Source organism: Amycolatopsis ponsaeliensis, from assembly GCF_030182635.1.
GTDB lineage: Bacteria > Actinomycetota > Actinomycetes > Mycobacteriales > Pseudonocardiaceae > Amycolatopsis > Amycolatopsis ponsaeliensis.
Genome location: NZ_JAPZLD010000016.1, coordinates 56,741 through 110,849 on the forward strand (window position 1 = coordinate 56,741; position 54,109 = coordinate 110,849).

Consider the following 54,109-nt stretch of genomic DNA (forward strand, 5'->3'; position numbering starts at 1 on the left):
CCCCAGATGATGAAGCCGGTGGAGATGTAGGGCAGGAACACTTCGACGGGCAGCTTGAACAGCTGCGAATACAGCAGCCCGAGCCCGAGGGCGAGGACGGCCTGGCTGATGGTGATCCAGAACGGCCCGATCACCGAGCGGCGGTACCGCTGCTTGATGTCCTGCCAGCCGAGGTGACCCCACAGCTCGCGGGCGGAGAAACCGGCCTTGATGTCGGCGAAGGCGCGCGCGAACGTCTTGCTGTCCGACGTCGGGGGCGCCGACGCCGCTACGGGTGAGTTCGCGGCCTGAACCGTGCTGGTGGCATGCACGTGGACGAGGGTACCGATGGGATGAGCGGCGTCCGGCCCACCCCGCCCGTGTGGTAGAGGTTAGGGACCGCTACGCGGTGGGGTGTGTCCTGCGTGCTGGTACTTTCTCGGCTTATGACTGCTGCTCTCGGCGCGGCGAGCTTGATGGTCAACCTGCTCGCGGCGTATGCCGACCGCCCGGAGCCCCGTTCCGTGGCCGTCGTCGGAAACCAGCCGCTCCCACCCGACCCCCAGCGGGCGAAGGCGATCGACGCGTGCGACCTCGTGATCCGCGTCAACGGCTTCGTCGTCGACAAGCCGGGCGAGGAGGTCGTCGGCTCCCGGACCCACGTCGTGGTGTTCAACCGGGCGATCCGGGCCACCCCGTACGTCTTCCAGGACTACCGGAAGCGGCTCTACCTGCTGGTCGAGCCCGGGCGGATGCACTGGGAGCCGGAGGACGTGCCGGGCTGGTGGCCCGCCGACCTCGGCGCCGTCCCGGTGTCGAACCGCGAGGTCGTGCTGCCGCTGTCGGACGCCCTGGGCCTGCCGACGCGCGACGAGCCGACGTGGTCGACCACCGGCACGCTGGCGGCCTGGATCGCGCGGACGTCGTTCCCGACCGCCCAGCTCGTGCTCACCGGGTTCTCGTTCATCGACAACCCGGACCAGACGTCGTGGGAGCACGCCGCGGGCGACTCCTGCATCGTCGGCCCGGAGCACCAGATCGCCGCCGAAGGGCGGCTGCTGGACTCCTGGACCAAGACCGGTGACACCACCCTCCTGCGCTAGCCGCGCGTCCCCACCCACGTAAGGACCACCCATGGCAATGCAGAAGCTCGGCAGAGGCCTCGTCGGCCGGATCGCCCGGCTCATCGACTTCCGGGTCGACGACCGCACCCGCGGACTGGCCGACCGCGTCAACAACCTCGAGCACGCCACCGCCGACCACCGGCGCCGGCTGGACGACGCGGAGCACAACCTCGAGCAGGCCCGTGGCGACCTGCGCTGGGCCCGTGCCGAGCTCGACCGCCTGATCCCGCACGTGGCCGCGCAGGAAGGCCGCCTGGAGACGCTGCGCGAGTCGATGTCGCTGGTGCCCAGCACCGACAGCGCGCAGATCGCCGAGGCCCGCACGCTGATCGAGGAGATCCAGCGCCAGCACGCCCAGATCCGCGTCCGGCTGGCCGGCATCTCCCGCTACGAGGACCGGCTCCGGCGCATCGAGGACCGGGTCGAGCAGCCCGTCGCCCAGTAGCTTGCGAGCCCGGGAGGCCACCGAAGCGGACGCCGAGCTGCTGCTGGGCTGGCGCAACGACCCGCGGACCCGGCAGTCGTCGCGGTCGACGGCGGTGGTCTCCCTGGCCGAGCACCTCGCGTGGCTGCGCGGGGTGCTCGCGGACGCCGACCGGCTGCTGCTCGTCGTGGAGCACGAGGACGTGCCGGCGGGCACGGTCCGGTTCGACCGCCGTGACGGCGACAGCTGGGAGATCAGCATCACCCTCGCCCCGGAGCAGCGCGGCCGCGGCCTGTCCGGCGCGGTGCTCGCCGAGGGGGAACGGGCGGCGCGGGAGCGGCTCGGCGTCCGGGTCGTGCTGGCCGCCGTCCACCAGGACAACGCCGCTTCGGCGAAGCTGTTCGACCACGCCGGCTACGCCGAAGCCGCGCCTGCCGTCAACGGCTTCCGGCAGCTGCGCAAGACTCTGAGCTGACCCGCAGTCCACCCCGGGGGAGGCACCATGCACGACATCCGGTTCGGCGCGCACCTGATCGGTCCGGGCCACGCGCCGTTCGTCATCGCCGAGATGTCCGGCAACCACAACGGCGACCTCGACCGGGCGCTGCAGATCATCGATGCCATCGCCGAAACCGGCGCGCAGGCGGTCAAGCTGCAGACCTACCGGCCCGACACGATCACCATCGACGTCGACACCCCGGCGTTCCGGATCGGTGACTCGCATTCCCTGTGGGGCGGGGAAAACCTGTACAAACTGTACGAAAAGGCCCACACGCCTTGGGAATGGCACGAGCCGCTCTTCGAACGGGCGCGGGCTCGCGGGCTGGAAATCTTCTCCAGCCCGTTCGACCCGACCGCGGTCGAGCTGCTGGAGTCGCTGGGCGCGCCGGCGTACAAGATCGCGTCGTCGGAGATCGTCGACCTGCCGCTGGTCGAGCTGTGCGCTCGCACCGGCAAGCCGCTGGTCATCTCGACCGGCATGGCGAACGTCGCGGAGATCGACGCCGCCGTGCGCACCGCGCGTGAAGCGGGCAACGACCAGCTGATCGTGCTCGGCTGCACGGCGAGCTACCCGGCGTCGCCGTCCGAGAGCAACCTCCGTGGGCTGCCGCTGCTGGCCGGCCTGACGCAGACGCTGGTGGGCCTGTCGGACCACACGCCGGGCATCGGGGCGCCGGTCGCCGCTGTGGCGCTCGGCGCGGTGGCCATCGAGAAGCACGTGACGCTGGCTCGCGCGGACGGCGGCGTCGACTCGGAGTTCTCCCTGGAGCCTTCGGAGCTGGCCGCGCTGGTGACCGAGACGCACCGGGCGTGGGAAGCGCTGGGCCAGGCGGTGCTGGGCCCGCGGGAGAGCGAGAAGGAGGGCCTGCGGCTGCGCCGGTCCCTCTACGTCGTCGAGGACGTGAAGGCCGGCGACGAGGTCACTGCGGCGAACGTCCGGTCGATCCGGCCCGCCGGCGGCCTGGCCCCGGCCGAGATCACCAAGGTCGTGGGGCGCACCTTCCGCGTCGACGCCGCGAAGGGCACGCCCCTGACCTGGGACTTGATCTAGAAGAACGCGCGCACGGCGTCGACGACGCGGTCGACGTCGGCGTCCGTCAGCGACGGGAACAGCGGCAGCGAGAGCTCCTGCTCGTAGTACGCCTCGGCGTTCGGGCAGAGCCCGCGCCGGTAGCCGAGGTCCTCGAACACGGGGTGCCAGTACACCGGGATGTAGTTCACCTGGACGCCGATGCCGACGCCGCGCAGGTGCTCGAACAGCGCCTTGCGGCGGCCTTCGAGGACCCGCAGCGGGTAGAGGTGCCACACCGGGTCGGCGCCCGGGCGGCTCGGCGGGGTCGCGACGCCGTCGAGGCCGGCCAGCGCCGTCGTGTACCGCTCGTGGATCTCGGCGCGGCGCTTCTTGAACTCCGCGAGCCGGGTGAGCTGGCTGCTGCCGAGCGCGCAGAGGACGTCCGGCAGGCGGTAGTTCAGGCCGAACTCGTGCACCTCCTGGTGCCAGCCGCCTTCGTCCGGGTAGCGCTGCTCGGCGCGGTCGCGGACCAGGCCGTGGTTGCGGAACTTCCGGGCGCGGTCCAGGAGGTTCTCATCGGGCGTGACGACGGCGCCGCCTTCGGCCGTCGTGAGGTTCTTCGTCGGGAAGAACGAGAACGTCGTCAGGTCGGCGATCGAGCCCACCGGACGCCCCTGCCAGGAGCCGCCGACGGAGTGCGCCGCGTCCTCCAGGAGCAGCGCGCCCGCGTTGTGCGCGAGTTCGCCGAGCGCGTCCAGCTCGGCCGGGTGGCCGGCGTAGTCGACGGCGGCGACGACCTTCGTGCGGTCGGTCATCGCGGCCGCGGCGGCCTCGACCGAAAGGTTCCCGGTGTCCGGTTCGACGTCGGCGAAGACGACCTTGGCGCCGTGCAGGACGGCGGTCGCGGCGGTGGCGACGAACGTCATCGGCGACGCGACGACTTCGTCACCCGGCTTGAGCGCGGCCGCCGCGTACGCGACGTGCAAGGCAGCCGTGCCCGAGGTGACGGCCACCGCGGGTGTCCCGCCGGTGTGCGCCGCGAGGTCGTTTTCGAACTGCTGGACCGCGGGCCCGGTCGTCAGCCAGTCGCCGCGCAGGACGTCGACGACGGCCTGGATGTCCTCTTCGCTGATGGACTGGCGCCCGTAAGGGAGGAAATCAGGCATGCTGCTCGACCAGTTCGCGCAGTTCCTCGCCGTTCAGCCAGAGGTCGTTGGTGTCCGAGCGGTAGGCGAAGCCCTCCGGCATCGGCGTGCCGTCCGCCGGCGGCTGGAAGCCCCAGCCGGCGAGGTGCGGCTGCACGACGTAGCGGTCCTTGAGCTGGACCGTCCGGCGTGCGTCGTCGGGGGCGATCATCTCCTCGTGCAGCTTCTCGCCCGGGCGGATGCCGACCTCGTGCATCTCGCTGCCCGGCGCGATCGCCTGGGCCAGGTCGACCAGCCGCATGCTCGGGATCCGCGGCACGTACAGCTCGCCGCCGTGCATCTGGTCGAACGAGTCGACGACGAACCGCACGGCCTGGGGGAGCGTGATCCAGAACCGGGTCATGTCCTTGTGCGTGATCGGCAGCGACTCGCCCTGCCCGGCCAGCTTGCGGAAGAACGGGATGACGCTGCCGCGCGAGCCCATCACGTTGCCGTAGCGCACCACGGAGAAGCGCGTCACGTGCGCGGCCGCGTAGTGGTTGCCGCTGATGAACATCCGGTCGGCGCACAGCTTGGTGGCGCCGTAGAGGTTGATCGGGCTGGACGCCTTGTCCGTCGACAGCGCGACGACCTTCTTGACGCCGGTGTCGATCGCGGCCTCGATCACGTTCTGCGAGCCCATGACGTTGGTCTGGACGAACTCGAACGGGTTGTACTCACCGGTGTCGACCTGCTTGAGCGCGGCGGCGTGCACGACGTAGTCGACGCCCTGCATGGCGCGTTCGAGCCGGCGCCGGTCGCGGATGTCGCCGATGAACCAGCGCAGGCGCGGGTCGTCGTTGAACAACTGCCGGGCTTCGTACTGCTTGAGCTCGTCGCGGGAGAGCACGACCAGCCGGCTCGGGTTCAGTTCGGCGAGCGCGTGCGCGATGAACGCCTTGCCGAAGGAACCGGTCCCGCCGGTGAGCAGGATGCTGGAGCCATCCAGCTCGGACATCGTTGACCTCCGCGTTTCGGTGACTGTGGCCGTCGGCCATCATGTCACCCATGCGTGCAGCGCCCGTGGTCAACGCCGTCATCCAGGCCCGGTCGTCGTCGACCAGGCTCCCCGGCAAGGTGCTGCGCCCGCTCGCGGGCCGCAGCGTCCTGGGCTGGGTCGTCCGGGCCGCGGCGGCCGCACCCGGTGTCGACCAGGTGGTCGTCGCGACGTCTTCGGACGCTTCGGACGACGACGTCGCACTCGAGGCGGCTCGGTGCGGCGCCGCGGTGGTCCGGGGTCCGCTCGACGACGTGCTCGGCCGGTTCGCGGTCGCGCTGCGCGAGCACCCCGCCGACGCCGTGATCAGGCTCACCGCCGACTGCCCGCTGCTGGACCCGGCGCTGATCGGCCAGCTCGCGACGCTGTGGCGGGCCCAGCCGTCGCTGGACTACGTGAGCACCACGCTGGTCCGGACGCTGCCACGCGGCTTCGACGCCGAGCTGGTGCGGGCTGACGTGCTTCTCGAGCAGGTCTCGACGGCGGTCGGCGCGCACCGCGAGCACGTCACGTCGGGCATCTATGCGGACCCTTCGCGCTATTCGTGCACCGGGATCGTGGTGAGCCCGGCGGCCGACGACCTGCGGGTGACGTTGGACACCGCGGAGGACTGGGAACTGCTTTCCGCCGTGGTGAGCGAACTCGGCGACGGCGTCGGCGACTGGCGGGCGGTGGTCGCGCTGCTGCGCTCGCGGCCGGAGCTGGTGGCGCTGAACGCGCACGTCGAGCAGAAGAAGGTCGGTTCGTGAGGCTGCTCCTGCGCGCGGACGCGTCGGCGTCGATCGGCGCCGGGCACGTCGCGCGGATGGTCGCGTATGCCGAGCGGGCGGTGGCGCGGGGCTTTTCGGTCGCGTTCGCGGGCCGGGTCGACAACGCGGAGTGGCTCGCGTCCCGCTTCGACGAGCTGGGCGTCTCGCGCGTGTCTTTCGACGCTTCCGGGTTCGACGCGGTGGTCGTCGACCACTACGGCCTCGGTGACCTGCGTGCGGAGGTCACCGCGGCGGGCGCGCTGCTCGTCTCGATCGAGGACGACGTGTTCGGGCGCCGGCCCGCGGACATCGTCGTGGACTCGGGCTTCGCGCCTTCTCCCCGGCCTGACGACGGCTCGGACGTCGTGCTGCGGGGGATCGAGTACGCGCCGCTCCGGGACGTCGTGCGGAGTACGCGCCGGGAGCCGTCCGGGCCGCCGCCGCACGTCACGGTGGCCCTCGGCGGCGGCGACCAGTGGGCGCCGACAGTCGGGTTGCTGCTTCGCGCGCTTCGCGACACGGACCTGCCCTTCGCGGCGGACGTGCTGGTGCGCGGCGAACCTCCGTTGCCCGACTTGCGGCCGGGCCAGTCGATCCGGGTCGCGGCGCCGAGTCCCGCACTGCTGGAGCTGTTCGCGACGACGGACGTCGCGGTGAGCGCGGCCGGGGTGACGTTCGTGGAGCTGTGCTGCCTCGGCGTCCCGACGGCGGCAGTGCGGCTGGTGGACAACCAGGAGCCGGGCTACCGGGCCGCTTTGGAGCTCGGCCTGGCGGCGGGACTCGGCGCCGCGGAGTCCCTGGCCGAGCGGCTGCCTTCGGTGACCGAGGTCTTGCGTTCGCTGCTGTCCGACTCGGCTCTCCGGCGGCGGTTGTCGGCGACGGCGTCGTCCACTGTGGATGGTCGCGGGGTGGATCGGGTGCTGGATCAGGTGGAATCGAGGACCGGATCTGTCCGCGGTGCCTCCTATCGTTGAAGCATGACGATCACCCCGTTCCGCATCGACGTCCCGCAGGCCGCCCTCGACGATCTCCGCGCGCGCCTGGCGAACACGCGCTGGCCCGACCAGCCCGCCGACACCGGCTGGCGGCTCGGGGCGCCCGTCGACTACGTGCGTGAGCTGGCCGAATACTGGCGCACGGGCTTCGACTGGCGGGCGCAGGAGGAGCGCATCAACGGCTTCCCGCAGTTCACGACGACGATCGACGGCACGAAGGTGCACTTCCTGCACGTGGTCTCCCCGGAGCCGTCCGCGACACCGGTGCTGCTGACGCACGGCTGGCCGGGCTCGATCGTCGAGTTCCTGGACGTGATCGGGCCGCTGACGGACCCGCGCGCGTACGGCGGCGACCCCGCGTCGGCGCTGACGGTGGTGGTGCCCTCGATCCCGGGCTACGGCTTCTCAGGCCCGACGCCGACGCCGGACTGGGGCCCGGACCGCATCGCGCGCGCGTTCGCCACGCTGATGACGGACTTGGGCTACGACCGATTCGGCGCCCACGGCGGCGACTGGGGCGCGATCATCTCGCGCGAGCTGGCGATCCAGTTCCCGTCGCGGCTGCTGGGGATCCACGTGACGATGCTGGCCTCGGCGGTGGCGCGGACTCCGGCCGACCTCGAGGGCCTGCCGGACCAGGAGCTCGGCCGGCGTTCCCTGGAGAAGGGGCAGGCGTTCTCGGCATCGGGAACGGGCTACGCGATCATCCAGGCGACCAAGCCGCAAACGCTTGCGTACGGCCTGCACGACTCCCCGGCGGGGCAGCTGGCGTGGATCGCGGAGAAGTTCCGTTCGTTCTCGAACACGTCGGCGGACTTGATCGACCGCGACGACCTCTTGGCGGACGTGTCGATCTACTGGTTCACGGAAACGGCCAACTCGTCAGCGCGGTTGTACGCGGCATTGACGGGAGGCTGGGGAGCACCGCCGGCGTCGAACGTGGTCCCGACGGGAGTGGCGGTCTTCCCGGACGACATCGGCCTGCCGATCCGGACGTTGGCGGAGCGAACGGACAAGATCGTCCACTGGACGGAGTTCCCGAGGGGCGGCCACTTCCCGGCCCTGGAGGAACCGGACGCCCTGATCGGCGACATCCGGACGTTCTTCAGCGCCCTGCGCTGAGGGCGATCCAGGGGGGTGGGGGACTGATGGGTGATTCGGGACGTTCAACGTCCCGAATCCTCCATCGCCAGACGCGGATACCTCGATCCGCCTCGGCCGAGCCCCGCCCGTCCCTGGTGCCGTGCCCATGCCCAGTCTATCGGCGCACCAGGACAGACCCGGCCCCAAAGCAAGTTATCCACAGGAGTTGTCCACATCCCCCATGGTCTGTGGACAACCTCCCCGGAAGCTGGCCGAGTCAACCCAGACCCTCCTCGAAGCGGCCGAAGCCAACCCCAGGCCATCCCCCGAAAGCCGTGAAGGCCTCCTAACCGACCCCAAGAGCCGGCAAGAAGGCCTTCACACACAAACCGTCAGAGGTACTGCCCGGTCCCCGAGATCCCCCCGTGCCCATGCCCCTCATGAACCCCACCGGCAGCCGAAGGTCCGGCAGGCAACCCGCGCCGCATCTGCTCCAGCTGCACCCGGGCCGCCATCTGCTGGGCGAACAGCGCCGTCTGGATTCCGCTGAACAACCCCTCCAGCCACCCGACCAGCTGAGCCTGCGCGATCCGCAGCTCCGCGTCCGAAGGCGTCGAGTCGTCGGTGAACGGCCGCACGAGCCGCTCCAGTTCCTCCTGGAGCTCCGGTGCCAGCGAAGCCGCCAGCTCCTTCACCGAGGTCTGGTGGATCTCGCGCACCCGCGTGCGGGACGCGTCGTCGAGCGGGGCCGCGCGGACCTCCTCCAGCAGCTGCTTGATCATCGTGCCGATGCGCATCACCTTGGCCGGCTCTTCGATGAGCTCGCCCACCGCTTCGGCTTGCTCCGCACCCTCGAGAGGGGAGCCGTCCTGTCCGACTACCACCACGTGGGGTGAAGATTCCTGGCCGGGGTCACCCGCTGTGAAGTTCGGCTCGGTCATGTGCTCCATCCTGGCTCGCGTTCAACACGCTCCGCGACACCTGCGGGGTGTTCGTCTCCGAGCGTAGCGGCTATCGGGGTTCGCGGTGGCTCTCCACCCAACCCCGGACGCACGGCGAAACCGCACGTCCGTACGGTGTCCACATGGCGTTCGACGTCGCTCGTATCCGTGGGCTCTTTCCCGCGCTGGGTGACGGCTGGATTCACTTCGACGGCGCCGCCGGAATGCTGGTCCCGGAACAGGTCGCTTCGGCCGTTTCCACGGCGATGCGCGCCCCGGTGTCGGGGCCGGGTGGAGCGTTTCCGGCCTCACAACGCGCGGAAAGCATCGTTACCGCGGCCCGCCGGGCCGTGGCCGACCTGGTCGGGGCCGACCCGGCCGCCGTCGTGCTCGGGCCGAGCTCGCCGGTGATGCTGCGCCGCCTCTGCGACGCGCTCGCCGAGCGCTGGACCATCGGTGACGAAGTCGTCGTCTCGAGACTCGACGAACAGGCCAACCTCGCGCCGTGGCAACGCGCCGCGAAGCGCGTCGGCGCCGTCGTGCGGTGGGGCGAGATCGACATCGAGACCTGCGAACTGCCCGCGTGGCAGTACGAGCAGCTCGTGTCGGCGCGCACGAAGGCCGTCGCGGTCACGCTCGCGTCCGGGTCCGTCGGCACCCGGCCGGACGTCCCGACGATCATCGAATTCGCCAAGCGGGTCGGCGCGCTCGTCGTCGTCGACGCCACCTACGCCGCGCCGTTCCTGCCGCTGGACATCAACGCCCTCGGCGCCGACGTCATGGTCGTGTCCGCCCAGGCCTGGGGCGGCCCTTCGGTGGGGGCGCTCGTCTTCCGCGACCCCGAGCTGATCGAGCGGATCGCGTCGGTCTCGCTCGACCCGATGGCGCGCGGCGCCGCCCGCCTCGAGCTCGGCCCGCACGCCTACCCGCTGCTGGCCGGGCTGATCGCGTCGATCGACTACCTCGCGGGCCTCGACGACGCCGCGTCCGGATCGCGCCGCGAGCGCCTGGTCACCTCGCTGGGCTCGGCGAAGTCGTACCACGCCGGCTTGCTCGCGCAGCTGTCGACGGAACTGCTGTCGTTGCGGCACATCATGGTCATCGGCAACGCCATGCGCCGCATTCCCGCGCTCGCGTTCGCGGTCGCCGGCAAGAAAGCGCCCGAGGTCGCCGAGTACCTGGCTTCGCAGGGGTTGTGCGCCTTCGCCGACGACGGGGCGGCCGGCGTCTTCGCGTCACTCGGCGTCGGTGAAGTGGGCGGCGCCGTGCGGATCGGGCTCGCCCACTACTCCAACGTCTTCGAGATCAACCAGCTCGTGCGCGTGCTGGAAGAACTCCGTTAAGACTTCGCCGCCAGCAGGATCTTGCCGAACACGCTGCCCTCTTCCATGGCGCGGTGCGCGGACGAGGCCTCGGCCATCGGCACGACCTGCCCGATGATCGGCTTGACGAGACCGTCGGAAACCAGCGGCCACAGCCGTTCGCGGACGTCGGCGACGATCGCCGCCTTCTGGTCCAGCGGCCGGAAGCGCAGACCGGCCGCGAACACCGAAGCCCGCTTGCCGAGCAGCGCGCCGACGTTCAGCTCGCCCTGCACCCCGCCCTGCATGCCGATGATCACGAGCCGGCCGTCCTGCCGCAGCGCGTCGACGTTGCGGCCGAGGTAGGACGCGCCCATGTTGTCGAGGATGACGTCCGCGCCGCCGAACTCCTTCTTGAGGACCTCGACGAAGTCCTTCTCCTTGTAGTTGATCGCCAGGTCGGCGCCGAGCTGGCGGCAGCGGTCGAGCCGGTCTTCCGAACCCGCGGTGACGACGACGTACGCGCCCAGTGCCTTGCCGACCTGGATCGCGTGCGTGCCGATGCCGCCGGCGCCGCCGTGGACCAGCAGCACCTCGTCCTCGGCGAGCTTCGCGTGCATCACGACGTTCGCCCACACCGTGCACGCCACCTCGGGCAGCCCGGCCGCGGTGATCAGGTCGACCTCGGCCGGCACCGGCAGCAGCTGCCCGGCCGGGACGACGGCCTTCTCCGCGTAGCCGCCGCCCGCGAGCAGCGCGCAGACCTCGTCGCCGACTGCCCAGCCCGCGGTGTCTTCCACGCCCTCGCCGAGTTCGGCGATCGTGCCCGAACACTCCAGGCCGATCGTTTCGCTGGCGCCGGGCGGTGGCGGGTAGTGGCCCTGGCGCTGCAGGAGGTCCGCCCGGTTCACCGCGCTCGCCGCGACGTCCAGCAGCACTTCGCCGGGCCCGGGCCGCGGATCCGCGACCTCCGCCCACTCGAGAACGTCCGGGTCACCTGGCTCACGGATGGTGATCGCAAACATGTGTCGACTGTATACCGGCTAACGAAGTTCCCGCCGAATGACGCATTGACGTACTACGCATTCGGAACAAAGGTGAGCAACCATGTCACCCTTCAGAAAGAGATTCCTCCCGCCGATGGCCCTGGCCGCCGGCGCGACGCTGGTGCTCGGCCTGACCCCGGCCGCCGCCGCGACCACGGTCCCCGACGGTCCCGCGCTGGCCAAGCAGCTCGTCAAGAAGGTCGACGTCAACGGCGTCAACCGGCACCTCATCGCCCTGCAGCGCATCGCCGACACCAACGGCGGCACGCGCGCGGCGAGCACCGACGGCCACAAGAAGTCCGCCGAGTACATCGCGACGAAGCTCGAGGCGGCCGGCTTCCAGGTGACCCGCCAGGAGTTCCCGTTCACCTTCTCGGAGACCCTGGCCGAGAAGCTGACCGCGGGCGGCCAGAACGTCCCGGTCATCGCGATGGAGTACACCGTCTCGACGCCCGTCGGCGGCATCACCGCGCCGCTCGCCGTGGTCGCGGTCGACGACACCAGCGGCTGCGAGGCCACCGACTACACCGCCGACGTCGCCGGCAAGATCGCGCTGATCAAGCGCGGCGGCTGCTCGTTCGCGCAGAAGCAGCAGACCGCCGCGGCGGCGGGCGCGATCGGCGCCATCGTCTACAACAACACCGACGGCGACCTGAACGGGACCCTGGGGGACCCGACCGTCGCGAAGATCCCGACCGGGGGCGTGACGGCGGCCGCGGGTGCGCAGCTGGCCACCCTCGCCGGGCAGCCGGTGACCCTGGAGCTGCGTGCCTTCCAGGAGGCGCGGACCAGCTACAACGTCATCGCCGAGACCAAGACCGGCCGCAAGGACAACGTCGTGATGCTGGGGTCGCACCTCGACAGCGTCCCGGCCGGCCCGGGCATCAACGACAACGGCTCCGGCTCGGCGACCCTGCTCGAGACGGCGCTGCAGCTGGGGAGCAGCCCGAAGGTCAACAACGGCGTCCGCTTCGGCTTCTGGAGCGCGGAGGAGTTCGGCCTGATCGGCTCCACCTACTACGTCGACTCGCTGACCTTCGAGCAGCAGCTCGACATCGCGCTGTACCTGAACTTCGACATGATCGGCTCGCCGAACGCCGGGTACTTCGCCTACGACGGCGACAACTCCGACGGCGTCGGTGCGGGCCCCGGCCCGTACGGCTCGGCGCAGATCGAGAAGACCTTCGTCGACTACCTGCAGGCCGCGCGGGGCGTGTCCCTCGAGGGCACCGACTTCACCGGACGTTCGGACTACGGCGAGTTCATCGCCGTCGGCATCCCGGCCGGCGGCCTGGACACCGGCGCCGAGGTCATCAAGACCCCGGCGCAGGCGGCGAAGTGGGGCGGCACGGCCGGCATCGCGTTCGACCCGTGCTACCACCAGGCCTGCGACAACCTGGGCAACATCGACCGGGTCGCGCTGGACCGCAACGCGGACGGCGTCGCCTGGGCCCTCGGCGTCTACGCGACGAGCACCGAGAGCGTCAACGGCGTGAAGCCGGGCAAGAGCAAGACGGCCAAGCAGAAGGCCGCCGACCGCGGCGCGCAGCGGAACTTCTCCGCCCGCGCCGTCGCCGGTGACCCGCACGCGCTGACCGCTTAGCAACAGAGAAGGGGCCTGTTCCACGCGTGGAACAGGCCCCTTCTTCGTGTCTTAGCCCAGGTTGCTGGTGCCGAAGGTGTCGCAGCGGGCCGGGTCACCGGTCTGGAAGCCGGTGGTGAACCACTTCTTGCGCTGCGCGGACGTGCCGTGGGTGAACTTCGAGCGGTCGACCTGGCCGCCGCCGAGGTTCTGCTGGATGTAGTCGTCGCCGATCCGGGACGCGGTGTCCAGCGCGGAGGCGATGTCGTCCTGCGTGACGTCGGTGATCAGCGGCTTGCCGCTCTCGGTCGGCGTCGTCGAGGCGTGGTTGGCCCAGACGCCGGCGTAGCAGTCGGCCTGCAGTTCCAGGCGCACCGAACCGGACGTCGGGCCGGTGCCGGTGCCCTTCTTCGACGTGCCGAGCAGGTTCTGCACGTGGTGCCCGTATTCGTGCGCGAGCACGTACGCCTCGGTGAAGAGGCCGCCCTGCGCGCCGAAGCGGGTCTTCAGCTCGTCGAAGAAGGAGAGGTCGATGTAGACCTCGGAGTCGGCCGGGCAGTAGAACGGCCCGGTGTCGGAGGTGGCGCTGCCGCAGCCGGTGCGCACGCCGCCGTTGAAGAAGTTCGTCGGCGCCTTCCGGTAGGTCGAGCCGGAGCGCGAGAACTGCTGCGTCCAGTAGTCCTGGACGGAGTTGACGACCGCGACGATCGCGCAGTCGTGGTTCTTGTTGGCGTCCGCGCCGGTCTTGCACTCGCTGGACAGCTTCGAGTTGTCGACCTGCTGGCCGGAACCGACGCCGCCGAGCCCGCCGCTCAGGCCGCTGCCGCCGGTGCTCACCCCGCCGAGCTGGGAGAGCACGAAGTAGATGATCACCCCGACGACGCCGAGCCCGCCACCGCCGAGCGCAACGCGGCCGCCGATCCCGCCGCCGCCGCCTCCACCGCTTCCGCGCAGGTCCTGGACCTCGGAGGCGTCCAAGCCGGCGTCGTCGTCGAATCTCACCGCCGAATGGTAACGAGCCTGGGTGCGGCCGTCGCGCTGGCGGCCACACCCAGGCTCTGTACCGAGGTTGTGTCTTGGTCGGCGGTTGGCCGCGACCGGGTCGGCGTTCAGGCGCTGTCGTCACGACTGCCGAGGTCGTGACCCGATACAGGCCCGATCGACGCCGTATGCGTGAACGCATGGAAAACCCGTGCTCAGGTGCTGTTCGCAATCGCGCCCGGCCCGTTCGTGAACCGTTCCGGTCGCGGGGACGCAGCAGGCGGTCAACCGCGAGGATCACCCGTCACGCAACCACCTGACCTCTCCCGGCGGGGAGCCGGGCCGGCACGTCATCGTCGCCGCGCCATACCCTGGCCGACCTTCCGCCACAAGCAGAATGCGCCTTTTCCGGCCGAGTCTCAACCTTTTCGTAACCCCACCTTCGGGCGATGTTGCGACGGCATTTTTACCCGCACGCAGTTCGGACTCGGACCGCGCGGTCCCTTGATCAGCGTTCTAGGCTGCCTTATGACCGAGGAGCGGCCTGTGCGTTGGTTGAACGAAGCCGAGATGGCGGCGTGGCGCTCCTACATCGTGGCGACCCTGAAGCTGCGGCAGGTGCTGCACCGCGAGCTGGCCGTGCAGCACGACGTGTCCCTGACCGACTACGAAGTGCTCGTGTGCCTGGAGATGCAGGCCGGGCACCGGATGCGGATGTCCGAGCTGGCCCTGCTGATGGGTTCGACGAAGAGCAGGCTGTCGCACCAGGTCGGCCGGCTCGAAGACGCGGGGCTCGTCCTGCGCGTCCGCGATCCGGAGGACAAGCGCGGGGTCATCACGGAGCTGACCGACGAGGGCCTGGCCCTGCTGACGAAGGCGGCGCCGACCCACCTGGAAGGGGTGCGCGAGCACCTCATCGACCTGCTGAGCCCCGAGGAACAGGCGACTATCGCCGCGGCGTTCGACCGGGTGCTGGGCCATCTGTCCGAGGTGGACGGCTGAACCCGGGCGCGGTTACTCCGCGCCCGGGGCCTGGAGCGGTAGCGGTGGGATTCGAACCCACGGAGAGGTTGCCCCCTCGCATGTTTTCAAGACATGTTCCTTCGGCCGCTCGGACACGCTACCTCGCTCCACGAGGGTAGCCGACCGTCTCCGGGGCAACCTGCGCCCGGGCCGGGACGTGCTTCAGGTCATGGGGATACCGCGGCACGGCTCCACGTCCGGCGGCTTCGCGCGGGCCGGGGCGATCCGCCGGGGACTGGTGGCGTTCGGCATGCTCGTCGGCGTCTTCGCCTTCGGGAGCGTGCTCTTCAGCTACTCGGGTTCGGTCACTTCCCCCGGGACGGTGGTGCGGATCAGCGACTGGAACACGGCGTCCGTCCGCGTCGACGAGCCGGGTGGCAGCCGGCTTCGGGAGGTGCGGATCGACAGCCACAACCCCCGCGAGTACACCGCCGGCACCCGGATCGAGGTCCGGTACTGGCCGGACGGCGAGCAGATCGCGGTCGACACCGCGCACGAGCCGCCGTTGGTGGTGCTCGTGACGTTCGCCGCCATCGGCCTCGTGTGCGCTGGGTTCGCCGGGTTTCGTCGGCTGGCCGCCCGCCGCTCGTGGCCTACTTCCAGGTGAGCGTGAGTGCCGCGCCCTGGGCTCGCCCGGCTTCCGCCGCCGGGGTCCGGGTCGCCGGGTCCAGCGGGTTCTCGCCGATCGCCGCCACCGAGGCCTCGTCCGGGGTGATCAGGGCGACCTCCGCGCCCGCCGCGCGCAGGTCGTCCAGCACCTCCAGCAGCGGTTTCTCCATCGGCAGCGGTGCGTCCACCCCCAGCGGCGACACCACCGTGACGCGGGTGCAGCCCGTCGCGTAGTCGGCGTTCTCGGCCGAGCGGACGCCGCCGTCCACGTACCGCGTGCCGTCGATCGTCACCGCCGGCCAGACGCCCGGGACCGCGCAGCTCGCCGCCACCGCGTCGACCAGGGACACCCCGGACGCGCGGTCGAAGCGGCGCGGCTCGCCGGTCTCGGCGTCCACCGCCACGATCACCAGGCGCTGCTCCGGCCACTCGTGGACCGGCAGCCGCGCCTCGATCACCACGCGGCGGTCCTCTTCCGGCACCGTTTCGGCGGCCAGCGCGAGCCGGCCCACCGCGCGCCGGACCTCGGCCGGTGACGTCGAGCCGGTGACCGCGCCGCCGAAGTCGGCCGCGAACTTCTCGAAGTCGATCTCGGCCGGGATCTCCGGAGTCTGGCGCGCCGGGTCGTACTGGCGCGCGAACAGCTCGAGGAGCGGAGTGCCGCTCGTCACCTGCGCCGCGACGACCGACCCCGCGGACGTCCCGACGAGCAGGTCCGCGCCCGTCAGGTCCTGGCCGTTCTCGGCCAGCCCGGTCAGCAACCCCGTCGTCCACGCGATTCCGGCGACTCCGCCGCCGCCCAGCACCAAGCCCTGTCCGCTCATGCGGCCAGCCTATCGACGGGGTACGACAGTTTCAGGCCTGCTTGAGCGCCTTGGCCGCGATCCGCGCCTGCACCTCGGGACGGCGCAACGGCGGGATGGTCGCCGGCGGCTGACGGCGTTCGGGCAGCTGCTCCAGCAGCCGCGTGGTGATCTCCGTGATCTCGGCGACCGCCGCTTCGAACGGCTCGCGCGTGGCGTCCGAAAGCGACTGCACGCCGGTCACCTTGCGGACGTACTGGCGGGCCGCGGCCTCGATCTCCTCGCCCGTCGCGGACGGCTGGAGCCCTCGGAGGGTGGTGATGTTTCGGCACATGCCGCCCAGGGTACGACTCTCCGGACGCCTCGATCACACGGTCGGGTAGGCCCGGCCCCACCTCGTTGACGCCGGATCCCGCAGTTGGGCAGTGTCGGGGAAGTGCCTCTCAGACCGCGTCCCTTCCGCTCCGCCCGTCCCGAACCCCGCATCCTCGAAGAAGAAACCCCGGAAACCCCGATCCCGGAACAGGCCTGGCCGCGCGTGCGGGCCGACGAGCTGGTCACCCTCGTGGCACACGTCTTCGCCGCTCACGGCTTCCCCGAAACCCGCGCGCGCATGGCGGCGGAAGCCCTCTGCCACGGCGACCTGACCGGTTCGCCGGACACCGGCGTCGCCGACCTGACCCGCATCCACCTGCCGATGCTGAAGACCGGGCACGTCGTGCCGCACGCCGAGCCGCTGATGATCGCCGACCGCGGGGCCGCCGCGCTGCTCGACTACCGCCGCGCGCCGGGGCTCTGGGCGGTCGGCGACGCGATGGACCGGGCGGTGACGCGGGCCGGCCGCTTCGGCGTCGGGCTCGTCTCGCTGCGCGGCATCGGGCCGTTCGGCCGGGCCGGGCACCACGCCGCGCGGGCCCTGCCGCACGCGATGATCGGGCTGGTGCTCGCCGCGGGCGGCGAACCCGGCCAGCCGATGAACCCCCTGGGCATGGCCGCGCCCGGGGGCGCGTACCCCGAGTTCGTCTTCGACATGGACCGCAGCGGCTCGGAAGGCGCCGGGCTGACGCTGCTGGTCGAGGTCCTCGCCGGAGTGCTCTCCGGCGTGGCCGACCACGAGCACGACACCGGCCTGCTGGTGCTGGCGATCGCGCCGACGACGCTGCGCAGCGCCGACGGCTTCTACCGCGCGGCCAGCGCGCTCTTCGGCAGCATGCTCGGCTGGGAGGGCGGGGCGCCGATCCGCTACCCCGGCTGGCGCGAGGCCCAGCACCTGGAGCAGTGCCGGGCGCTCGGGGTGCCCCTGTCCGGCCCGGTGCGCCGCGAGCTGGACGCGCTGGCGGCGTCGATCGGCCTGCCGCCGCTGACCAGCGTGGGCTAGTGGACCAGCACGACCTTGCCACGATGCTCGCCGACCGCCACGACGTCGCCGTCGGTCAGCTGGCGGCCGCGGCGGGTCTCGACCTCGCCGTTGACGGTGACCTCCTCCGCGTCGATCAGGTCCTTCGCGTGGGTGCCGTCTTCGGCGAGGTTGGCCAGCTTGAGGAACTGGCCGAGCCGGATCGGCTCGCCGGTGATCGGTACATCGACGGGGTCGCTCATACCCGCATCATGCCGTTCAGGCGCGGGCGGTCGTCTGCCGGTACAGCGCCTGGACGTCCGTGTCGAAGTAGCTCGAGTACGACGTGTCCGGGTCGTCGCCGCCGTACTCGAAACCGCCGATGACGCCGATGACCGTGCCGAGGCGGGTCTTCGGGTCCGGCGCGGTGACCCACGGGCCGCCACTGGTGCCCGTCGGGAAGCCCGCGCAGTCCACTTTCAGCTGGTAGGTGTCCTGGCGGGTCGTCGTGTTCCGGCAGACGGCCGGGACCTCGGAGTCGTCCGGGTAGCCGGTGAGCGTGATGGCCTGCTCGAAGTCGGTGCCCGTCGCGAGGGTGTTCGCGCCGACCAGGTTTTCCAGCGGTTTCGCGGCCCCGGCCTGGTGCGCGGTGGCGAAGCCGACGTCGAGGTCCGGGTCCGACGACGCGCTCCAGCCGGGCGCGACGAGCTCGTCGGACACCGTCCAGAAGCCGAACGGCGCGACGCCGTCGTGGTAGGCGGGCGCGAACGTGACGCCGGTGAGGTAGTCGCCGCCCTCGCCGTCGTGGATGCAGTGGGCCGCGGTCAGCAGCACGTCGCCCTGGTCACTGTGGACGACGCTGGCCGTGCAGTAGTGCGAACCGTCGAGGAACAAGGCGCCGACCGCCGGGCTGGACTCCGCGGGCAGGTCCGGCGTCGACGCGGGCACGGCCTCGGCGGTGTCCGGAGCCGACGCGTTCGCGGACCGCGGCTCCCGGCTCGCGAAGACCACGAAGGCCGCGCCGAGCAGCAGGACCGCGGCGAGGGTGAGCAGGACGGCGGGCCGCCGCACGTGCATCGCCTCCTCGTCGTCCTCGCCCCGGGCTTCGTCCCCATCACCTTAAGGTGCCGCACCGACACGATCGGCACACCCACAGCAACCTCTCAGCCGCTAGTATCCGTAACTCGTGGGTAACACCTAAGGAGAGCCGATGAAGCAGTTCGCGGACAAGGTCGTGGTGGTCACCGGGGCGGGCTCGGGGATCGGGCGGGCGCTGTCGCTCGAGTTCGCCCGGCGCGGGGCGCGCGTCGCCCTCTCCGACGTCAACGCCGCGAACGCGGAGGAAACGGCGAAGCTGGCCGGCGACAACGCCCGCCCGTACGTCCTCGACGTCGCCGACCGCGCCGCCGTGCTCGCCCACGCCGACGAGGTCGCCGAGGAGTTCGGCCGCGTCAACGTCGTCGTGAACAACGCCGGCGTGGCGCTCGGCGCGACCGTCGAAGAGATGACGTTCGAGGACTACGACTGGCTGATGGGCGTCAACCTCGGCGGCGTCGTCAACGGCACGAAGGCCTTCCTGCCGCACCTGATCGCTTCCGGCGACGGGCACGTCGTGAACATTTCCAGCGTCTTCGGCTTCGTCGGCGTTCCGACACAGAGCGCGTACAACGCGGCGAAGTTCGCGGTCCGCGGATTCACCGAAGCCCTGCGCGAAGAAATGCTGATCGCGCGGCACCCGGTCGGGGTCAGCTGCGTGCACCCGGGCGGGATCAAGACCAACATCGTGCGCAACTCGCGAGGTGGCGCCGAAGACCAGGAGAAGGCCGCGCAGGGCTTCGAACGGATCGCGAGGACGACGCCGGAGAAGGCGGCACAGACGATCCTGCGCGGGATCGAGCGGAAGTCGGCGCGGATCCTCATCGGACCGGACGCCTACGTCATCGACGCCATCCCGCGCGTGCTCGGCTCGGCGTACCAGCGACCGCTCGCGATCCTCGCTCGCATGGGGCTCAAGCAAAGGGAAAGCTGAATTTCCGATTGCGACTTCCGGGTTGTTCTCGGCTCGCCGCTTCACTCAATGGAGTTGCGTTTCTGACAGGGCCGTCCGAAATGGTCCAGAATGCGTGAGGTCCACGAGCCCCGTACCGGAGGTCCCTGATGCTTCGCACCGCACCACGCAGTGCGACCCGTCCGGCCGGCGACACCGAGGTGGAGTTGCTGGATCGCACCGGCATCATCGCGGCGAGCCTGCCGCAGCGCCGTCGCACCGACGACGACCTGCCCGAGCTCGAGCCGATCTACACCCGGCCGCCGGTGTGCGACCAGGACCTGCGGCCGAAGTCGGTGGTGATCCGGCGGCGCGCCCGCACGTGGCTCGGCAGTGGCGCCGCGGTGCTGCTCGTCGCCGTCGGGTGGCTGGGTGGCGGCATGCTCTCCGGCGGCCTGTTCGGTTCGGCGCCGCCCGACGACGTGGCCCAGCTGGACGCGCGCCCGGCCGTCGCCGAGGCGCCGGCGGCCCAGGCTCCCCAAGCCCCGCAGGCGCCGGTGGCCACGCCGGCCCCGACGACCGTGTTCGTCCCGGTGCCCGCCAAGCCGGCTACGAAACACGTTCAGGCGCAGGCGAAACCGCAGGCGAAGAAGACCGTGCCCGAGCAGGACGAGGCGCGCGTCGACCTGCCCTCGCCGACGCCGTCGACGCCCAACCCGGTCCAGTCCTGGGTGAACGTCGCCGAAAGCATGATGCAGCAGTACCAGTACCGCGCGGAGACGACGACCCGCCGCTGACTCAGGCGCCGGACCAGCGGTACTCGTGCTCCGGGCGCCCGGTGGCGCCGTAGCGCAGCCGCATCCGGACCGTCCCCGACTCGGCCAGCGCCGTGAGGTACCGCTGCGCCGTCGCCCGCGCCATGCCCAGCTCGCCGGCCACTTCCGCCGCCGACAGCGGGCGCCCCGCCCGCCGCAGCTGCTCCGAGACGAGCCGGGACGTCGCCGTCGACTGGCCCTTCGGTGCGGACGTGCGGTCCTGGTCGTGCAGCACCCGGTACGCGCGGTCGACGTCGTCCTGGCCCATCGCCCGGTCTTCGGCGAGCAGCCCGCGGAAGCGCGCGTACGACGTCAGCCGCTCCGCGAGCTGGCGCGTGGTGAACGGCTTGATCAGGTAGTTCAGCGCGCCGGCCCGGATCGCCGCGGCCACCGACGCGCTGTCGGTCGCCGCGGACAGCACGATCGTGTCGGTCTGCAGTTCCGGGAGCACCGCGAGACCGGACTCGTCGGGCAGGTAGACGTCGAGCAGGATCAGGTCCGGCGCGAGCTCCCGGACGCGGGCGCGGGCCTCGGCCGCGGTGTGCGCGGTGCCGACCACCGCGAAGCCGTCGACCTCCTCGACGAACCCGGCGTGCACCCCGGCGACGCGGAAGTCGTCGTCGACGATGAGCGTGCGGATCATCCGTCCTCCGTCAGCATTCCGGGCAGTTTCGCGACGAACAGGGCACCCGTCTCGCCGTCGCCGGGGCCGGCCAGCCAGACGTCGCCGCCGCGGGCGCGGGCGGCCTGGCGGGCGAGCGCCAGGCCGAGTCCGTGGCCGGGCGCGATCTTCGTCGAGACGCCTTCGTCGAACAGCGTCCGGCGCAGGTCTTCGGGCACGCCAGGCCCACTGTCCACAACGGACAGGTGCAGGGTGCCGTCCTCGGCGAGCAGGCTGATCTCGACGGTCGCCGGCCGCCGCGGGCCCATCCGGGCCGCGTGCAGCGCGTTGTCGACGAGGTTGCCGATCACGGTGTTCGCGGCGATCGGGTCGGTCACGGTCGTCGGCACCCAGGTGTCGTCGGCGAGCTTGAGCGTGAGGCCCTTTTCCTGCGCCTGCTCGGTTTTCGCCACGAGCAGCGCCTGCAGGTACGGGTCGGCGACGGTGTCACCGAGCTCGCTCGGCCGGGCCGAGCTCGAATCCGTCAGCGTCTGCAGGTACTCGACTGCCTCGGTGTGGTGGCCGAGCTGGAGCAGCCCGTAGAGCGTGTGCAGCCGGTTCGCGAACTCGTGCCGCTGGGCGCGCAGGCCGTCGGACAGCACGCGGATGCCGTCGAGCTCACGGGTGAGCGTGTCGAGGTCGGTGCGGTCGCGGAAGGTCAGCACGGTGCCGATCGGCCGCTCGTCCAGGTGCACCGCGCGCGAGTTGATGACGAGCACCCGGTTCCCGGCCACCGCCAGGAGGTTGTCGACTGGCCGTCCTTCGGCGACGGCCTTGTGCACCCGCGGGCTGAGCTCCAGCTCCGCCATCGTCGCGCCGATCGGGAGCTCGGTGCCGAGGAGGCGTTCGGCTTCGTCGTTGCGCACCGAGACGCGGTTCGCTTCGTCGACAGCGAGGACGCCTTCGCCGATCCCGTGCAGCACGGCTTCGCGTTCGTAGAGCAGTTCGGTGAGCTCGTGGGGTTCGAGGCCGTGCGTGACGCGCCGCAGCCGCCGGTTCAGCAGTGCCGACGCGCCCGCGCCGAGCAGCAGCGCGCCGCCGGCGAACACCAGCGTGAGCGCCAGGAGCTGGTTGAACGCCCCGGTCGGGTCGGCCACGTCGAAGCCGACGCTCACCTCGCCGACCACCCGCCGGTGGTCCGGCGTCCAGATCGGCGTCTTGCTGCGGACGGACAGCCCGAGGGTGCCGCTCTGGACCGCGCTGACCTCGTCCTCCCCGGCCAGTGCCCGGTCCGCGGGAGTGCTGACCTTCTGGCCGATCAGGCTCTCGGTCGGGTGCGCGAGCCGGATGCCCTGGTCGTCGGTGATCACCACGAAGAGCGCGTCGTTGGCCGCGGTCACGGCCAGCGCCCGCTCCTCGAGCGCGCCGCCCGGCACCTTCGCGCCGGCGTTCGCGACCACCACCGGATCCGCCGCTACCGACTTCGCGATGGCCAGTGCCCGCTGGCCGTACTGCTCGGTGAGGGTGCGGGACAGGAGCACGCTGATCAGCGCGACGCCGATCCCGACGACGAGGACGACCACGCCGATCTGCAGCAGCAGCACCTGCCTGCTGAACCGCATCCGCGGGAAGAGCGCCCACTTTGGCATGGGTCGGAACATACCCCCAGCTCACGGCCGTGCGCTAAACGAGCAAAACATTCAGAACGCGCAGCTCGCACGCAGAACGTCGACAAGCTTCACGTGGCCGCCACCCGTACTTAACGTCCCTTCCCAACGTGACAGGCACCACGTGACGAAGGAGTCACCTCCCCATGGTTCCCCCACTGATCGAACTCACCGGAGCCACCAAGCGGTTCCCGAACGGGTCCGGTTCCGTGCACACGGCCGTCCGCGACCTGACCATGACCGTCCAGCCCGGCGAGTTCGTCGCCGTCGTCGGCCCCACCGGCTGCGGCAAGTCGACGACGCTCTCGCTGGTCTCGGGGCTGCAGCCGCCGTCCGCGGGCCGGGTGCAGGTGAACGGCGAAGACGTGAAGTCCATCCCGGACGGCGTCGGGTACATGTTCCAGACCGACGCCGTGATGCCGTGGCGCTCGGTGCTGGACAACGTCGCCTCCGGCCCGCGCTTCCGCGGTGCGTCGAAGGCCGAGGCCCGCGCGCAGGCCGTCGACTGGATCGCCCGCGTCGGGCTCGCCGGGTTCGAGAAGTACTACCCGCACCAGCTCTCCGGCGGCATGCGCAAGCGCGTCGCGCTGGCCCAGACGCTCGTCACCAAGCCGAAGATCATGCTGATGGACGAGCCGTTCTCGGCGCTGGACGTGCAGACCCGCGCGCTGATGCAGGACGAGCTGCTGCGCCTGTGGTCCGGTTCGGGGGCCGCGGTGATCTTCGTGACGCACGACCTCGACGAGGCGATCGCGCTGGCGGACAAGGTCGTCGTGCTGACTTCCTCGCCGGCTACCGTGAAGGACACCTTCGAGATCCCGCTGGAGCGGCCGCGGAAGGTCGAGGAGCTGCGGCTCACCGAGGAGTTCCGCAAGCTCTACGCCGACATCTGGGAATCGCTGCGCAGCGAGGTCGACAAGGCCCGTGAGAAGGGAGCGACCAGTGTCGCTTGACATGCTTCCGACCGCGAACCCGAACCCGGTCATCGAGACCGAAGCGAGCATCATCGCGCAGCAGAAGCGGAAGTCGTCCGCGCGCCGGCGCAACATCTGGCTGCTGCGCCTGGCGATCGTCGTCGTGTGGCTGGGCAGCTGGGAGCTGACCGCGACGTACTGGATCGACCCGTTCTTCTATTCGAAGCCGTCGAAGATCTGGGAACGGCTCGTCGAGTGGTTCAGCGCCGGCACGGACTTCGGCTCGATCTGGTACCAGATCCTGGTGACCGTCGAGGAGGCCGCGATCGGCTTCGTCATCGGTGCGATCGCCGGGGTCGTGCTCGGGGTGATCCTCGGCCGCAGCGCCTACCTCGCCGACGTGCTCGCGCCGTTCATCAAGGCCGCCAACGCGTTGCCGCGCATCGTGCTCGCCGCGCTGTTCGTGATCTGGTTCGGGCTCGGGCTGTCGTCGAAGGTCGCGACGGTCGTCGTGCTCGTGTTCTTCGCGGTGTTCTTCAACGCCTTCACCGGCGCCCGCGAGGTGGACCGCAACGTGATCGACAACGCCCGCATCCTCGGCGCGACCCGCGGCCAGGTGCTGAAGTCGATCGTGCTGCCCAGCGCGACGTCGTGGATCCTGTCGTCGCTGCACGTCGCGTTCGGCTTCGCGCTGATCGGCGCGGTCGTCGGCGAGTACACCGGCGCGAAGGCGGGCATGGGCTTCTTGATCGCCAACGCGCAGGGCACGTTCGACACCGCCGGGGTGTACGCGGGGATGCTGATCATCACCGTCGTCGCGCTGCTGGCCGAATGGGGCATCGCCACGGCCGAGGGCAGGTTGCTGCGCTGGCGGCCGCGGGCGGCCGACGCGGGGCCGGGGATCTGACATGCGCCTGAAGAGGACAGTCGGCGTGGTGGCCGCGCTCGCGGTCGCCATGATCGGGGTCACGGCGTGCCGCGACTCGCGGGAGATCGCGCTCGGCACCACCGGCCAGCCGCACATCAAGATCATGATCGGTGGCATCTCGAAGGTCATCTACCTGCCCGGGCAGCTGGCGCAGCAGATCGGCGCCTACAAGCGGCAGGGGCTCGACGTCGAGCTCTTCGACCAGCCGTCGGGGGCCAACGCCGAGACGTCGCTGCTGGCCGGCGAGGTGCAGGGGGTCGTCGGGTTCTACGACCACACGATCGACCTGCAGGCCAAGGAGCAGTGCATCCAGAGCGTCGTGCAGTTCGCGAACGTGCCGGGCGAGGCCGAGATGGTCGCCACCGGCAAGGCGGGCGAGATCCGCTCCGGCAAGGACTTCAAGGGCCGCAACCTCGGCGTCACGTCGCTGGGTTCGTCGACGGACTTCCTGACGAAGGCGCTCGCCTCGCGCGGCGGGGTCAGCTCGAAGGAGTACACGCCGGTGAAGGTCGGCGCCGGGCAGACGTTCATCTCGGCGCTGAACCAGGGTTCGATCGACGCCGGCATGACCACCGACCCGACGATCGCGCAGCTGACGAACACCGGCAAGGCGAAGGTGCTCTACGACATGCGCACGGTCGAAGGCACGAAAGCCGCTTTGGGCGGTTTGTACCCGGCCAGTTCGCTGTACATGGGCTGCGAAATCGTGAAGCGGTATCCGGACATCGTGCAGAAACTGGCCAATGCGTACGTCGAAAGCCTGAAGTGGATTTCCACGCACACACCGGAACAGGTCGCCGACATCATGCCGCCGTCGTTCGCCGGCGGGGACAAGGCGCTGTACGTGAAGTCGCTGAAGGACAGCCTGCCGATGTTCACGCCGGACGGTCGGATGGACCCGGCGGGAGCGCAGAACGTGCTGAAGGTGCTGGGCGAGTCGTCCAGCAACGTGAAGCCGAAGAAGGACAAGATCGACCTGTCGCAGACCTACACGACGAAGTTCGTGGACGCGGCGCGGGCGCAGGCCCAGCAGTAGCCCCGCTCACCTGACCGGGCGGTTGGTGAGCGCCATGGACCCGTGAAGGCCTCTTCCCCCGCGGAGGCCTTCACGGGTCTTTTCGTTCAAGCGGGCGCAAATCCGGCAAATTGGTGAGTATTTCCCGGAATGTGAAGACCCTTCGAAAGTAGCTACCTTCTCGCGGGCGCGAATCCAACACTTGGAGACACGGTTTTCCCGGTCCCCATCGGTGAACGGAGTCCCCGCATGTCCAGAATCCTTGCGTCGCGCGCTGTCCGCGTCCTCACGGCGGTTGCCGCGGCTGCCGCCGGCCTCGCTGTGTCGGGCACCGCCCACGCGGCGGTCGAGTACGGCTCCCACGTTTTTAATGAGCACCGTCATGGCCACCAGTTCTCCGGCGGCAACTGGGGCGGTTACGTCAGCTTCGGCTCCTTCACCACGGCCACCGCGAGCTGGACCGAGCCGACGGTGACGTGCCGGTCGAGCAACGACCTCTTCGCGCCGTGGGTCGGCATCGACGGCGACGGATCGTCCACAGTGGAACAGACCGGCGTCGAGACGGACTGCTCCAGCGGGCGTCCGGTGTACTCGGCCTGGTACGAGATGTACCCGGCCGCGCCGGTCTACTACAACGTGTCGGTCGGCGCGGGCGACCACATCACCGCGACGGTGACGCGCACCGCCACCAACACCTACCGGCTGGACCTGTCCGACACGACCAAGGGCTGGACCAAGACGACCACGAAGTCGCTGACGTCGAAGCACGCCTCGGCGGAGGCGATCATCGAGTCCCCGACCGACTCCTACCCGACCATTTCGGGCGGCATCACGTTCACCGGCGTCAAGTTCAACGGGACGAACCTGGCCTCGACCAGCCCGTCCGCGCTGAACGCCGACGACCGCGGCACGAACACCTGGATCCCGGGCGCCATCGGCTCGGACGGCCAGAGCTTCACCATCTCGCGGCACTGACCTACTTGAGGTTGTTGATCGCCCAGGCGACCACCATCACCGCCAGCACCAGCGAGACGACGGCCTGCAGCATCATCGTCATCTTCGCCCAGATCCGCAGGGGCATGACGTCGGTGGGGCTGAAGGCGGCCGCGTTGGTGAAGGAGAAGTAGAGGTAGTCGAGATAGGACGGTTCCCAGTCCTGGTGCGCCAGGTCCGGGTCGGCCATCTGCGGGAACTGCAGGTCGGGGAACTCGGCCCGGCCTGCGGCCCGCCGGCCCGGGCCGCCCCGGTCGAACTCCCAGTACCAGAGGGAGAAGGCGACGATGTTCGTCCAGTAGACGATCCCGCCGGTGACCAGCACGGCCCCGGCGCGGTCGCCGATGGAGCTGGTGACGATGCCGTAGACCAGCTGCACCGCGGACGCGACGTTCACCGTGGTGACGGCCGCGACCAGCAGCAGCGAGATGACCCGTTCGACGGCGCTGAACTCCGTCATCCGGCCGGGGTTGACCAGCAGCAGGGCGACGACGAGCAGCCCGGAGACGGCGGGCAGCAGCCACTTGGGGTGCAGCGCCATGTCATCGGGCAGGGCGACCTGCAGCACCAGGGTGGCGACGACGACGCCCATCGCGGGCCAGCGGGTCTCCCCGGAGGTCCGCCGGCGCCACGCGGGAAGAGCAGCTTCAGTCACCGGCCCACGCTAGGCCGCTCCCGCCCACCCCGCCAACGCTCACCCGCGTGAACTGCCATGAGGGGCACCCTCATGGCTTTAAAGTCCGTGAGGGTGCCCCTCATGGCATTGGCGCTCAGCCGGCTGGGGCGGTCGCGGTTTCGCCGGGCATCTTGCGCGCGACGTCCGTCCGTGACCGCGCGCCGAGCTTCCGGAGCACCTTCGCCACGTGCTGTTCCACCGTGCGCGGCGAGAGGAACAGCCCGTCCGCGATCTCCCGGTTCGTCCGCCCCTCCGCCAGCATCCGCGCGACTTCGCGTTCCCGGGGCGACAACTCACTCCCGTACCCGCGCCGCCCGCGTTGCGACGGTGCCCAAGCGCCGTGCTCCCGCAATTGGTGCCGGCACCGCCCGGCATCCCGCGTCGCACCCAGCTGTTCGTACGCCTCGGCCGCCGCCGTCAGTTCCTCGACCGCGTCGCGGTTGCCCGCCGCGAGCCGGCACATCGCCGCCCGCTCCCGCATCGCCGTCGCCGGGTACGGCATCGGCAACGCCGCGTAACCCGACGCCGCTTCGTCGAACAGCGCCGCCGCGGCCAGATGCTTCGCACGCGCCTCCAGCAGGACCGCCCGGCCGGCGACCAACGCCGCCGTCGCGACCGGTGCGTCCCGGTCTTCGATGCCACGGGCGAACGCCTCGACCACGTTGTCGGCTTCCGGCCAGCGCCCGGCCCGCGCGTACGCCTGGGCCGCCGCCGGGACCAGCGCCGCCGCCCAGATCCAGACGTCCTTGCGCCCGGCCGCGGCGACCGCCGTGTCGGCCGCCGCGCACGCGCCGTCGACGTCGTCGGTCGCCAGCAGCACCGAGATCAGCACCCCGGCCGCCGAAAGCGCCACCGGGATCGGCCCGCGGTCCGGCGCGTGCACGCTCGCCGCGGCCAGGTGCCGTTGGGCGGCGGCGAACTCGCCGCGCACGGCCGCGAGCCCGCCGAGCACCAGCGACGACTCCATGACGATCGGGCCGAGCTCCGGGTAGCTGTCGCGCAGCTGCTCGGCCGCTTCGGCGAGCCCGCTCCAGCGCCCGCGCACCCAGTCGAGCCGGACGCGGGTGCCCTGGATCAGCCCGATCGCGTACAACGCGCCCGCGTCGGTCGCCCGCCGGACGCCTTCGGTCACCAGCCGGTCCGCCCGGTCGAGGTGACCGGCCCACGACTGGCCGTCGGCGAGGTTGCACCACAGCCGGGCCAGCTGGACGCGCTCGGCGACCGTGCCCACGGTGTCCGACAGCGCCTCGAACTCGGCCCACGCCGAGCCGTCGCCGACGTGCGACGCGGCCGCGATGCGGTCGGCGGTCAGCGCGAGCCGCAGCTCGGGGTCGTCGAGCCGCTCGTACACCTCGTTCGCGCGGGCGCGCCAGGATTCGTGCCACGACAACGGCGTCAGCCCGTCGATCGGCTGCGCGAGCAGGGTGATCCCGCGTGCGGCGAGGTCGGGCCGGTCGGTCAGCTCGTCGATCGCGCGCTCGACTTCCAGGCGGCCGCGGCCGAGCCCGCCGATGGTCCGGACCTGCAGCATGCCGAGGCTCAGCCGGATCGAGCCGCGCACCGACGGCGGCAGCGTCACCTCTTCGAGGACGCGTTCGAGCGTGCCGATCACGTCGGGGCGGAACCCGCGCAGCGCGACCTGGCTCAGCTTGCCGGCGACGCGCCCGATGTCGGACTGCGCCGGGCCGGGCTCGGCCAGCACCGACTGCAGGAGGTCGATCGCGCGGGACGTCTCGCCGCGGGTGACGGCCTCGTCCGCGGCGGCTTCGGCGTAGTGACGCCACTGGTCGACGCGGCCGGCCGCGCGGGAGTGCCGGGCCAGCAGCGTCAGCGGTGGGGAGGGCTGCGCGGCGAGCACGCGGATCGCCTGCGCGTGCAGCAACGCGCGCTCGGGCCCGCTCACCGTGTCGTAGACCGCTTTGCGCGCCAACGGGTGCCGGAAGCCGTACCTGCTGTCGCCGACTTCGCCGAGCACCCCGCCGGACAACGCGGCGAGCAGCGCGGTGCGGAGGACGTCGTCCGGGAGCCCGGCCAGCTCACCGAGCACGGCGGCTTCGGCTCCGACACCGAGCACCGCGGCCGCGCCGGCGAGCCGGACCGCGGGTTCGGGCAGCGTGGAAAGCCGTTCGGTGACGGCTTCGCGCAGCAGCACCGGGACTTCGAGGTTTTCCAGCATCCGGTCGGAGAGGACCTCGCCGACCGGCAGCCGCTCGGCCGCTTCGCGCAGGGCCCGCAGGGTTTCCTCGACCACGAACGGGATCCCGGCGGTGCACTCGTGCAGCTTCGCCGCGAACTCGTCGGTGACGCGGGGCAGGTCGAGGATTTCGACGGCGAGCTTGCGCACCGCCGTGACGTCGAGCGCGCCCAGCGCGACGCGCGCGGAGTGCACCGCGGCATCGGTGCGGAAGGGGGCGCCGAGCGGCCCGGGACGGACGTCGGTCGCCGACCGGAAGGTGGCGACCACCGCCAGCTCCGGCGGCATCGCGCCGGCGAGGAACCGCATGAGGTCGCGGGTGTCTTCGTCGGCCCACTGCAGGTCGTCGATCAGCACGAGCGCCGGCCCGCACGCGTGCAGGAGCTCCCGCATCGCGCGGAAGACGCGGTGGCGTTCGGCCACCGGGTCGGCGAGGGGCTCAGGCTGGGGAGGAAGCGCTTCCGCGAGCTCCGGCAGCAACGGCCGCAGCACGCCGGCGACCGGGCTCAGCGGCCCGAGCGGCGCGTCGCCCACCGCGCGCGTTTCGGGGGTCCGGGTGGCGAAGCCCCCGGTTGTCACAGTGCGGAGCGCTTCCAGGACGGGCCCGTAGGGGAACGGCTCCCGCAGCGGCTGGCAGGCACCGGTGAGCACGCGGCCGCCCTCGAACTCCTTGCGGCGACCGATCTCGGCGAGCAGCCGGGTCCGGCCCATGCCGGGCTCGCCCTCGATCAGGACGGCGGCCGGGCGCCGCCGGAGCACGTCGACGATGGCGTCGAGCTCGGTGTCGCGGCCGGTCAGCCGGGCGGGTCCCGACCGGACGCTCACCGAGGTGGGGCGGGGAGCCGTGAGCCACATACGGACCTCCTCGACGCACTCCGGGGCTGTGCGCGGGAGCCTAAGCAGCGCTGATCCGTCCGTAAACCATTAACCGAATAGGTGGTCAGTACCGCCACGACACGTCCGCCTACCGGCTGTCACCGGTTTGCCGCGGGATTCGCCGGTCTGGGGTCACCGTGCGTGCGAAACGTCGGCACGCACCCCGTTCCGGCCGCACGTAACGCGTTCCGGGAGGGGTGGTGGCTACCGAAAGTAGTTCACGGAAACCCTACTTAAGGACCTGTCCGACCGGGTGACAACCCGCGGTCCGGACCGCTTGGAGCAGGGGATTCGTCCGGAGTGAATGCGTATACCCATTCGCTGGGTGCCCGGATTGCACCGTAACGCCCACTGCGGGGACCCTCACCCGGGGGAGTACCACTGCGTGGCCGGTTCAGCGCCGCGCGTAACCACCTAGGGAGAAGCATGAAGATCGCCAGACTCTTCGGTGCCGCTGCCGCCGCGGTGATGACGACGAGCGCGCTCGTCACGCTCGCCGTCCCCGCGTCGGGCCAGGACCTGCTGAACCCGGACATCGTGCCCGCCATGCAGCGCGACCTGGGCCTGACCCACGACCAGGTGCTGACGCGGCTGAAGAGCGAGGACGTCGCGAACAAGGTCACCGAGTCCGTCAGCGCGACGCTCGGCGACGCGTTCGGCGGCGCCACCTACAACGCCGCCACGGGCAAGGCGCACATCCAGACGACGAAGGCCGCCGAGGTCGCCAAGATCCAGGCGTCCGGAGCCGAGGCGGAGGTCGTGAAGTTCAGCGCCCGCCAGCTCGACTCCACTGTGGACACCCTGAACGCCCGCGACAACGCCGCTCCGTACGCGATCACTGGCTGGGGCGTGGACTCCGCCACCAACCGCGTCACGGTCACGGTGCTGCAGGGCCAGCGCGGCACGGCCGACGCGTTCCTCGCTCAGTCCGGTGTGGACAAGTCGTCGATCACGATCCTCGAAGCGGCTTCGAAGCCGACGCTGCACGCCAACATCCGCGGTGGTGACGCCTACTACATCGGCGGCTCGTCGCGCTGCTCGGTCGGCTTCTCGACCACCACCGGCTTCCTGACCGCCGGGCACTGCGCCGCGCTGACCGGCGGCGGCCGGCTGACCGGTTCCAACGGCGCCGCGCTCGGCTCGTGGGGCGCCTACCGGTTCCCGGGCAGCGACTACGCGAGGGTGAACACGAGCAGCGGCTGGACCCCGCTGGCCTCGATGAACAACGGCACCGCGGTGCGCGGCTCCTCGAACGCGGCGACCGGCACGTCGGTCTGCAAGGCCGGCTCGACCACCGGCTGGACCTGCGGCACCATCGGCGCCAAGAACCAGAGCGTCCGGTACGCCGAGGGCACGGTCAACGGCATGACCGCGACCAACGTCCGCTCGGCGGCCGGTGACTCGGGCGGCGGCTTCATCGCGGGCAACTCGGCGCAGGGCATCCTGTCCGGCGGCAACACCGCGACGACGTACTTCTTCCCGATCGGTGCGGCGCTTTCGGCGACCGGCGCCACGCTGAAGACCAGCTGACCGTAGAAACAGCGAAGGGCGGGGGGGGGGGGGGGGGGGGGCCGGCCCACAACCCCCCCCGGCCACCCCCCCGCCCGGCGGGGGGGGGGGGTGGGGTGGGCCCCCCGCCCACCCAACCCCCGCCCTTGTCCTCGCCGCGGGAATGGGAGGTTCAGGGGTCAGACGTTGCTGATCTCCTCGATCAGCCCGTCGACGTCGAAGTGGGAGCTCTCTTCACCCAGCGGCACCAGTTCGTAGGAGGCGTCCAGGAACGTCCGGACGTCTTCGACCTCGAGCTCGAACGACGCATAGCCGTCCGGCGACTCGATTTCGAGAGTGAGGAAGTCCTCGTCGTCGGACAGGTCCGGGCGGACCCGGACGTCACCGAGACCGGCCGGGTCGTCGAGGCCGGCCACGAGGAGGTCACGCGCGAAGGTCCATTCGATCCACCGGCCGCGCTCGGTCCGGAACGCGACGGTGACCGCGAACGGCTCGTCGGCGTGGTAGGAGAGGCGGGACAGGACGGGCGTGGTGCTCTCGTTCAGCACCACGAACTGGCTCTGGTGAACTGCGTCGGTCTGCATGGCCCCTCCTGGAGTCCGGGTGGCGGTTCGCGCGGCGCGAACTGTTCGAGGAGGAGATGGCCGGGGCCTTGCGCCATGACGGAGAAACTCTCACGTTCACTTGATCGGTTGCATCCGTCCATTGTGGTGTAACGTCCGGCACATACCCCTTGCGGTCAGCCCGCGACTGCCGGTGACGGCTCGCGCAGGGCTCCGGGGAGCTTCTTCCGCAGCACGAGCAACGCCGGGATCGCCGCCGTGCAGGTCAGGGCCAATACCGACCAGGTCAGCGCGCTGCTGACGCTGAGCAGGACGGCCAGCAAGCCGGGCGCGAGCGCGACGGGCAGGCCCCACGAGAGCTGGAAGATCGAGCTGGCCCGGCCTTCGGCGCCGGCGGGTGCGGCCGCGGCGGCCGTCGCGGTGCCGGTGGGGCCGAACATCGCCTCCGCGACGGAGAACCCGAGGCTCGTCACGAGGATCAGGGCGGCGGCAACGTGCAGAGGGACCATTTCCAACGGGATCAGCAGGGCGAAGGAAACCGCGAACAGCGTCGCGGCGCCGATCAGCGCCGCCGTCCGGCTGCGCCCGGCGAGCAGGGCGACGATCGGGCGCTGCGCGGTCACGACGACCACGGTGCCGAGCGTGATCGCGGTCCCGGCGATCCACTGTGGACCGTGCAGGAGATCCCGCACGACGATGGGCAGCACGGCGAACTTGCTCGCGCTGGCGAGCGTGAAAGCCGTGTGGGCGACGCAGAACCCGGTGAAGGGCCGGTTGCCGAGCACGCCCCGCCAGCTCCCCGAACCCGCACGTTCACGTGAAAGTGCGGCCCCCTGGTGGGCACTTTCACGTGAAAGTGCGGGGAGTAACGCCATCAGCAGTGCTGCCACCGCGAAGCTCGCCGCGTTCACGTACGCGAGCAAGTGGAACGCCCACGGGCTCGTGATCGTCGGGAGCACCGCGGTCGCCGCCGCGCCGATTCCCGCGCCCGCGAAACGCCCCACCGTCTGCGTCGCCAGCATGCGGTCCGTCTCGCTCCCGGCCGTGAGCCGGGCGACCATCGGCGCGTTGCACGTCCAGAACAGCCGGTCGCCGAAGCCGGCGACCACCGAAACCACGATCACCTGCCAGCTGGTGTGGACCAGTGGGTAGGCGCAGAAGGCCGCGAGCCGCACGAGGTTCCCGGCGACGAGCAGCGCCCGCGGCCCGAACCGGTCCATGGCGGCGCCGGTCGCCGGGCCGGTGACGAGCGCCAGCAGCGCGCCGGTGCTCAGCGACGTGCCCGCGTCGAGCAGGCCCATGCCCTGGCCGTGCACCAGGAACAGCAGCGCGAACGGCACCCACAGCCCGCTGCCGAGCGCGTCGATCAGAGTCGCGACCAAGAAGATCCGGCGATGTCGAAGCATGCTTCCCCCCAGAGAGACAGCACTTCAGATTATCGCTTCAGAACATGCTAGTCTCCACTAGCATGAACGAGCAGTCGACCGCCTGGGCCGAGCGGGCCGCGGCGTTCTTCGCCGAGCAGTACGGCATTCCGCCGATCGCCGGCCGCATCCTCGGCTGGCTGATGGTCTGCGACCCGCCCGCGCAGTCGGCGACCGCCATCGCCGAAGCGATCGGCGCGAGCCGGGCGTCGCTCACCTCGAACACGAACCTGCTGACGGCGTCGCGGCTGGTGCGCAAGCAGCGCGTCCCGGGTGACCGCACCACCTACTTCCGCATCGACGACGACGCCTGGCCGCGCGTGGTCCGCGAGCGCATCGCGACGCTCGCCTCGTTCGTGGACATCGCCGACGACGGCCTGGCGCTGTTCGCACCGGGAGACGAGCGCGCCGCTCGGGTCCAAGCCGCTCGCGACACGTTCGCGTGGCTGGCCGAAGCACTGGAGGGTCCGCGATGAAAGCAGTGGTGGCCGGAGCCGGCATCGGTGGCGTCACGGCGGCGCTCGCCCTGACGAAGGCCGGCTGGGACGTCGAGGTGCTCGAACGCGCGCCCGAGCTGAGCGAGGTCGGCGCGGGGCTGTCGCTCGCGCCGAACGCCCTTCGCGCACTCGACGCGCTGGGCATCGGGGAGAAGGTGCGCGCGGCGGCGACGCCGTCGCAGGCCGCGTACAACCTGTGCCTGCCGTCGGGGGAGCGGCTGCGGCGCTTCGACCCCGCGCACGACACGCCGTTGTCCTGCTTCCACCGCGCGGACCTGCACCGCCTGCTCGCCGCCGAGCTGCCGCCGGACGTCGTCCGGACCGGCCGCGCGGTGCGCTCGGTGACTCCGGACGGCGAAGTCGTCCACGACGCCGGACGGGTGACAGCCGATCTCGTGGTGGGCGCGGACGGCATCCACAGCGCGGTCCGGGAAGCGCTGTGGCCGGGCATCACGCCCCGCTTCCGCTACACGGTCTGGCGCGGCGTCACCGAACCCGGCGTCGAGGAGGCCGGCACGTTCACCTTCGGCCGCGGCGCGTACTTCCTCGCCCACCCGATCGGCGGCGAGCGGGTGTACTGGGCACTGGCGGTGCACGAACGCCGTCCGGACGTCCGCTACGACGACGACCTGGCCGAAGTCCGGCGCCGGGTGCGCGGCTGGCACGTGGAGCCCTTCCTCGACGTGACACTGAAGGTGCTGCACAACGACGTCACGGACCTGCCGCCGCTGCCGTCGTACATCCGCGGCCGGGTGGCACTGCTCGGCGACGCGGCCCACGCGATGACCCCGGACATGGGCCAGGGTGCGTGCCAGGCGATCGAGGACGCGGTGACACTCGCGGCGGTCGGCCTCGAGGGCTACGACCAGGCCCGGCTCGCGCGGACCCACGGCATCGCGCGGATGGCCCGCCAGAAGGGCGCGATGGCCTTGACGACGTCACGCCTGGGGTACGCGGTCAACCGGCTGGGCATGCGCGCGCCCGCCTCGGTGATCCGGAAGCAGACGGAGAAGCTGTGGTCCTGGACCCCGCCTACGGCCCCAGCGGCAGGCTGAGCCCGACCTTCACCCGGTCCATCGCCACACTCGTGGTGAAGTGCCGGACGTTCGGGTTGTCGAAGAACATCCGCCGGGTGAACGCCTCGAAGCCCGCCATGTCCGGGCACGTCACGACCAGGACGAAGTCCGCGTTGCCGGTGACGTAGTAGCACTGCTGGACGCAGTCGTCGGCGAGGATCTGGCGGCGGAACGCGTCCAGGACCGCCAGGTTCTCGCGCTCCATCTCGACCATGACCACGAACGTCATGCTCAGCCCGAGCGCTTGCGGCGACAGCACCGCGACCTCGCGCTCGATGACGCCCGCCTCGCGCAGCCGCTTGATCCGCCGTTGCACCGCCGCGGCCGAGAGGCCGACCTTCGCCCCGATCGTCTCGGCGATGGTGCGGGCGTCCTCCTGGAGGCAGGCGAGGATGGCGATGTCCAGCTGGTCGAGGTCGGGAGTGTGCACTCCAGCAGGCTAGCCGGGACCCCCGACGATTTGCCCGGCGTTCGCTCCCCGCTCACTCTTGCGTGATCCCGCTCACTACTCCGTCGGCCGAGAAAGTGAAACAACTTTTTCAGTGACCTGGAACACAACTCACCGGTCTACCAGGGGGTAGCGCATAGAAGTGGAAGACCTGCCGGTCTGCCCGCCAACCCGCCGGCGTGGGGAGGCTTTCCCGTGCCCGCACCTGCCGCCGTGCTGACCGGAATCGGTTCGTGGTTGCCGACGACAGTCCTGGGAAACCACGAGATCGCCGCCCGGCTCGACACCACGGACGAGTGGATCCGGACCCGCACCGGCATCCGGGAGCGCCGCGTCGCCGGACCGGACGAGTCCACTGTGGACCTCGCGGTCGGCGCCGGTCGCGAAGCCCTCGCGGGTGGCTCCGCCGACATCGTCGTCCTCGCCACGTCGACCCCCGATCAGCCCTGCCCGGCCAGCGCACCGCAGGTCGCCGCCCGGCTCGGGCTCGGCACGGCCGCGGCCTTCGACGTCAACGCCGTCTGCAGCGGGTTCGTCTACGCGCTGGCCACCGCGGCCGGGTTCATCGCGGGCGGCCTCGCCGAGCGCGTGCTCGTGATCGGCGCCGACACCTTCACCACGCTCATCGACCCCGACGACCGCACGACCGTCCCGATCTTCGGCGACGGCGCGGGCGCGGTCCTGCTGCGGGCCGGCGAGCCCGGTGAGCCCGGCGCGTTCGGGCCGTTCGACCTGCACAGCGAAGGCGAGCTCGCCGACCTGCTGTGGGTCGAAGCCGGCGGCGCGCGGCGGCGGCTGTCCGACCAGCCGAGCGACCGCTTCCTCGCGATGCAGGGCACCGCGGTCTTCCGGCACGCGTGCGCGCGGATGGCGGAGTCGTCGCGGACCGTGCTGGAACGCGCGGGCTGGATGGTCGGCGACGTCGACCGCTTCGTCGGCCACCAGGCGAACATCCGGATCCTCCAGGCGACGGCGAAGCAGCTCGGCATGCCGGCCGACGCCGTCGTCGCCAACATCGACCGCGTCGGCAACACCAGCGCCGCGTCCATCCCGCTCGCCCTGGCCGACGCCCACGCCGACGGCAGCCTCGTCGCCGGGCACCGCGTGCTGCTCAGCGCGTTCGGCGCGGGCCTGACGTGGGGTTCGACGGTGCTGAGCTGGCCGGAGCTGGGTCAGCTGTCCTGAGGTTCCGGGCCGGCTGTCCAAGTCGGCGTCGGCTCCTGGCGGCCGCGCAACTCCAACTCGCCGTGCTTCTCCCAGTACGCGCCTTCGCTCGGCAGCGCCGCCGAGACGACGGCGTCGCTGGCGAGGATCCGTGACGGCACCGCCTTGGCCAGCTCGGTCAGCCGCGCGGCCTCGTTGACGGCGTCGCCGATCACGGTGTACTCGAGCCGGCTGCTGGTGCCGAGCTGGCCGGCGAACACCGGGCCGCTCGAGACGCCGATGCCGAGGTCGAGCTCGCCGTTCGCGCACACCGCGTCCCGGATCGCGCGGGCGGTGGCCAGCGCGGCCGTCGGCGCGTCCGCGAGTCGCGTCGGGGCGCCGAAGATGCACAAGGCGGCGTCGCCCTGGAACTTGTTGACCAGCCCGCCGCGCGCGCCGACCGCGGAGACGACCGCGGCGAACAGCCGGTTCAGCTTCTCGACGAGCTCTTCCGGCGGGGTGCGGTAGGCGAGCGCGGTCGAGTCGACGACGTCGACGAACAACGCCGTGACCTCGCGGACGTCGCCGGACAGCGACGCGCCGAACTCCAGCGCGTGCCGGGCGACGTCGGCGCCGACGTGCCTGCCGAAGAGGTCCCGCATCCGCGCCTGCTCGCGCAGGCCGGCGGCGAGCTGGTTGACCGACGTCTGGAGCAGGCCGATCTCGCTGGAGTCGTCGACGTCGACGGTGACGTCGTTGTCGCCGCGCGCGATCCGGTCGAGGGCGACGCGCAGCCGGTGCAGCGGCGCCGCGACGGCCCGGGCCAGCAGGGCGGTGCCGATCGCGCCGACGCCGAGCCCGATCACCGACAGCATGATCAGGCTGGCGGTGTGGTTGCCGGAGCCGAGGTCCGGCGGCGTCGCGACGAGCAGGACGCCGACGAACGGGACGCCGCTGGCCAGCGCCCAGGTGACGACGAGCCGGGTGAGCACGGTGACCGGCAGCGACCCGCTCGGCGGCAGGATCTCCAGCGCGATCGTCATCACCGGCCGCGCCACCCACTCGGCGGCGAGGTAGGTGAGCCCCACGGTGGTGAGGCCGCCGAGCCCGATGACCGTGGCCATGCCGAGGGCGTCCTCACCGGAGCCGAGGACACCGGCCAGCACGCTCAGGACGGCGGTGCCGATCAGCCAGAGGGTGCCGCTGACGACGGCCATGTCGACGGGCAGCCGCAGCGCGCGCCTGGCTTCGCTTTCCGACGGCGGCCGGCCGAGCACGAACCAGATCGCGGTGCGCCGCTGCAGCCAGGCCGTCCAAGCGGTCCCGGCGAGCAGCGAAACGGCGACGATCCCGGCCGCGGTCAGCCCAAGCACCCAGCCGCGGTCCCCGACGTCGTTCGGCAGCCCCTGCAGCAGGAGGAGCAGCGCGACGACCCCGGACCCGGCCACACTGGACCCGACGCCCAGCCCGGCGAAGCCCAGGCTGGTACGCAACACCACCCGGAAGTTGCCGACGGCGATCTTGCGCACGGCGTTGATCGTACGGCCGAAAATGCGTGGCCACCGCCGGTGCCCGCTGGTTACGGTGCGGATCGGGGACACTCGTTCGTCAACCGCGCCAGTGGTGAAGCCGAGGGCTTGATGTTGTCTGCCTGGACTGGAGGAATTCGGCGGGAGTGGCGCGAGTTCCTCGTCTGGCGCGACTCGGTGGCTCACCTCGTGCTGCATGAGGCGGCGAGGTGATCGGGTTCGCGCTGTGGGTCGGGTGCGGCGCCGAAGTCTCGCCTGCGCAGCGACATCTGCGGCTTCCGAACCCCACCGATGGGCTCGCCGACATCATGCTGCCGTCGGGCAAGCCAGTACGTGCGCGGCGAGCTGAAGCCCGACGTGCCCCAGCCGTACGAGACGCTCACTCTCGAAGAACGCCTCGCGCGGCTGGAGGAGAAGCTGCACAAGTTCGTCGCGCGGGTGCTGGAGTCGCGTTAGAAGCGGTACCGGACGATGTGCGCCATCCGCGCCATCGCCGGGAAGTACTTCAGCATCCGCAGCTGGAACCGGGTGAACGGCCGCAGCCGGGCCATCACCTCGGGCTGGGACCAGTGCGCGGCGTCCAAAGAGGACATCAGGTCGAGGCCGTAGCGCTCCAGCTCGTGCGGGTCGTCGATGCCCCATTTCAGGGTCGCCTTCGCGCGCCGGACCGGGGTGTTGAGCTTCTGGGCCTTGATGCCGAACTTGCTGAAGACGTCGCAGATCAGTTCGCCGGACGGGAACTTCGCGACCAGCCGGCGGACGAGCTCGGTGCCGTCCTCCGGCGTCAGGTACATGGTCAGGCCTTCGGCGACGATCAGCGCCGGGCGGTCCGACGGCACCTGGTCGAGCCAGCCGAAGTCGGTCACCGACGTGCCGATGTTCGTGTGGTTCGGCGCGGCCGCGTAGAGCTTCTCGCGCAGCTCGACGACCTCGGGGTAGTCGACGTCGTACCAGTGGACGGTCTCCGGCGGGGCGAGGCGCTGGAAGCGCGTGTCCATGCCGCAGCCGAGGTGCAGGACGATCGCGTCGGGGTGCTGCCGCAGGTATTCGGCGGCCCATTCGTCGATCGGCTTCGCGCGCAGGACGACGCTCACGGCGCTGTCGCGGGTGATCCCCAGCTTGGCGAAGTCGTAGTCGATCTGCCGGACGGCTTCGTCGGCGGCGTGGTCGCCGAGCACCGGCTCGGCTTCGCGGCTGTCGAGCGCGCGGCCGTACAGCGTGGCCAGCATGGTGGCTTTTTCTTCGGTGAAGTGCACCTTCTCCATCACGACCCCCAAAAGTTTCACAATGTTGTGAAAAGTCTAGCGCTCTTCGGGGTGTGCGGCGAAGTCGTGCGCGTAGATCTTGGCGTCGACCAGGTGCTTGAGGGTCAGCTCGCGGGCGGCGGCGGGGTCGGACCGGCGGATGGCGTCGAGGATGGCGCGGTGGTCGTCGACGGCCTTGCGGATCTGGCCGGGCAGCCGCAGTGCCGCCCGCCGCTCCTCGCCGACCAGGGCGAGCACGGACCGCAGCAGCCCGGCGACGTCGTCGTTGCCGGCGTTCTGCGCGATCACCCGGTGGAACTCGGCGTCGGCGGCGATGACGTGCAGCATGTCGCCGTCTTCGGCGGCCCGCGCCATCTCGGCGACGTTGTCCTCGAGCCGGCTCACGGTCTTCGCGGTCGCGTGCCGCGCGAGCCGTTCGGCGAGGGTCGGCTCGACGGTCGCGCGCAGGTCGAAGAGCTTTTCGACGAGCTGGTCGTGCTCGGTGAACCAGGTGCGCAGCGGTTGTTCCTGCTGCTCGCGGACGTAGGTGCCGGAGCCGGCGCGGATCCGGACGTAGCCGATGGAGTCGAGCACGCGCAGCGCCTGCCGCAGCGACCCGCGGCTGATGCCGAGGTCCTCGCACAGGACGCGTTCGGCGGGCAGCCGGGAGCCCGGCGGCAGCTTCCCGGAGTCGATCAGCGACCGCAGCCGGTCGACGGTCGCGCTCCAGACCTGCTCGGTGTCCACGGCGCCCATCCTCTCAGCTCCGGAAACTGTCGGTGGTGGCTGTCATGATCACCGGCATGGACATCCTGGGGGCTTGGGTGCGCGGCTGGGCGGTGTCGCGGGCGGTGCCGACGCCGGTCGCGGAGCCGGACGGCTACCGCGTCGACGTCGGCCTGCCCGGGCACCGCGTCCGCTACCTGCTGCGGTCACCGTCGGCGGTGGCCACGCGAGCGCGGACGGTGGCGGCACCGGGCACGTGGCTGAAGACGTGCGGCGAGCGTTCCGCGGTGCTCGCGGGCTTGACGACGGACTGGGAGGTGGGCGAGACGGAGTACTTGATGACGTTCGACGGCGACCTACCGCCCGCCGAGGTCCCGGCGCCTTACGCGGTGACGCTGACCGGCGAGGGTCCGCTGTGGGAAGCGGCGGTGACCGCCTCGGGCGCGCCGGCGGCGCGCGGCTGGGTCGCGGTGGACTCGGGCGTCGCGGTGTTCGACCGGATCGTCACGGAACCCGAACACCGGCGCCGCGGCCTCGGCCGCGTGGTGATGCACCGGCTGGGCGTCGCGGCCGGGGCGGAGTCGAGCGTCCTGCTGGCTTCGGAGGCGGGACGCGGGCTGTACGGCGCCCTCGGCTGGCGGGTGGTGTCCGAAGTGGTGCCCGCCCATGTACCGGAAGGAACGGAATGACCGCACGGTTCAAGGACCTCGCGCTCGACGCGGCCGACCACCAAGCCCTGGCGGACTGGTGGTGCCGCGCCATGGGCTACGTCCGCCGCGACTCGCTGACCGGCGACACGCGGCCGGACGACTGGCCCGTCCCGATCGTCGACCCCGACGGCAACGGCCCGCTGATCTGGCTCAACCCCGTCCCGGAGCGGAAGACGGTCAAGAACCGCATGCACCTGGACGTCTTCGGCGACCCGGCAGAGCTGGCGGAACTGGGCGCGACGCTGATCCGCGCCCGCGACGGCGACATCGAGTGGGAGGTGATGGCGGACCCGGAAGGCAACGAGTTCTGCGTCTTCACGCCGCGGTGAGTGTCTGCCCAGACACATCCGCGTCGCGGGACCGGCCCACGATGCTTAGGGTCAGCACGTGAGTGCTTCATGACGTGGTGGCACGCGGTGATCATCGTGGTCGCCGGTATCTGGGCGGGGACCATCAACGCCGTCGTGGGGTCGGGGACGCTCGTCACCTTCCCCGTTCTCGTCGCGCTGGGCTACCCGCCCGTGACGGCGACGACGTCCAACGCGATCGGTCTCGCGCCCGGCACCCTCAGCGGGGCCTGGGGCTACCGGCACGAGCTCACCGGCTACTGGCGGCAGGTCGCCCAGTTCGCCGTCGCGTCGTTCCTCGGCGCGATCGGCGGCACGATCCTGCTGCTCTCCCTGCCGAAGGATGCCTTCGAAGCCGTTGTCCCGGTGCTCGTCGGTCTCGCCGTGATCCTCGTGATCGTGCAGCCCAAGGTGTCGAAGTGGGTCGCGAAGCGCCGCGAAGAGAACGGCGAAGAGCACAAAGCCGGCCCGCTGCTGATGTTCTTCATCTTCCTCATCGGCATCTACGGCGGGTACTTCACCGCCGCGCAGGGCGTGATGCTGATGGCCGTCATGGGGATGCTGCTGTCCGAACCGCTGCAGAAGCTCAACGGCGTCAAGAACGTCCTCGCCGCCGTCGTCAACGTCGTCGCCGGGGTGATCTACGCGTTCGTCGCGCCGATCAGCTGGCCCGTGGTGCTCTGGCTGGCCGTCGGGTCGACCGCCGGCGGCTTCCTCGGCGCGAAGATCGGCCGGAAGCTGCCGCCGGCGGTGCTGCGCGGCGTGATCGTCGTGATCGGCGTCGCCGCCGTGATCCAGCTGGTGGTCAAGCAGTTCAGCGGCTGAAGTCGCGCGCCGCGGCCAGGAAGAGGTCGTTCTCCTCGCGGGTCCCGATGGTCACGCGCACGCCGTCGCCGGCGAACGGGCGCACCACCAGCTTGCGGTCCAGCGCGTGCTCGGCGAACGGCACCGCCTGGTCACCCAACGGCAGCCAGACGAAGTTCGCCTGCGTCTCGGGCACCCGGTAGCCGGCTTCGAGGAGCGCGTCCCGCACCCGCCCGCGCTCGGCGACGATCTCCTTGCAACGCTCCATCAGCTCGTCGGCCGCATCGAGCGACGCCAGCGCCGCGACCTGGGCCAGCATGTTCACCGAGAAGGCGACGTACACCTGGCGAAGCGCGTCGGCGATGGCCTCGGGCGCGACTGCGTAACCCACACGAAGGCCCGCGAGGCCGTACGCCTTCGAGAACGTGCGCAGCACCATGACGTTCGAGCGCGTCCGCGTGTACTCGACGCCGTCGGGCACCTCGGCGTCGGTGACGAACTCCTTGTACGCCTCGTCCAGCACCACCAGCACGCGCTCCGGGACGGCGTCGAGGAATCGCTCCAGCTCGGCGCGGCGGATCGCCGTGCCGGTCGGGTTGTTGGGGTTGCAGACGAAGACCACGCGCGTCCGGTCGGTGATCGCCGCGAGCATCGCGTCGAGGTCGAGCTCCTGGCCCTCGGTGATCGGGACCTTCACGGACACGGCGTTCGCCACCTGCGTGACGATCGGGTAGGCCTCGAACGAGCGCCAGGCGAAGATCACCTCGTCACCGGGTGCGCAGACCGCCTGGATCGTCTGCTGGCACAGGGAGACCGAGCCGCAGCCGATGGCGACGCGCTCGACCGGCACGTTCAGCTCGCGCGCCAGCCGCTCGCGCAGCGCCTGCGAGCCGGTGTCCGGGTAGCGGTTGATGCCCGCCGCGGCCTCGGCGATCGCCTGCGCGACGCTCGGCAGCGCGCCGCCGGGCACCTCGTTGCTCGCCAGCTTGATGGCGCCTTCGATCGTCCGGCCGGGAATGTATTTCGGCAACGATTCGAGATCGGCACGCGGGGACACGGACGACATCTTCGGCGCTCCTCGGATTGAACGGGACGACCCGGCCACCGTATCTTTTCCGTGCGCCGCCCCGCGACTCCCTTCAGGCGGTATGTGACCGGCCGGGCTGCCAGAATGGGTTCCCGCCGTTCACCTCCAAGTGATTGAGTGACGCAATGACGTCGACCAGCACCGTGGACTACCAGCGCACCGACGGCCGTACCCTGCGCCTGACCTTCTCGGAACCCGAAGGCGCGCTACGCGGCGGTTTGGTGGTCCTGCACGAGGCGGACGGGGTCACCGACGGCGTCAAGATGCTGCTGGCCAGCCTCGCCCTCGAAGGCTGGCTGACCGTCACCCCGCACCTCGAAAACGCGGAGCTGACGCAGCGGGACCTGCTCGACGCGACGGACATCACACTCGCCTGGCTCGTCGACCGCGGCGTCCAGGCCGACCTGCTCGGTGTCATGGGCTTCGACCTGGGCGGCACCGCGGCGCTCGTCGTCGCATCGCACCGCCGGCTGGGGGCCGCCGTCAGCGTCGGCGGGCAGCAGGCCGCCGAACTGCCCGCGCTGGTCGAGATCGCCGGGAAGCTCACCAGCCCGTGGCTCGGCATGTACGGCGACGCCGGCGACGAGGCGGGCGGCGCCGAGGTCGAGCGCCTGCGCGATGCCGCGGCGTCGGCGAAGGTCGCCACGAACGTCGTCCACTACCCGGGCGCGAACCACCGCTTCGACGCCGATCCGGGCGCGGCCGCGGAGGCCTGGCAGCGGACGCTCAACTGGTTCGACGCCCACCTGCGCTAGGCGGGATTACCCTCGTGACGTGACGCACACCGCCGACGCCCCCGAAGTGCTCTGGCGCCCTGAGCCGAGCCACGTTGCCGACACCAAGATCGAAGCCTTCCGCCAGTGGCTGCGCGCCGAACGCGGCGTCGAGGTGGACGACTACCGCTCGCTCTGGGAGTTCTCGGTCGAGCGCGGTCCGGACTTCTGGACGGCGGTCGCGGACTTCCTCGGCGTCCGCTGGCACGACCAGCCGGGCGAGGTGCTCTCCGGCGAGATGCCGAACGCTGTCTGGTTCGAAGGCGCCACGCTGAACTACGCCGAGCACGCGCTCACCCCCGGCGTCGCGGGAGCCGCGAAGGGCGACGACGAGACGGCCGTGATCTTCCACCGCGAAGACGGCTTCGCGGACCACCTGACGTACGGCGAACTCCGCGCGCAGGTCGCCGCCGCCCGGGCGGCGTTGCTCGAACTCGGCGTCGGCAAGGGTGACCGCGTCGTCGCGCTGGCCCCGAACTGCCCGCAGACGCTGGTCGCGTTCCTCGCCGCGGCGAGCATCGGGGCGATCTGGTCGTCGTGCTCGCCGGACTTCGGCGTCCGCGCGGTCGCGGACCGTTTCGTGCAGATCGAGCCGAAGGTCCTCTTCGCGGTCAACGCCTACGCGTACAACGGCCGCCAGTTCGACATCCGGACGACGGTTGCCGACCTGCAGGCGAAGCTGCCGTCGCTGGCCGCGACCGTGCTCGTCCAGTACGTCGGCGAAGGCCGGATGGACGGCGCGCTCGACTGGGCCGAACTGCTCGCGAAGCACGAGGGCTCGCCGCTGCTGTTCGAGCCGGTCGAGTTCGCGCACCCGCTGTGGGTGCTCTACTCCTCCGGCACCACCGGCCTGCCGAAGGGCATCGTGCACGGCCACGGCGGCATCACGCTGGAGCACCTCAAGGCCCTCGCGCTGCAGACCGACCTCGGGCCCGGCGACCGGTTCTTCTGGTTCAGCACCACCGGCTGGATGATGTGGAACTTCCTCATCTCCGGCCTGCTGGTCGGCACGACGATCGTGCTCTACGACGGCAGCCCGGGCCATCCGGACCTCAACGCGCTCTGGCACCTGGCCGAGCAGCACCGCGTGACGTACTTCGGGACGTCGGCGCCGTTCATCCAGAGCTGCCTGAAGGCGGGCATCAAGCCCGCCGAGCGCTACGACCTGACGGCGTTGCGCGCGCTCGGCTCCACCGGGGCGCCGCTGAGCGTCGAGGGCTTCCGGTGGATCGTGGACGAGGTCGGGAAGAAGGTGCAGATCTGCTCGGTCTCCGGCGGCACCGACCTCTGCGCGGCGTTCGTCGCGTCGGCGCCCGACGTGCCGGTGTGGCTGGGGGAGCTGTCCTGCCCGGCGCTGGGCGCCGCGGTCAACGCGTTCGACGAGGCCGGCAACGCCGTCGTCGAGCAGGTCGGCGAGCTGGTCATCACGAAGCCGATGCCGTCGATGCCGGTGTTCTTCTGGAACGACCCGGACGGCTCGCGCCTGCGTGAGGCGTACTTCGAGATGTACCCGGGGCTGTGGCGCCACGGCGACTGGATCCGCGTCACCGGCCGCGGTTCGGCGGTGATCTACGGCCGCAGCGACTCGACGCTCAACCGCGGGGGCGTCCGGATGGGCACGGCGGAGTTCTACCGGGTCGTCGAGGGCTACGACGAGGTCGCGGACTCCCTGGTCGTGGACACTTCGGCGGCCGGGAACGAAGACGGGCAGCTGATCTGTTTCCTGGTGCTGGCCGACGGCGTCGAGCTCGGTGACGTCGAGCCTCGGCTGAAGAAGGAGCTCCGTAGCGCGCTGTCACCGCGGCATGTACCCGATCGGTTCGTAGTGGTTCAGGAGATTCCTCGTACCTTGAACGGTAAGAAGTGTGAGGTACCGGTGAAGAAGATTCTCGCCGGTGTGGCTCCCGACCGGGCTGTCAGCCGCGACGCGCTGGCGAACCCGGCGGCGTTGACGCCGTTCGTGGAGCTCGCCGGGGGGTAGATGGGGGAAGCATGATCGTCCACAACGGGTTGCACAGGTGGTGACGGGGACCCGCGCGCAGACCACCTGGCGGGTGGCGGGAGCCACCACCGTGGGGGTGATCACCTGGGTGACCCGGCTGGCGGGACTGATGACGCTCGTGTCGGTCCTGGTGCCCGCCGGGCGCCGGAACCTGCGCGGGCACCTGTCGGAGTGGCTGGAGCTGCCGCAGGAGGCGACGGTCGCGGCAGCGACCGTCGCGCTGGTCACGGGCGTGCTGCTGGTGCTGCTGGCCGCGGGCCTGCGCCGCCGCAAGCGCCGGGCCTGGCAGCTGGCGGTCGGCGCGACGGTGCTGCTCACGGTGTCGCACATCGGGCTCCGGCACGTCTTCGGTGCCGGGATGGTGTCGGTCGTGCTGCTGGTCGGACTGATCGCGAGCCGCCGCTACTTCGTCGCGAAGCCGGACCCGGTGGTCGGCCGCTGGCGCGCGGTGCGCGTGTTCCTGCAGCTGGCGCTGGCCGGGTTCGCGATCAACGTCATCCTGCTGTCGGTGGCGTCGCGCGCGGTCCTGGAGCCGATGAGCTTCCCGGACCGGCTGGCCGAGTCCGCGCTCGCGCTGGTCGGGGCCAGCGGGCCCGCCGTGTTCCACCAGATGTGGCTGGAGGACATGACCGCGGCCGTCGGCCTGCTGTTCGGGCTCGCCGCGATCCTGGTCTCGGCGTACTTCCTGCTGCGCTCGGCCGAGCCGGCGCCCCGGCTGTCCGACGACGAGGTCGCCCGCCTGCGCAAGCTGCTGGACGACCACGGCGAGCGGGACTCGCTCGGCTACTTCGCGCTGCGGCGGGACAAGTTCGCGGTGTTCTCGCGCACCGGCAAGGCCGCGGTCACCTACCGCGTGATCGCCGGGGTGGCGCTGTGCTCGGCCGACCCGCTCGGCGACCACGAGGCGTGGCCGGGCGCGATCGAGGAGTACCTGGAGGTCTGCCGCCGCAACGGGTGGGTGCCGGCGGCGATGGGTGTCTCGGAGCTCGGCGCGACGGTCTGGGCCCGCTTCGGCCTGGAAGTGCTGGAGATCGGCGACGAGGCGGTCGTCGACGTCGAAGGGTTCACCTTGGACGGACGCGTCATGCGCGGCGTCCGCCAGGCCGTGGCCCGCACGAAGCGCGCGGGCTACAAGGTGCTGGTGCGCCGGGCCGAGGACTTGCGTCCCGGCGAACTGGCCGAGCTGGTGACGCTGGCCGCGAACTGGCGCGGCACGGACACCGAGCGCGGGTTCTCGATGGCGCTGGGCCGCCTCGGCGACGAGGGTTCGGTGCTGGTGACGGCCGAGCAGGGCGGACGCGTGCGCGGCGTGCTCCAGTTCGTGCCGTGGGGCACGGCGGGCCTTTCGCTGGACGTCATGCGCCGCGACCGCACGGCCGACAACGGCGTCAACGAGCTGATGATTTCGGAACTCCTGCTCGCGGCGGACAGGCATGGCATCGAGCAGGTGTCGCTCAACTTCGCGGCGTTCCGGGCGTTGATGGAACAGGGCCAGCGCATCGGCGCCGGCCCGGTCGCCAAGACGGCGGCGAAGGTGCTCCACTTCTTTTCGCGCTGGATCCAGATCGAGACGCTGTACAAGTTCAACGCGAAGTTCCAGCCGCGCTGGGTACCGCGCTACTTGGTGTACCCGGGAGTGCGCGAACTGCCCCGCGTCGGCATCGCGACGTTCGAGGCGGAAGGCCTCGGCGGACGCTCTCCACGCCTGCTCAGACTGCTGCGGCGAGCGTGAGGGGGGTGCTGTCGGAGGGTGATCGGGGGGTGTGTAACCTATCTGAGCAGTGGTCGTTGGGCCCAGGAGGCTTCGCCTAGTCTGGTCTATGGCGCCGCACTGCTAATGCGGTTGGGGGTAACCCCCCCTCCCGGGTTCAAATCCCGGAGCCTCCGCTGGTACCCGGTTCGCCGGGTGCTAGGTTAGAGAACAACTGAACACGCGCCCGTAGCTCAGCTGGATAGAGCATCTGACTACGGATCAGAAGGTCAGGGGTTCGAATCCCTTCGGGCGCACGTCTGGTTGAGACGGCAAAGGCCCCTCCGGTTCGCCGGAGGGGCCTTTCTCATGCCTCCACTTTCACCCACTGACGCCCGGTGGCAGGAATCCGTGTTCGGAAAGGTCGAACCAGTTCCCCTCCGGGTCGATCGCGCGGTATTCGGCGAACGGCCGGTCACCGCCGCGCAAAGCCGGGCGGGGGACTCCCGCCTCAGCCAAGCGCGAAGCCACCGCAGGGATGTCCGATACCTGGAAGCCGAAGTGGTTGAAGCCCGCCGGGACGTCGCCGTCCAGGTTTTGCTGGATCAGGGCCAGGTTGAGGTAGCCGTCGGTCACGAAGTGGCTGCCGTCGGGGTCGGTGTGGAACAGCTCCATCTCGAACTGGGCGCAGTAGAACTCGGCCATCTGCTTGGCGTCCTGGACGACGAAAGCCAGGTGGCGCAGCCGGGGGCGGGTCATGCGGTGGGTCCCTTCGGGATCATGTTGTGGAACGCGACGATCTCGCCGTCGCGGACGACCGCCTGGGCGTGGGTCAGCACGCCCGCCGGGGCGATCTCGGACGTCGCGTGCACCAGGGCGAGCTCCGGCGCCAGCGGGCGGATCAAGGTCACCGACGCCGACAGCGCCGTGCCGCGGTAGGCCGTCGTGAACAGCTTCGCGTGGCTCGCTTCGACCGCGTCGCGCCCGGAAAGGGCTTCGCCGCGGACGTTCACGAAGTCGACGTCGGCCGCGAACACCGACGCGAAGAGCGCCGCGTCGCCCGCGGCCCAGCCGGCGGTCATCGTCTGCCACAACGCCCGGATGCCGGTCACGCGCTCACCAGCCCCGCCGAGGCGTGCACGCGCAGGGAAAGCGGTGCGCAGTCGCCGTCCCACGCCGCCAGTGAGTAGTAGAAGCCGCCGTGCTGCTTTTCCAGGTAGCACACGACGTTCAGCGGCCAGCCCGCGCCGCGGAACACGTACTCGTCCATCGGCGTCGGCCGGTCGCTCAGCGGCCGCCCGCGCTCGCACTCCGGACCGAGCCGGTGCCAGTCCGGGTGCAGGTGGATCGACCCGAGGACGTCCAAGCCGCGGCCGGCCGCCTCCCTCGTGATGCGGAGGAGGTCCGCGGGCGCGAGCCACCAGGCGCGCACCTCGTTTTCGTACGCCGAGCCGAACCGCGGCACGATCGTGCGCGCGAACTCCTCGCGTGCGCTCGGGTCGGTCGTGCGGGCGTTGCGGCCGAACGCGATCTCCGACACCAGCATCGCGTCGTCGGCGATCGTGCCGGCGAGGACGCCGAAGCACGGTCTTGGCGCTTCCGGCGTGATGAACGCGTATTCGGCGGCGGCCGCGTCCAGGAACCGGCGCAGCACCTCGTCGGAGAACAACACCGGCAGCGCCGGCGAATCCAGGACTGTCACGCGGAGGAACGTAACGGCCACCGCGCGCGACGACCATGGTCCGCACGACCATCGGCCCTATTGCAACGGGCGATAACGTTCCGGGATGCGCCTGGAGATCCGGCACCTCGAGCTCGTCGTCGAGATCGCCGAGGCGGGCAGCCTCCGCCGGGCCGCCGCGCGGCTGCACCTGAGCCAGCCCGCCGTGACGACGCAGCTCAAGCGCATCGAAGAGTTCGTCGGTGGCGCGCTGTTCATCCGCTCCGCCGACGGCGTCGTCCCCACGCACACGGGCACCGAACTGGTCCGCGACGCGCGCAACCTGGTGCGGCAGTTCGCCGCGCTGCAGCGCACGGCCCGCGCCAACGCCCAGCGCGAAGCCGGTGCGCCGGTCAAGGTCGGCGGGATCCCGGCGCAGCAGTTCAGCCTCCTGGTCAACGCGTTGACGGCGAAGCTGCCTCGGCGCGAGGTCACCAGCCGGACGATCCGCGAGACCGGCACGCTCACGGCGTTGCTGGGTTCCGGTGAGCTTGACATCGCTGTCATGCGGGCGTTCCCGGGCTTCCCGCTGACGCCGCCCGAAGGCGTGGAGCACCGGTTGCTGCTGCGGGAGCCGTTCTTCATCGGTGTCTCCCGGCGGCACGCCCTGGCCGAGCGCGGTCGCGTGGACCTCGCCGATCTCGCGGACGAGAAGTGGGTCATGCCCGATCCGGACGACAGCGGGATGAACGAGTACTTCGCCCGCGTCTGCGCGTCGGCGGGCTTCGACCAGCGCATCGCGCACCTGACGAACGAAGCACACGTCGCCTTCGCGCTCACCGCGGAGGATCGCGGCATCTGCCTGCTCTACCCGATCGGCACGGCCCGCGACGGCCTCGCGATGCTGTCGCTGGCCGGCACCCCGCTGCACCGCGAGCTCGTCCTCGCGTGGCGCACGGACTCGCCGCTGGCGACCCTGGTCGACGAGCTCTGCGCCGACGTCCGGCGCGAGTACCTCGCCTTGGTCGAGGCGGCGCCGTTCTACCGGAAGTGGTGGCACGGCGGCGGGGCCGGGTTCGCCCTGCCGTGACCGCGTTCGGCTGCTTTGCGTAACTGGACTGGACCAGTGAACTCACCTTCGTCCTAGCTGGTCAGCTGCCCGTCGGCACTCTCCGTGGTTGTGCTTCCCTAATTGGTCTGGACCACGTAACGTCTTCGCAAACGGCGCAAAAACACCACTCCGGTCCCCGCCTGGTGGTACCGCCGTCCCCGCACCTGGTTCAAGGGAGAGCGATGTCCAGAAAGAGATGGCACCTCCTCGGTCTGTTCACGGCGGTCGGCGCGATCGCGGTCGGGCTCGTGACCGTGCCGGCGAGTGCCGCCGGCGGCGTTGGCGCCAGCTTCACCAAGGGCTCCGACTGGGGCACCGGCTACGAAGGCAAGTACACGATCACCAACGGCTCCGGCTCGACGCTGGCCGCCTGGACGGTCGAGTTCGACCTCCCGTCCGGCGCGAAGATCGGCTCCCTCTGGGACGGCAGCTACACCGCGGCCGGCCAGCACGTCACCGTCAAGAACAGCTGGAACGGCAACGTCGGCAACGGCTCGACCGCGAGCTTCGGCTTCAACGTCAGCTATTCCGGCACCTACTCGGCGCCGTCGAACTGCAAGCTGAACGGCGGTTCCTGTGACGCCGGCGGTGGCACGCCGACCACCACGCCGACCACCCCGACGCAGCCGACCACCACCCCCACGACGCCGACCACGCCACCGACGACGACCACCACGACGCCACCCCCGCCGGGCGGCCTGAAGAACGTCGGCTACTTCGTGCAGTGGGGCGTCTACGGCCGCAACTACCACGTCAAGAACATCGAGACGTCGGGCTCGGCGAGCAAGCTGACCCACATCAACTACTCGTTCGGCAACGTCACGAACGGCTCGTGCACCGCCAACGACGACCCGTACGCCGACTACCAGAAGACCTACGACGCCGCGGGCAGTGTCGACGGCGTCGCCGACACCTGGGACCAGCCGGTGGCCGGCAACTTCAACCAGCTGCGCAAGCTGAAGAAGATGCACCCGGGCCTCAAGATCATCTGGTCGTTCGGCGGCTGGACCTACTCCGGTGGCTTCGGCCAGGCCGCGCAGAACCCGGCCGCGTTCGCGCAGTCCTGCTACAACCTGCTGAAGGACCCGCGCTGGGCCGACATCTGGGACGGCATCGACATCGACTGGGAGTACCCCAACGCGTGCGGCCTGAGCTGTGACACCAGCGGTGCCGCGTCCTACAAGAACCTGATGGGCGCGCTGCGGTCGAAGTTCGGCTCGTCGTTCCTGGTCACCTCGGCCATCTCGGCGGACGGCAGCAACGGCGGCAAGCTCGACGTCGCCGACTACGCCGGTGCCGCGTCGTCCGTCGACTGGTTCAACGTCATGACCTACGACTACTTCGGCGCGTGGGCGCCCCAGGGTCCGACGGCCCCGCACTCGCCGCTGACCAACTTCACCGGCATCCCGACGGCGGGCTTCTACTCCGACGCGGCGATCCAGAAGCTGAAGAGCAAGGGCGTCCCGTCGAGCAAACTGCTGCTGGGCATCGGGTTCTACGGCCGCGGCTGGACCGGCGTCACGCAGTCGACGCCGGGTGGCACCGCGACCGGCCCCGCGCCGGGCACGTACGAGCAGGGCATCGAGGACTACAAGGTCCTCAAGAACACCTGCCCGTCGACCGGCACGTTCGCCGGCACCGCGTACGCCAAGTGCGGCAGCAACTGGTGGAGCTACGACACCCCCGGGACCATCAACGGCAAGATGTCCTACGCCAAGCAGCAGGGCCTCGGCGGCGCCTTCTTCTGGGAGCTGACCGGCGACACCACGAGCGGCGAGCTCATCACCGCCATGAAGAACGGCCTGTCGTGAGGCGCCGGTGGTTGCCGGCACTCGGGCTGGCGGCCGCGGCCGCCACGGTCGGCGCGATGTTCGTGATCGCGCCGGCGAACGCGGCGGGCGGCGTGTCCGCGACCTTCTCCAAGGGCTCCGACTGGGGCACCGGGTACGAGGGCAAGTACACGATCGCCAACGGCTCGGGCTCGACGCTCGCGACGTGGACCGTCGAGTTCGACCTGCCGTCGGGCGCGAAGATCTCGTCGCTGTGGGACGGCAGCTACACGGCGTCCGGTCAGCACGTCACGGTGAAGAACACGTGGAACGGCAACGTCGGCAACGGTGGTAGCGCGAGCTTCGGCTTCAACGTGGCGTACTCGGGTTCGTACGTCGCTCCGTCGAACTGCAAGCTCAACGGCGGGTCGTGTGCGGCCGGGGGCACACCCCCCACTACGACACCGCCGCCTACGACGACGCCCCCGCCCACGACCACCCCGCCGCCGGGCACCGGTGGCAAGGGCGCGCCGTACCTGTACATGGGCTGGGGCAGCCCGCCGAACCCGCAGACGGTGATGAACGCGACCGGAGTCAAGTGGTTCACCATGGCGTTCATCAACGCCTCCGGTGGCTGCAATCCGGCGTGGGACAGCAGCCGTCCGCTTTCGGGCAGTGCCGACGCCACCGCGATCTCGCAGATCAAGGCGGCGGGCGGCCAGGTCGTCCCGTCGTTCGGCGGCTGGAGCGGCACCAAGCTGGGCCCGAACTGCTCGACGCCTGCCGCGTTGGCCGGCGCGTACCAGCAGGTGATCAACGCGTACGGGCTGAAGGCGATCGACATTGACATCGAGAACTCCGACGAGTTCGAGAACGAGGCCGTGCAGGACCGCATCCTGAACGCGCTGAAGATCGTCAAGCAGAACAACCCGGGCGTGCAGACGATCCTGACGTTCGGCACGTCGACGACCGGCCCGAACTACTACGGGAACCGGCTCATCGACCAGTCGAAGGCCCTGGGCGCCGGCGTGGACGTGTACACGATCATGCCGTTCGACTTCGGCGGCGGCTCGAACATGTACCAGAGCACGGTGAACGCGGCGAACGGCTTGCGCGACAAGCTGAAGTCGACGTTCGGCTGGTCCGACGCCACGGCGTACAGCCACCTGGGCATCTCGGGCATGAACGGCCTGTCCGACCAGCAGGAGCTGACCGATCTGTCGACCTGGACCCAGATCACGAACTGGGCCAAGTCGACCAAGATCGGCCGCCTGGCGTTCTGGTCGGTCAACCGCGACCGCGGCTGCCCCGGCGGCGGCGTGCAGTCGACCTGCAGTGGGATCGCGCAGAACGACTGGGACTTCACCAAGGTGACGGCGGGCTTCTGACGTCGTCGTGAATGACGGCCTCCTTGCCGGCTCCCCGGGCCGGCAAGGAGGCCCTTTTCGTCACTGCCCCACGAAGAAGTGCCAGCCCACCCACCACCACGCCAGCACGAACGCGATCCGCGCGCTGCGCCGCCGCATCACCACGGCCAGCACGCTCGTCAGCTTCGGCACGCGCTTCGGCCACACGTGGCTCGCAACGCCCAGCCCGATCGCCACCAGGACGATCAGCCCGAAGCCCAGCTCCGTGATGACCCGGGTGATCACGACCGCCTC

At 70.8% G+C, this 54,109-nt stretch carries 58 protein-coding genes and 3 tRNA genes (2 of these 61 cut by a window edge); 34 read left to right on the top strand and 27 right to left on the bottom strand.

All coding sequences use genetic code 11. The features are described 5' to 3' along the window. A protein-coding gene (gene wzm, locus QQ657_RS23855) for a galactan export ABC transporter permease subunit Wzm/RfbD (protein WP_284744451.1) crosses the window boundary here: on the bottom strand, positions 1–311 show its 5' portion. 640 nt of this gene lie to the left of the window's left edge; 311 of the gene's 951 nt are visible here — the first part of the coding sequence; it begins with the start codon at positions 309–311; its stop codon lies off the left edge, out of view. A gap of 144 nt (positions 312–455) precedes the next feature. Here wzm and QQ657_RS23860 point away from each other — a divergent pair, with 144 nt between their 5' ends. From QQ657_RS23860 to pseI, 4 genes are read left to right on the top strand one after another with little or no spacing between them, the layout of a single operon-like run. Further along, positions 456–1,082 (top strand): glycosyltransferase family 29 protein, encoded by a 627-nt coding sequence (locus tag QQ657_RS23860; RefSeq protein ID WP_284744611.1) that lies wholly within the window; start codon positions 456–458, stop codon positions 1,080–1,082. Between the two features lie 31 nt (positions 1,083–1,113). Continuing rightward, the gene (locus QQ657_RS23865) at positions 1,114–1,548 is read left to right on the top strand and encodes a hypothetical protein (protein WP_284744452.1); all 435 of its coding nucleotides are present in this window, start codon (positions 1,114–1,116) and stop codon (positions 1,546–1,548) included. Position 1,549: 1 nt separating this feature from the next. Further along, positions 1,550–2,002, top strand: a complete 453-nt coding sequence (locus tag QQ657_RS23870) for a GNAT family N-acetyltransferase (RefSeq protein WP_284744453.1) — start codon at positions 1,550–1,552, stop codon at positions 2,000–2,002. 27 nt (positions 2,003–2,029) lie between these two features. Continuing rightward, positions 2,030–3,079: a pseudaminic acid synthase gene (gene pseI, locus QQ657_RS23875; protein WP_284744454.1), complete on the top strand. Its 1,050-nt coding sequence runs from the start codon at positions 2,030–2,032 to the stop codon at positions 3,077–3,079. On the opposite strand, the gene pseC is transcribed toward pseI, so the two are convergent. Continuing rightward, complete coding sequence (pseC, locus tag QQ657_RS23880; protein WP_284744455.1) at positions 3,076–4,206, bottom strand: UDP-4-amino-4,6-dideoxy-N-acetyl-beta-L-altrosamine transaminase; 1,131 nt, start codon at positions 4,204–4,206, stop codon at positions 3,076–3,078. The genes pseI and pseC overlap by 4 nt on opposite strands. Continuing rightward, entirely contained in the window at positions 4,199–5,182 is a 984-nt protein-coding gene (pseB, locus tag QQ657_RS23885) for a UDP-N-acetylglucosamine 4,6-dehydratase (inverting) (protein WP_284744456.1), read from the bottom strand. Before pseB ends, pseC begins: the two co-directional genes overlap by 8 nt. A gap of 41 nt (positions 5,183–5,223) precedes the next feature. Here pseB and QQ657_RS23890 point away from each other — a divergent pair, with 41 nt between their 5' ends. The 3 genes from QQ657_RS23890 to QQ657_RS23900 are packed head-to-tail and all read left to right on the top strand — an operon-like array spanning position 5,224 to position 8,087. Then, positions 5,224–5,970, top strand: a complete 747-nt coding sequence (locus QQ657_RS23890) for a glycosyltransferase family protein (protein ID WP_284744457.1) — start codon at positions 5,224–5,226, stop codon at positions 5,968–5,970. Continuing rightward, a complete protein-coding gene (locus QQ657_RS23895) occupies positions 5,967–6,944 on the top strand; it encodes a spore coat protein (RefSeq protein ID WP_284744458.1) in 978 nt (325 codons plus the stop codon). Before QQ657_RS23890 ends, QQ657_RS23895 begins: the two co-directional genes overlap by 4 nt. Positions 6,945–6,947: 3 nt before the next feature. Beyond that, positions 6,948–8,087 (top strand): epoxide hydrolase family protein, encoded by a 1,140-nt coding sequence (locus QQ657_RS23900; RefSeq protein ID WP_284744459.1) that lies wholly within the window; start codon positions 6,948–6,950, stop codon positions 8,085–8,087. A gap of 353 nt (positions 8,088–8,440) precedes the next feature. Here the strand turns inward: QQ657_RS23900 and QQ657_RS23905 are convergent, their stop codons facing one another. Next, on the bottom strand, positions 8,441–8,998 hold the full coding sequence (locus tag QQ657_RS23905) for a bacterial proteasome activator family protein (RefSeq protein ID WP_284744460.1): 558 nt from the start codon (positions 8,996–8,998) through the stop codon (positions 8,441–8,443). Between the two features lie 134 nt (positions 8,999–9,132). Here QQ657_RS23905 and QQ657_RS23910 point away from each other — a divergent pair, with 134 nt between their 5' ends. After that, positions 9,133–10,332: a cysteine desulfurase-like protein gene (locus QQ657_RS23910; protein ID WP_284744461.1), complete on the top strand. Its 1,200-nt coding sequence runs from the start codon at positions 9,133–9,135 to the stop codon at positions 10,330–10,332. On the opposite strand, the gene QQ657_RS23915 is transcribed toward QQ657_RS23910, so the two are convergent. Beyond that, positions 10,329–11,315 (bottom strand): NAD(P)H-quinone oxidoreductase, encoded by a 987-nt coding sequence (locus tag QQ657_RS23915; RefSeq protein ID WP_284744462.1) that lies wholly within the window; start codon positions 11,313–11,315, stop codon positions 10,329–10,331. The genes QQ657_RS23910 and QQ657_RS23915 overlap by 4 nt on opposite strands. 82 nt (positions 11,316–11,397) lie before the next feature. Between QQ657_RS23915 and QQ657_RS23920 the strand changes: the two genes are divergently transcribed. Further along, a complete protein-coding gene (locus tag QQ657_RS23920) occupies positions 11,398–12,939 on the top strand; it encodes a M28 family metallopeptidase (protein WP_284744463.1) in 1,542 nt (513 codons plus the stop codon). Between the two features lie 51 nt (positions 12,940–12,990). On the opposite strand, the gene ypfJ is transcribed toward QQ657_RS23920, so the two are convergent. Continuing rightward, positions 12,991–13,920 (bottom strand): KPN_02809 family neutral zinc metallopeptidase, encoded by a 930-nt coding sequence (ypfJ, locus tag QQ657_RS23925; RefSeq protein ID WP_284744464.1) that lies wholly within the window; start codon positions 13,918–13,920, stop codon positions 12,991–12,993. Positions 13,921–14,427: 507 nt separating this feature from the next. Between ypfJ and QQ657_RS23930 the strand changes: the two genes are divergently transcribed. After that, positions 14,428–14,901, top strand: a complete 474-nt coding sequence (locus QQ657_RS23930) for a MarR family winged helix-turn-helix transcriptional regulator (protein WP_284744465.1) — start codon at positions 14,428–14,430, stop codon at positions 14,899–14,901. Positions 14,902–14,937: 36 nt separating this feature from the next. Here the strand turns inward: QQ657_RS23930 and QQ657_RS23935 are convergent. Next, positions 14,938–15,024, bottom strand: a tRNA-Ser gene (locus tag QQ657_RS23935). A 67-nt stretch (positions 15,025–15,091) separates the two neighbouring features. Between QQ657_RS23935 and QQ657_RS23940 the strand changes: the two genes are divergently transcribed. After that, the gene (locus tag QQ657_RS23940; RefSeq protein WP_284744466.1) at positions 15,092–15,529 is read left to right on the top strand and encodes a hypothetical protein; all 438 of its coding nucleotides are present in this window, start codon (positions 15,092–15,094) and stop codon (positions 15,527–15,529) included. On the opposite strand, the gene QQ657_RS23945 is transcribed toward QQ657_RS23940, so the two are convergent. Continuing rightward, entirely contained in the window at positions 15,516–16,355 is an 840-nt protein-coding gene (locus tag QQ657_RS23945) for a patatin-like phospholipase family protein (RefSeq protein WP_284744467.1), read from the bottom strand. The two genes, QQ657_RS23940 and QQ657_RS23945, sit on opposite strands and share 14 nt — an antisense overlap. Before the next feature lie 31 nt (positions 16,356–16,386). Then, positions 16,387–16,668 carry a DUF2277 domain-containing protein gene (locus tag QQ657_RS23950; protein ID WP_284744468.1) on the bottom strand — a complete coding sequence of 94 codons (282 nt, stop codon included), beginning with the start codon at positions 16,666–16,668 and terminating at the stop codon, positions 16,387–16,389. Positions 16,669–16,770: 102 nt separating this feature from the next. Here QQ657_RS23950 and QQ657_RS23955 point away from each other — a divergent pair, with 102 nt between their 5' ends. Then, entirely contained in the window at positions 16,771–17,712 is a 942-nt protein-coding gene (locus QQ657_RS23955) for an Ldh family oxidoreductase (protein WP_284744469.1), read from the top strand. Here QQ657_RS23955 and QQ657_RS23960 read toward each other — a convergent pair. Further along, complete coding sequence (locus QQ657_RS23960; RefSeq protein WP_284744470.1) at positions 17,709–17,933, bottom strand: RNA-binding S4 domain-containing protein; 225 nt, start codon at positions 17,931–17,933, stop codon at positions 17,709–17,711. The genes QQ657_RS23955 and QQ657_RS23960 overlap by 4 nt on opposite strands. A 16-nt stretch (positions 17,934–17,949) precedes the next feature. Next, a complete protein-coding gene (locus QQ657_RS23965) occupies positions 17,950–18,747 on the bottom strand; it encodes a trypsin-like serine peptidase (RefSeq protein ID WP_284744471.1) in 798 nt (265 codons plus the stop codon). 133 nt (positions 18,748–18,880) lie between these two features. Between QQ657_RS23965 and QQ657_RS23970 the strand changes: the two genes are divergently transcribed. Next, positions 18,881–19,699: an SDR family oxidoreductase gene (locus QQ657_RS23970; RefSeq protein WP_284744472.1), complete on the top strand. Its 819-nt coding sequence runs from the start codon at positions 18,881–18,883 to the stop codon at positions 19,697–19,699. 128 nt (positions 19,700–19,827) lie between these two features. Next, positions 19,828–20,454 (top strand): hypothetical protein, encoded by a 627-nt coding sequence (locus tag QQ657_RS23975; protein ID WP_284744473.1) that lies wholly within the window; start codon positions 19,828–19,830, stop codon positions 20,452–20,454. A 1-nt stretch (position 20,455) separates the two neighbouring features. Here QQ657_RS23975 and QQ657_RS23980 read toward each other — a convergent pair whose 3' ends face one another. Beyond that, a complete protein-coding gene (locus tag QQ657_RS23980; protein WP_284744474.1) occupies positions 20,456–21,115 on the bottom strand; it encodes a response regulator in 660 nt (219 codons plus the stop codon). Then, positions 21,112–22,695 (bottom strand): sensor histidine kinase, encoded by a 1,584-nt coding sequence (locus QQ657_RS23985; protein WP_284744612.1) that lies wholly within the window; start codon positions 22,693–22,695, stop codon positions 21,112–21,114. The genes QQ657_RS23980 and QQ657_RS23985 overlap by 4 nt, the downstream gene beginning before the upstream one ends. A 191-nt stretch (positions 22,696–22,886) precedes the next feature. Between QQ657_RS23985 and QQ657_RS23990 the strand changes: the two genes are divergently transcribed. The 4 genes from QQ657_RS23990 (at position 22,887) to QQ657_RS24005 (ending at position 26,572) form a co-directional block, all read left to right on the top strand. Next, on the top strand, positions 22,887–23,693 hold the full coding sequence (locus QQ657_RS23990; protein ID WP_284744475.1) for an ABC transporter ATP-binding protein: 807 nt from the start codon (positions 22,887–22,889) through the stop codon (positions 23,691–23,693). Between the two features lies 1 nt (position 23,694). Then, the gene (locus QQ657_RS23995) at positions 23,695–24,561 is read left to right on the top strand and encodes an ABC transporter permease (RefSeq protein ID WP_284744476.1); all 867 of its coding nucleotides are present in this window, start codon (positions 23,695–23,697) and stop codon (positions 24,559–24,561) included. Position 24,562: 1 nt separating this feature from the next. After that, the gene (locus QQ657_RS24000; RefSeq protein WP_284744477.1) at positions 24,563–25,618 is read left to right on the top strand and encodes an ABC transporter substrate-binding protein; all 1,056 of its coding nucleotides are present in this window, start codon (positions 24,563–24,565) and stop codon (positions 25,616–25,618) included. Between the two features lie 228 nt (positions 25,619–25,846). Next, on the top strand, positions 25,847–26,572 hold the full coding sequence (locus QQ657_RS24005) for a G1 family glutamic endopeptidase (RefSeq protein WP_284744478.1): 726 nt from the start codon (positions 25,847–25,849) through the stop codon (positions 26,570–26,572). A gap of 1 nt (position 26,573) precedes the next feature. On the opposite strand, the gene QQ657_RS24010 is transcribed toward QQ657_RS24005, so the two are convergent. Then, on the bottom strand, positions 26,574–27,182 hold the full coding sequence (locus QQ657_RS24010; protein ID WP_284744613.1) for a hypothetical protein: 609 nt from the start codon (positions 27,180–27,182) through the stop codon (positions 26,574–26,576). Between the two features lie 178 nt (positions 27,183–27,360). After that, positions 27,361–30,315 (bottom strand): ATP-binding protein, encoded by a 2,955-nt coding sequence (locus tag QQ657_RS24015; protein WP_284744479.1) that lies wholly within the window; start codon positions 30,313–30,315, stop codon positions 27,361–27,363. A 447-nt stretch (positions 30,316–30,762) separates the two neighbouring features. On the opposite strand from QQ657_RS24015, the gene QQ657_RS24020 reads away from it, so the two are divergent. Beyond that, positions 30,763–31,866 carry a S1 family peptidase gene (locus QQ657_RS24020; RefSeq protein WP_284744480.1) on the top strand — a complete coding sequence of 368 codons (1,104 nt, stop codon included), beginning with the start codon at positions 30,763–30,765 and terminating at the stop codon, positions 31,864–31,866. Positions 31,867–32,024: 158 nt separating this feature from the next. Here the strand turns inward: QQ657_RS24020 and QQ657_RS24025 are convergent, their stop codons facing one another. Both QQ657_RS24025 and QQ657_RS24030 read right to left on the bottom strand, forming a co-directional pair. Further along, positions 32,025–32,429 (bottom strand): SsgA family sporulation/cell division regulator, encoded by a 405-nt coding sequence (locus tag QQ657_RS24025; RefSeq protein ID WP_284744481.1) that lies wholly within the window; start codon positions 32,427–32,429, stop codon positions 32,025–32,027. A gap of 155 nt (positions 32,430–32,584) precedes the next feature. After that, entirely contained in the window at positions 32,585–33,814 is a 1,230-nt protein-coding gene (locus tag QQ657_RS24030; RefSeq protein ID WP_284744482.1) for an MFS transporter, read from the bottom strand. A 62-nt stretch (positions 33,815–33,876) separates the two neighbouring features. On the opposite strand from QQ657_RS24030, the gene QQ657_RS24035 reads away from it, so the two are divergent. After that, a complete protein-coding gene (locus QQ657_RS24035; RefSeq protein WP_284744483.1) occupies positions 33,877–34,308 on the top strand; it encodes a GbsR/MarR family transcriptional regulator in 432 nt (143 codons plus the stop codon). Then, the gene (locus QQ657_RS24040) at positions 34,305–35,384 is read left to right on the top strand and encodes an FAD-dependent monooxygenase (protein ID WP_284744484.1); all 1,080 of its coding nucleotides are present in this window, start codon (positions 34,305–34,307) and stop codon (positions 35,382–35,384) included. Before QQ657_RS24035 ends, QQ657_RS24040 begins: the two co-directional genes overlap by 4 nt. Here QQ657_RS24040 and QQ657_RS24045 read toward each other — a convergent pair. Continuing rightward, complete coding sequence (locus QQ657_RS24045) at positions 35,362–35,835, bottom strand: Lrp/AsnC family transcriptional regulator (RefSeq protein ID WP_284744485.1); 474 nt, start codon at positions 35,833–35,835, stop codon at positions 35,362–35,364. The two genes, QQ657_RS24040 and QQ657_RS24045, sit on opposite strands and share 23 nt — an antisense overlap. A gap of 213 nt (positions 35,836–36,048) precedes the next feature. On the opposite strand from QQ657_RS24045, the gene QQ657_RS24050 reads away from it, so the two are divergent. Next, positions 36,049–37,038, top strand: coding sequence for a beta-ketoacyl-ACP synthase III (locus tag QQ657_RS24050; RefSeq protein WP_284744486.1), 990 nt, complete (start codon positions 36,049–36,051; stop codon positions 37,036–37,038). Here the strand turns inward: QQ657_RS24050 and QQ657_RS24055 are convergent. Then, on the bottom strand, positions 37,026–38,525 hold the full coding sequence (locus QQ657_RS24055; RefSeq protein WP_284744487.1) for an adenylate/guanylate cyclase domain-containing protein: 1,500 nt from the start codon (positions 38,523–38,525) through the stop codon (positions 37,026–37,028). The genes QQ657_RS24050 and QQ657_RS24055 overlap by 13 nt on opposite strands. Before the next feature lie 333 nt (positions 38,526–38,858). On the opposite strand from QQ657_RS24055, the gene QQ657_RS24060 reads away from it, so the two are divergent. Continuing rightward, the gene (locus tag QQ657_RS24060) at positions 38,859–38,981 is read left to right on the top strand and encodes a hypothetical protein (protein WP_284744488.1); all 123 of its coding nucleotides are present in this window, start codon (positions 38,859–38,861) and stop codon (positions 38,979–38,981) included. Here QQ657_RS24060 and QQ657_RS24065 read toward each other — a convergent pair. Both QQ657_RS24065 and QQ657_RS24070 read right to left on the bottom strand, forming a co-directional pair. Then, positions 38,978–39,790: a class I SAM-dependent methyltransferase gene (locus QQ657_RS24065; protein ID WP_284744489.1), complete on the bottom strand. Its 813-nt coding sequence runs from the start codon at positions 39,788–39,790 to the stop codon at positions 38,978–38,980. The genes QQ657_RS24060 and QQ657_RS24065 overlap by 4 nt on opposite strands. Before the next feature lie 36 nt (positions 39,791–39,826). Beyond that, complete coding sequence (locus tag QQ657_RS24070; protein ID WP_284744490.1) at positions 39,827–40,516, bottom strand: FadR/GntR family transcriptional regulator; 690 nt, start codon at positions 40,514–40,516, stop codon at positions 39,827–39,829. A gap of 44 nt (positions 40,517–40,560) precedes the next feature. On the opposite strand from QQ657_RS24070, the gene QQ657_RS24075 reads away from it, so the two are divergent. The 3 genes from QQ657_RS24075 (at position 40,561) to QQ657_RS24085 (ending at position 42,377) form a co-directional block, all read left to right on the top strand. Then, complete coding sequence (locus QQ657_RS24075) at positions 40,561–41,184, top strand: GNAT family N-acetyltransferase (RefSeq protein ID WP_284744614.1); 624 nt, start codon at positions 40,561–40,563, stop codon at positions 41,182–41,184. Beyond that, the gene (locus tag QQ657_RS24080) at positions 41,181–41,534 is read left to right on the top strand and encodes a VOC family protein (protein WP_284744491.1); all 354 of its coding nucleotides are present in this window, start codon (positions 41,181–41,183) and stop codon (positions 41,532–41,534) included. The genes QQ657_RS24075 and QQ657_RS24080 overlap by 4 nt, the downstream gene beginning before the upstream one ends. Before the next feature lie 69 nt (positions 41,535–41,603). Continuing rightward, positions 41,604–42,377, top strand: coding sequence for a sulfite exporter TauE/SafE family protein (locus QQ657_RS24085; RefSeq protein ID WP_284744492.1), 774 nt, complete (start codon positions 41,604–41,606; stop codon positions 42,375–42,377). Here the strand turns inward: QQ657_RS24085 and hisC are convergent. Beyond that, positions 42,367–43,422 (bottom strand): histidinol-phosphate transaminase, encoded by a 1,056-nt coding sequence (gene hisC, locus QQ657_RS24090; protein WP_284744493.1) that lies wholly within the window; start codon positions 43,420–43,422, stop codon positions 42,367–42,369. The genes QQ657_RS24085 and hisC overlap by 11 nt on opposite strands. A gap of 146 nt (positions 43,423–43,568) precedes the next feature. Here hisC and QQ657_RS24095 point away from each other — a divergent pair, with 146 nt between their 5' ends. The 5 genes from QQ657_RS24095 to QQ657_RS24115 all read left to right on the top strand — a co-directional run bounded on the left by QQ657_RS24095 (position 43,569) and on the right by QQ657_RS24115 (position 48,225). Next, complete coding sequence (locus QQ657_RS24095) at positions 43,569–44,198, top strand: dienelactone hydrolase family protein (RefSeq protein ID WP_284744494.1); 630 nt, start codon at positions 43,569–43,571, stop codon at positions 44,196–44,198. Positions 44,199–44,217: 19 nt separating this feature from the next. Then, positions 44,218–46,197, top strand: coding sequence for an acetoacetate--CoA ligase (locus QQ657_RS24100; RefSeq protein ID WP_284744495.1), 1,980 nt, complete (start codon positions 44,218–44,220; stop codon positions 46,195–46,197). Between the two features lie 37 nt (positions 46,198–46,234). After that, positions 46,235–47,950 (top strand): phosphatidylglycerol lysyltransferase domain-containing protein, encoded by a 1,716-nt coding sequence (locus QQ657_RS24105; protein WP_284744496.1) that lies wholly within the window; start codon positions 46,235–46,237, stop codon positions 47,948–47,950. Positions 47,951–48,015: 65 nt separating this feature from the next. Next, positions 48,016–48,105, top strand: a tRNA-Ser gene (locus tag QQ657_RS24110). A 46-nt stretch (positions 48,106–48,151) separates the two neighbouring features. Then, positions 48,152–48,225: transfer RNA gene (locus QQ657_RS24115), tRNA-Arg, on the top strand. A gap of 64 nt (positions 48,226–48,289) precedes the next feature. Here the strand turns inward: QQ657_RS24115 and QQ657_RS24120 are convergent. Genes QQ657_RS24120 through QQ657_RS24130 form a run of 3 tightly spaced genes read right to left on the bottom strand, consistent with a single transcriptional unit; the run spans position 48,290 to position 49,610 of the window. After that, positions 48,290–48,667, bottom strand: a complete 378-nt coding sequence (locus QQ657_RS24120; RefSeq protein WP_284744497.1) for a VOC family protein — start codon at positions 48,665–48,667, stop codon at positions 48,290–48,292. Continuing rightward, positions 48,664–49,020, bottom strand: coding sequence for an SgcJ/EcaC family oxidoreductase (locus tag QQ657_RS24125; RefSeq protein WP_284744498.1), 357 nt, complete (start codon positions 49,018–49,020; stop codon positions 48,664–48,666). Before QQ657_RS24125 ends, QQ657_RS24120 begins: the two co-directional genes overlap by 4 nt. Further along, complete coding sequence (locus QQ657_RS24130) at positions 49,017–49,610, bottom strand: hypothetical protein (RefSeq protein WP_284744499.1); 594 nt, start codon at positions 49,608–49,610, stop codon at positions 49,017–49,019. The genes QQ657_RS24125 and QQ657_RS24130 overlap by 4 nt, the downstream gene beginning before the upstream one ends. A gap of 85 nt (positions 49,611–49,695) precedes the next feature. On the opposite strand from QQ657_RS24130, the gene QQ657_RS24135 reads away from it, so the two are divergent. The 3 genes from QQ657_RS24135 (at position 49,696) to QQ657_RS24145 (ending at position 53,836) form a co-directional block, all read left to right on the top strand. Beyond that, positions 49,696–50,658, top strand: coding sequence for a LysR family transcriptional regulator (locus QQ657_RS24135; protein WP_284744500.1), 963 nt, complete (start codon positions 49,696–49,698; stop codon positions 50,656–50,658). Between the two features lie 203 nt (positions 50,659–50,861). Beyond that, on the top strand, positions 50,862–52,490 hold the full coding sequence (locus QQ657_RS24140; protein ID WP_284744501.1) for a glycosyl hydrolase family 18 protein: 1,629 nt from the start codon (positions 50,862–50,864) through the stop codon (positions 52,488–52,490). Continuing rightward, positions 52,487–53,836, top strand: coding sequence for a cellulose binding domain-containing protein (locus QQ657_RS24145; RefSeq protein ID WP_284744502.1), 1,350 nt, complete (start codon positions 52,487–52,489; stop codon positions 53,834–53,836). Before QQ657_RS24140 ends, QQ657_RS24145 begins: the two co-directional genes overlap by 4 nt. 60 nt (positions 53,837–53,896) lie before the next feature. Here QQ657_RS24145 and QQ657_RS24150 read toward each other — a convergent pair whose 3' ends face one another. Together QQ657_RS24150 and QQ657_RS24155 are read right to left on the bottom strand one after the other, a co-directional pair. Further along, the gene (locus tag QQ657_RS24150) at positions 53,897–54,100 is read right to left on the bottom strand and encodes a DUF6186 family protein (protein ID WP_284744503.1); all 204 of its coding nucleotides are present in this window, start codon (positions 54,098–54,100) and stop codon (positions 53,897–53,899) included. Then, a protein-coding gene (locus QQ657_RS24155; RefSeq protein ID WP_284744504.1) for a hypothetical protein crosses the window boundary here: on the bottom strand, positions 54,097–54,109 show its final stretch. Its footprint extends 557 nt past the window's final position; only the last 13 of its 570 coding nucleotides appear in the window; its start codon lies beyond the right edge, outside the window; its stop codon occupies positions 54,097–54,099. The genes QQ657_RS24150 and QQ657_RS24155 overlap by 4 nt, the downstream gene beginning before the upstream one ends.

Bases quoted from the DNA above. Each gene is read 5' to 3' on its own strand.
- QQ657_RS23860 (WP_284744611.1), top strand. From the start codon at position 456: ATGGTCAACCTGCTCGCGGCGTATGCCGACCGCCCGGAGCCCCGTTCC.
- QQ657_RS23865 (WP_284744452.1), top strand. From the start codon at position 1,114: ATGGCAATGCAGAAGCTCGGCAGAGGCCTCGTCGGCCGGATCGCCCGG.
- pseI (WP_284744454.1), top strand. From the start codon at position 2,030: ATGCACGACATCCGGTTCGGCGCGCACCTGATCGGTCCGGGCCACGCG.
- pseC (WP_284744455.1), bottom strand. From the start codon at position 4,206: ATGCCTGATTTCCTCCCTTACGGGCGCCAGTCCATCAGCGAAGAGGAC.
- pseB (WP_284744456.1), bottom strand. From the start codon at position 5,182: ATGTCCGAGCTGGATGGCTCCAGCATCCTGCTCACCGGCGGGACCGGT.
- QQ657_RS23890 (WP_284744457.1), top strand. From the start codon at position 5,224: ATGTCACCCATGCGTGCAGCGCCCGTGGTCAACGCCGTCATCCAGGCC.
- QQ657_RS23900 (WP_284744459.1), top strand. From the start codon at position 6,948: ATGACGATCACCCCGTTCCGCATCGACGTCCCGCAGGCCGCCCTCGAC.
- QQ657_RS23905 (WP_284744460.1), bottom strand. From the start codon at position 8,998: ATGGAGCACATGACCGAGCCGAACTTCACAGCGGGTGACCCCGGCCAG.
- QQ657_RS23910 (WP_284744461.1), top strand. From the start codon at position 9,133: ATGGCGTTCGACGTCGCTCGTATCCGTGGGCTCTTTCCCGCGCTGGGT.
- QQ657_RS23915 (WP_284744462.1), bottom strand. From the start codon at position 11,315: ATGTTTGCGATCACCATCCGTGAGCCAGGTGACCCGGACGTTCTCGAG.
- QQ657_RS23920 (WP_284744463.1), top strand. From the start codon at position 11,398: ATGTCACCCTTCAGAAAGAGATTCCTCCCGCCGATGGCCCTGGCCGCC.
- QQ657_RS23930 (WP_284744465.1), top strand. From the start codon at position 14,428: ATGACCGAGGAGCGGCCTGTGCGTTGGTTGAACGAAGCCGAGATGGCG.
- QQ657_RS23940 (WP_284744466.1), top strand. From the start codon at position 15,092: ATGGGGATACCGCGGCACGGCTCCACGTCCGGCGGCTTCGCGCGGGCC.
- QQ657_RS23945 (WP_284744467.1), bottom strand. From the start codon at position 16,355: ATGAGCGGACAGGGCTTGGTGCTGGGCGGCGGCGGAGTCGCCGGAATC.
- QQ657_RS23950 (WP_284744468.1), bottom strand. From the start codon at position 16,668: ATGTGCCGAAACATCACCACCCTCCGAGGGCTCCAGCCGTCCGCGACG.
- QQ657_RS23960 (WP_284744470.1), bottom strand. From the start codon at position 17,933: ATGAGCGACCCCGTCGATGTACCGATCACCGGCGAGCCGATCCGGCTC.
- QQ657_RS23965 (WP_284744471.1), bottom strand. From the start codon at position 18,747: ATGCACGTGCGGCGGCCCGCCGTCCTGCTCACCCTCGCCGCGGTCCTG.
- QQ657_RS23970 (WP_284744472.1), top strand. From the start codon at position 18,881: ATGAAGCAGTTCGCGGACAAGGTCGTGGTGGTCACCGGGGCGGGCTCG.
- QQ657_RS23975 (WP_284744473.1), top strand. From the start codon at position 19,828: ATGCTTCGCACCGCACCACGCAGTGCGACCCGTCCGGCCGGCGACACC.
- QQ657_RS23980 (WP_284744474.1), bottom strand. From the start codon at position 21,115: ATGATCCGCACGCTCATCGTCGACGACGACTTCCGCGTCGCCGGGGTG.
- QQ657_RS23985 (WP_284744612.1), bottom strand. From the start codon at position 22,695: ATGCGGTTCAGCAGGCAGGTGCTGCTGCTGCAGATCGGCGTGGTCGTC.
- QQ657_RS23990 (WP_284744475.1), top strand. From the start codon at position 22,887: ATGGTTCCCCCACTGATCGAACTCACCGGAGCCACCAAGCGGTTCCCG.
- QQ657_RS23995 (WP_284744476.1), top strand. From the start codon at position 23,695: ATGCTTCCGACCGCGAACCCGAACCCGGTCATCGAGACCGAAGCGAGC.
- QQ657_RS24000 (WP_284744477.1), top strand. From the start codon at position 24,563: ATGCGCCTGAAGAGGACAGTCGGCGTGGTGGCCGCGCTCGCGGTCGCC.
- QQ657_RS24005 (WP_284744478.1), top strand. From the start codon at position 25,847: ATGTCCAGAATCCTTGCGTCGCGCGCTGTCCGCGTCCTCACGGCGGTT.
- QQ657_RS24010 (WP_284744613.1), bottom strand. From the start codon at position 27,182: ATGGGCGTCGTCGTCGCCACCCTGGTGCTGCAGGTCGCCCTGCCCGAT.
- QQ657_RS24015 (WP_284744479.1), bottom strand. From the start codon at position 30,315: ATGTGGCTCACGGCTCCCCGCCCCACCTCGGTGAGCGTCCGGTCGGGA.
- QQ657_RS24020 (WP_284744480.1), top strand. From the start codon at position 30,763: ATGAAGATCGCCAGACTCTTCGGTGCCGCTGCCGCCGCGGTGATGACG.
- QQ657_RS24025 (WP_284744481.1), bottom strand. From the start codon at position 32,429: ATGCAGACCGACGCAGTTCACCAGAGCCAGTTCGTGGTGCTGAACGAG.
- QQ657_RS24030 (WP_284744482.1), bottom strand. From the start codon at position 33,814: ATGCTTCGACATCGCCGGATCTTCTTGGTCGCGACTCTGATCGACGCG.
- QQ657_RS24035 (WP_284744483.1), top strand. From the start codon at position 33,877: ATGAACGAGCAGTCGACCGCCTGGGCCGAGCGGGCCGCGGCGTTCTTC.
- QQ657_RS24040 (WP_284744484.1), top strand. From the start codon at position 34,305: ATGAAAGCAGTGGTGGCCGGAGCCGGCATCGGTGGCGTCACGGCGGCG.
- QQ657_RS24065 (WP_284744489.1), bottom strand. From the start codon at position 39,790: ATGGAGAAGGTGCACTTCACCGAAGAAAAAGCCACCATGCTGGCCACG.
- QQ657_RS24075 (WP_284744614.1), top strand. From the start codon at position 40,561: ATGATCACCGGCATGGACATCCTGGGGGCTTGGGTGCGCGGCTGGGCG.
- QQ657_RS24080 (WP_284744491.1), top strand. From the start codon at position 41,181: ATGACCGCACGGTTCAAGGACCTCGCGCTCGACGCGGCCGACCACCAA.
- QQ657_RS24085 (WP_284744492.1), top strand. From the start codon at position 41,604: ATGACGTGGTGGCACGCGGTGATCATCGTGGTCGCCGGTATCTGGGCG.
- hisC (WP_284744493.1), bottom strand. From the start codon at position 43,422: ATGTCGTCCGTGTCCCCGCGTGCCGATCTCGAATCGTTGCCGAAATAC.
- QQ657_RS24095 (WP_284744494.1), top strand. From the start codon at position 43,569: ATGACGTCGACCAGCACCGTGGACTACCAGCGCACCGACGGCCGTACC.
- QQ657_RS24120 (WP_284744497.1), bottom strand. From the start codon at position 48,667: ATGACCCGCCCCCGGCTGCGCCACCTGGCTTTCGTCGTCCAGGACGCC.
- QQ657_RS24135 (WP_284744500.1), top strand. From the start codon at position 49,696: ATGCGCCTGGAGATCCGGCACCTCGAGCTCGTCGTCGAGATCGCCGAG.
- QQ657_RS24140 (WP_284744501.1), top strand. From the start codon at position 50,862: ATGTCCAGAAAGAGATGGCACCTCCTCGGTCTGTTCACGGCGGTCGGC.